Annotated in this window: 62 protein-coding genes, 2 tRNA genes and 1 pseudogene (2 of these 65 only partly in view); 32 read left to right on the top strand and 33 right to left on the bottom strand. The window is 69.1% G+C overall.

What is annotated here, in order from left to right; genetic code table 11:
• The 4 genes from recJ to VEC11_RS00615 all read left to right on the top strand — a co-directional run.
• Nucleotides 1–505, top strand: the final stretch of a protein-coding gene (gene recJ / locus VEC11_RS00630) for a single-stranded-DNA-specific exonuclease RecJ (protein ID WP_464128164.1). It extends 1,277 nt beyond the left edge of the window; 505 of the gene's 1,782 nt are visible here — the last part of the coding sequence; its start codon lies beyond the left edge, outside the window; it ends in the stop codon at nucleotides 503–505.
• 40 nt (nucleotides 506–545) lie between these two features.
• A tRNA-Glu gene (locus VEC11_RS00625) sits at nucleotides 546–620 on the top strand.
• Nucleotides 621–689: 69 nt separating this feature from the next.
• Nucleotides 690–1,229 carry a thermonuclease family protein gene (locus VEC11_RS00620; RefSeq protein WP_464128162.1) on the top strand — a complete coding sequence of 180 codons (540 nt, stop codon included), beginning with the start codon at nucleotides 690–692 and terminating at the stop codon, nucleotides 1,227–1,229.
• Nucleotides 1,226–2,299 carry a sensor histidine kinase gene (locus VEC11_RS00615; protein ID WP_464128160.1) on the top strand — a complete coding sequence of 358 codons (1,074 nt, stop codon included), beginning with the start codon at nucleotides 1,226–1,228 and terminating at the stop codon, nucleotides 2,297–2,299. The genes VEC11_RS00620 and VEC11_RS00615 overlap by 4 nt, the downstream gene beginning before the upstream one ends.
• A 9-nt stretch (nucleotides 2,300–2,308) precedes the next feature.
• Here the strand turns inward: VEC11_RS00615 and VEC11_RS00610 are convergent, their stop codons facing one another.
• A complete protein-coding gene (locus tag VEC11_RS00610) occupies nucleotides 2,309–3,031 on the bottom strand; it encodes an extensin-like domain-containing protein (RefSeq protein WP_464128157.1) in 723 nt (240 codons plus the stop codon).
• Nucleotides 3,031–3,783 carry an NUDIX hydrolase gene (locus tag VEC11_RS00605; protein ID WP_464128155.1) on the bottom strand — a complete coding sequence of 251 codons (753 nt, stop codon included), beginning with the start codon at nucleotides 3,781–3,783 and terminating at the stop codon, nucleotides 3,031–3,033. Before VEC11_RS00605 ends, VEC11_RS00610 begins: the two co-directional genes overlap by 1 nt.
• Before the next feature lie 125 nt (nucleotides 3,784–3,908).
• On the opposite strand from VEC11_RS00605, the gene VEC11_RS00600 reads away from it, so the two are divergent.
• From VEC11_RS00600 to VEC11_RS00555, 10 genes are all read left to right on the top strand, one after another.
• Nucleotides 3,909–4,448, top strand: coding sequence for a helix-turn-helix domain-containing protein (locus VEC11_RS00600; RefSeq protein WP_464128153.1), 540 nt, complete (start codon nucleotides 3,909–3,911; stop codon nucleotides 4,446–4,448).
• A gap of 66 nt (nucleotides 4,449–4,514) precedes the next feature.
• Complete coding sequence (locus tag VEC11_RS00595) at nucleotides 4,515–4,880, top strand: hypothetical protein (RefSeq protein WP_464128150.1); 366 nt, start codon at nucleotides 4,515–4,517, stop codon at nucleotides 4,878–4,880.
• A gap of 48 nt (nucleotides 4,881–4,928) precedes the next feature.
• A complete protein-coding gene (locus VEC11_RS00590) occupies nucleotides 4,929–5,408 on the top strand; it encodes a hypothetical protein (RefSeq protein ID WP_464128147.1) in 480 nt (159 codons plus the stop codon).
• Nucleotides 5,348–5,932, top strand: coding sequence for a JAB domain-containing protein (locus tag VEC11_RS00585; protein WP_464128202.1), 585 nt, complete (start codon nucleotides 5,348–5,350; stop codon nucleotides 5,930–5,932). Before VEC11_RS00590 ends, VEC11_RS00585 begins: the two co-directional genes overlap by 61 nt.
• Nucleotides 5,932–6,330 carry a winged helix DNA-binding protein gene (locus VEC11_RS00580; RefSeq protein ID WP_464128146.1) on the top strand — a complete coding sequence of 133 codons (399 nt, stop codon included), beginning with the start codon at nucleotides 5,932–5,934 and terminating at the stop codon, nucleotides 6,328–6,330. Before VEC11_RS00585 ends, VEC11_RS00580 begins: the two co-directional genes overlap by 1 nt.
• Before the next feature lie 84 nt (nucleotides 6,331–6,414).
• The gene (locus VEC11_RS00575) at nucleotides 6,415–6,813 is read left to right on the top strand and encodes a VOC family protein (protein ID WP_464128143.1); all 399 of its coding nucleotides are present in this window, start codon (nucleotides 6,415–6,417) and stop codon (nucleotides 6,811–6,813) included.
• 65 nt (nucleotides 6,814–6,878) lie between these two features.
• A complete protein-coding gene (locus tag VEC11_RS00570; protein ID WP_464128140.1) occupies nucleotides 6,879–7,304 on the top strand; it encodes an NAD(P)H-dependent oxidoreductase subunit E in 426 nt (141 codons plus the stop codon).
• The gene (locus tag VEC11_RS00565; protein WP_464128137.1) at nucleotides 7,301–8,809 is read left to right on the top strand and encodes an NADH-ubiquinone oxidoreductase-F iron-sulfur binding region domain-containing protein; all 1,509 of its coding nucleotides are present in this window, start codon (nucleotides 7,301–7,303) and stop codon (nucleotides 8,807–8,809) included. The genes VEC11_RS00570 and VEC11_RS00565 overlap by 4 nt, the downstream gene beginning before the upstream one ends.
• Nucleotides 8,806–11,631: a formate dehydrogenase subunit alpha gene (fdhF, locus tag VEC11_RS00560; RefSeq protein ID WP_464128134.1), complete on the top strand. Its 2,826-nt coding sequence runs from the start codon at nucleotides 8,806–8,808 to the stop codon at nucleotides 11,629–11,631. Before VEC11_RS00565 ends, fdhF begins: the two co-directional genes overlap by 4 nt.
• On the top strand, nucleotides 11,628–11,930 hold the full coding sequence (locus tag VEC11_RS00555) for a formate dehydrogenase subunit delta (RefSeq protein WP_464128131.1): 303 nt from the start codon (nucleotides 11,628–11,630) through the stop codon (nucleotides 11,928–11,930). The genes fdhF and VEC11_RS00555 overlap by 4 nt, the downstream gene beginning before the upstream one ends.
• On the opposite strand, the gene fdhD is transcribed toward VEC11_RS00555, so the two are convergent.
• On the bottom strand, nucleotides 11,927–12,733 hold the full coding sequence (gene fdhD / locus VEC11_RS00550) for a formate dehydrogenase accessory sulfurtransferase FdhD (protein WP_464128130.1): 807 nt from the start codon (nucleotides 12,731–12,733) through the stop codon (nucleotides 11,927–11,929). The two genes, VEC11_RS00555 and fdhD, sit on opposite strands and share 4 nt — an antisense overlap.
• A 101-nt stretch (nucleotides 12,734–12,834) precedes the next feature.
• Here fdhD and VEC11_RS00545 point away from each other — a divergent pair, with 101 nt between their 5' ends.
• The 5 genes from VEC11_RS00545 to VEC11_RS00525 are packed head-to-tail and all read left to right on the top strand — an operon-like array spanning nucleotide 12,835 to nucleotide 15,673.
• A complete protein-coding gene (locus VEC11_RS00545; protein ID WP_464128128.1) occupies nucleotides 12,835–13,056 on the top strand; it encodes a MoaD/ThiS family protein in 222 nt (73 codons plus the stop codon).
• A gap of 1 nt (nucleotide 13,057) precedes the next feature.
• Complete coding sequence (locus VEC11_RS00540) at nucleotides 13,058–13,510, top strand: molybdenum cofactor biosynthesis protein MoaE (RefSeq protein WP_464128125.1); 453 nt, start codon at nucleotides 13,058–13,060, stop codon at nucleotides 13,508–13,510.
• Nucleotides 13,510–14,046: a molybdenum cofactor biosynthesis protein B gene (moaB, locus tag VEC11_RS00535; protein WP_464128122.1), complete on the top strand. Its 537-nt coding sequence runs from the start codon at nucleotides 13,510–13,512 to the stop codon at nucleotides 14,044–14,046. The genes VEC11_RS00540 and moaB overlap by 1 nt, the downstream gene beginning before the upstream one ends.
• A complete protein-coding gene (gene moaC, locus VEC11_RS00530; protein WP_464128119.1) occupies nucleotides 14,043–14,510 on the top strand; it encodes a cyclic pyranopterin monophosphate synthase MoaC in 468 nt (155 codons plus the stop codon). Before moaB ends, moaC begins: the two co-directional genes overlap by 4 nt.
• A complete protein-coding gene (locus tag VEC11_RS00525) occupies nucleotides 14,507–15,673 on the top strand; it encodes a molybdopterin molybdotransferase MoeA (RefSeq protein WP_464128116.1) in 1,167 nt (388 codons plus the stop codon). Before moaC ends, VEC11_RS00525 begins: the two co-directional genes overlap by 4 nt.
• On the opposite strand, the gene mobA is transcribed toward VEC11_RS00525, so the two are convergent.
• The 6 genes from mobA to VEC11_RS00495 all read right to left on the bottom strand — a co-directional run bounded on the left by mobA (nucleotide 15,660) and on the right by VEC11_RS00495 (nucleotide 19,936).
• Entirely contained in the window at nucleotides 15,660–16,190 is a 531-nt protein-coding gene (mobA, locus tag VEC11_RS00520) for a molybdenum cofactor guanylyltransferase (RefSeq protein WP_464128114.1), read from the bottom strand. The genes VEC11_RS00525 and mobA overlap by 14 nt on opposite strands.
• Nucleotides 16,187–16,930 (bottom strand): sulfite exporter TauE/SafE family protein, encoded by a 744-nt coding sequence (locus VEC11_RS00515; protein ID WP_464128111.1) that lies wholly within the window; start codon nucleotides 16,928–16,930, stop codon nucleotides 16,187–16,189. The genes mobA and VEC11_RS00515 overlap by 4 nt, the downstream gene beginning before the upstream one ends.
• A complete protein-coding gene (gene moaA / locus VEC11_RS00510; protein ID WP_464128110.1) occupies nucleotides 16,930–17,919 on the bottom strand; it encodes a GTP 3',8-cyclase MoaA in 990 nt (329 codons plus the stop codon). Before moaA ends, VEC11_RS00515 begins: the two co-directional genes overlap by 1 nt.
• Nucleotides 17,920–17,935: 16 nt before the next feature.
• Nucleotides 17,936–18,232 (bottom strand): DUF1244 domain-containing protein, encoded by a 297-nt coding sequence (locus VEC11_RS00505; RefSeq protein ID WP_464128107.1) that lies wholly within the window; start codon nucleotides 18,230–18,232, stop codon nucleotides 17,936–17,938.
• 2 nt (nucleotides 18,233–18,234) lie between these two features.
• Nucleotides 18,235–19,743 carry an aldehyde dehydrogenase family protein gene (locus VEC11_RS00500; RefSeq protein ID WP_464128105.1) on the bottom strand — a complete coding sequence of 503 codons (1,509 nt, stop codon included), beginning with the start codon at nucleotides 19,741–19,743 and terminating at the stop codon, nucleotides 18,235–18,237.
• A 117-nt stretch (nucleotides 19,744–19,860) separates the two neighbouring features.
• Nucleotides 19,861–19,936, bottom strand: a tRNA-Ala gene (locus VEC11_RS00495).
• A 111-nt stretch (nucleotides 19,937–20,047) separates the two neighbouring features.
• Here VEC11_RS00495 and VEC11_RS00490 point away from each other — a divergent pair.
• Together VEC11_RS00490 and VEC11_RS00485 are read left to right on the top strand one after the other, a co-directional pair.
• Nucleotides 20,048–20,587 (top strand): DUF2171 domain-containing protein, encoded by a 540-nt coding sequence (locus tag VEC11_RS00490; RefSeq protein WP_464128103.1) that lies wholly within the window; start codon nucleotides 20,048–20,050, stop codon nucleotides 20,585–20,587.
• A 71-nt stretch (nucleotides 20,588–20,658) separates the two neighbouring features.
• Nucleotides 20,659–21,651, top strand: coding sequence for an NADP-dependent oxidoreductase (locus VEC11_RS00485; protein ID WP_464128101.1), 993 nt, complete (start codon nucleotides 20,659–20,661; stop codon nucleotides 21,649–21,651).
• Between the two features lie 104 nt (nucleotides 21,652–21,755).
• Here the strand turns inward: VEC11_RS00485 and VEC11_RS00480 are convergent, their stop codons facing one another.
• Together VEC11_RS00480 and VEC11_RS00475 are read right to left on the bottom strand one after the other, a co-directional pair.
• The gene (locus tag VEC11_RS00480) at nucleotides 21,756–23,141 is read right to left on the bottom strand and encodes a UdgX family uracil-DNA binding protein (RefSeq protein WP_464128199.1); all 1,386 of its coding nucleotides are present in this window, start codon (nucleotides 23,139–23,141) and stop codon (nucleotides 21,756–21,758) included.
• A gap of 119 nt (nucleotides 23,142–23,260) precedes the next feature.
• Entirely contained in the window at nucleotides 23,261–24,505 is a 1,245-nt protein-coding gene (locus tag VEC11_RS00475; protein ID WP_464128098.1) for a putative DNA modification/repair radical SAM protein, read from the bottom strand.
• A 367-nt stretch (nucleotides 24,506–24,872) separates the two neighbouring features.
• Between VEC11_RS00475 and VEC11_RS00470 the strand changes: the two genes are divergently transcribed.
• Nucleotides 24,873–25,340, top strand: a complete 468-nt coding sequence (locus VEC11_RS00470) for a DUF4440 domain-containing protein (RefSeq protein ID WP_464128096.1) — start codon at nucleotides 24,873–24,875, stop codon at nucleotides 25,338–25,340.
• Here the strand turns inward: VEC11_RS00470 and VEC11_RS00465 are convergent.
• The 3 genes from VEC11_RS00465 to VEC11_RS00455 are packed head-to-tail and all read right to left on the bottom strand — an operon-like array spanning nucleotide 25,337 to nucleotide 26,892.
• Nucleotides 25,337–25,792 (bottom strand): hypothetical protein, encoded by a 456-nt coding sequence (locus tag VEC11_RS00465; RefSeq protein ID WP_464128093.1) that lies wholly within the window; start codon nucleotides 25,790–25,792, stop codon nucleotides 25,337–25,339. The genes VEC11_RS00470 and VEC11_RS00465 overlap by 4 nt on opposite strands.
• Before the next feature lie 45 nt (nucleotides 25,793–25,837).
• Nucleotides 25,838–26,257, bottom strand: coding sequence for a RidA family protein (locus tag VEC11_RS00460; protein ID WP_464128092.1), 420 nt, complete (start codon nucleotides 26,255–26,257; stop codon nucleotides 25,838–25,840).
• The gene (locus VEC11_RS00455; RefSeq protein WP_464128090.1) at nucleotides 26,254–26,892 is read right to left on the bottom strand and encodes a TetR/AcrR family transcriptional regulator; all 639 of its coding nucleotides are present in this window, start codon (nucleotides 26,890–26,892) and stop codon (nucleotides 26,254–26,256) included. Before VEC11_RS00455 ends, VEC11_RS00460 begins: the two co-directional genes overlap by 4 nt.
• A 269-nt stretch (nucleotides 26,893–27,161) precedes the next feature.
• On the opposite strand from VEC11_RS00455, the gene VEC11_RS00450 reads away from it, so the two are divergent.
• The 4 genes from VEC11_RS00450 to VEC11_RS00435 all read left to right on the top strand — a co-directional run bounded on the left by VEC11_RS00450 (nucleotide 27,162) and on the right by VEC11_RS00435 (nucleotide 31,735).
• Complete coding sequence (locus VEC11_RS00450) at nucleotides 27,162–28,625, top strand: efflux transporter outer membrane subunit (protein ID WP_464128089.1); 1,464 nt, start codon at nucleotides 27,162–27,164, stop codon at nucleotides 28,623–28,625.
• Between the two features lie 11 nt (nucleotides 28,626–28,636).
• Nucleotides 28,637–29,812 (top strand): EmrA/EmrK family multidrug efflux transporter periplasmic adaptor subunit, encoded by a 1,176-nt coding sequence (locus VEC11_RS00445; RefSeq protein WP_464128086.1) that lies wholly within the window; start codon nucleotides 28,637–28,639, stop codon nucleotides 29,810–29,812.
• Between the two features lie 79 nt (nucleotides 29,813–29,891).
• Nucleotides 29,892–31,442, top strand: coding sequence for a DHA2 family efflux MFS transporter permease subunit (locus VEC11_RS00440; protein ID WP_464128084.1), 1,551 nt, complete (start codon nucleotides 29,892–29,894; stop codon nucleotides 31,440–31,442).
• Between the two features lie 14 nt (nucleotides 31,443–31,456).
• Nucleotides 31,457–31,735, top strand: coding sequence for a hypothetical protein (locus VEC11_RS00435; protein ID WP_464128082.1), 279 nt, complete (start codon nucleotides 31,457–31,459; stop codon nucleotides 31,733–31,735).
• Here VEC11_RS00435 and VEC11_RS00430 read toward each other — a convergent pair.
• Entirely contained in the window at nucleotides 31,719–32,198 is a 480-nt protein-coding gene (locus VEC11_RS00430) for an MgtC/SapB family protein (protein WP_464128079.1), read from the bottom strand. The genes VEC11_RS00435 and VEC11_RS00430 overlap by 17 nt on opposite strands.
• A 53-nt stretch (nucleotides 32,199–32,251) precedes the next feature.
• Between VEC11_RS00430 and VEC11_RS00425 the strand changes: the two genes are divergently transcribed.
• The gene (locus VEC11_RS00425; RefSeq protein ID WP_464128076.1) at nucleotides 32,252–33,040 is read left to right on the top strand and encodes an alpha/beta hydrolase; all 789 of its coding nucleotides are present in this window, start codon (nucleotides 32,252–32,254) and stop codon (nucleotides 33,038–33,040) included.
• Nucleotides 33,041–33,134: 94 nt separating this feature from the next.
• Here the strand turns inward: VEC11_RS00425 and VEC11_RS00420 are convergent, their stop codons facing one another.
• The 3 genes and pseudogenes from VEC11_RS00420 to VEC11_RS00410 form a co-directional block, all read right to left on the bottom strand.
• A complete protein-coding gene (locus tag VEC11_RS00420; RefSeq protein WP_464128073.1) occupies nucleotides 33,135–35,108 on the bottom strand; it encodes an AAA family ATPase in 1,974 nt (657 codons plus the stop codon).
• A gap of 238 nt (nucleotides 35,109–35,346) precedes the next feature.
• Nucleotides 35,347–36,564, bottom strand: coding sequence for an ATP-binding protein (locus VEC11_RS00415; RefSeq protein ID WP_464128071.1), 1,218 nt, complete (start codon nucleotides 36,562–36,564; stop codon nucleotides 35,347–35,349).
• A gap of 94 nt (nucleotides 36,565–36,658) precedes the next feature.
• Nucleotides 36,659–36,790, bottom strand: a pseudogene (locus tag VEC11_RS00410) (PAS domain S-box protein); the annotation flags it as partial.
• A gap of 199 nt (nucleotides 36,791–36,989) precedes the next feature.
• On the opposite strand from VEC11_RS00410, the gene VEC11_RS00405 reads away from it, so the two are divergent.
• The gene (locus VEC11_RS00405) at nucleotides 36,990–37,478 is read left to right on the top strand and encodes a pyridoxamine 5'-phosphate oxidase family protein (RefSeq protein WP_464128068.1); all 489 of its coding nucleotides are present in this window, start codon (nucleotides 36,990–36,992) and stop codon (nucleotides 37,476–37,478) included.
• On the opposite strand, the gene VEC11_RS00400 is transcribed toward VEC11_RS00405, so the two are convergent.
• On the bottom strand, nucleotides 37,475–37,948 hold the full coding sequence (locus tag VEC11_RS00400; RefSeq protein ID WP_464128066.1) for a YbaK/EbsC family protein: 474 nt from the start codon (nucleotides 37,946–37,948) through the stop codon (nucleotides 37,475–37,477). The genes VEC11_RS00405 and VEC11_RS00400 overlap by 4 nt on opposite strands.
• A 76-nt stretch (nucleotides 37,949–38,024) precedes the next feature.
• Between VEC11_RS00400 and VEC11_RS00395 the strand changes: the two genes are divergently transcribed.
• Nucleotides 38,025–38,522 carry a DUF3592 domain-containing protein gene (locus VEC11_RS00395; RefSeq protein ID WP_464128063.1) on the top strand — a complete coding sequence of 166 codons (498 nt, stop codon included), beginning with the start codon at nucleotides 38,025–38,027 and terminating at the stop codon, nucleotides 38,520–38,522.
• A 7-nt stretch (nucleotides 38,523–38,529) separates the two neighbouring features.
• Here the strand turns inward: VEC11_RS00395 and VEC11_RS00390 are convergent, their stop codons facing one another.
• From VEC11_RS00390 to VEC11_RS00360, 7 genes are read right to left on the bottom strand one after another with little or no spacing between them, the layout of a single operon-like run.
• A complete protein-coding gene (locus tag VEC11_RS00390) occupies nucleotides 38,530–39,027 on the bottom strand; it encodes a VOC family protein (RefSeq protein WP_464128060.1) in 498 nt (165 codons plus the stop codon).
• Nucleotides 39,028–39,038: 11 nt separating this feature from the next.
• Nucleotides 39,039–39,824 carry a VOC family protein gene (locus tag VEC11_RS00385; RefSeq protein WP_464128057.1) on the bottom strand — a complete coding sequence of 262 codons (786 nt, stop codon included), beginning with the start codon at nucleotides 39,822–39,824 and terminating at the stop codon, nucleotides 39,039–39,041.
• A 56-nt stretch (nucleotides 39,825–39,880) separates the two neighbouring features.
• The gene (locus tag VEC11_RS00380; protein WP_464128054.1) at nucleotides 39,881–40,606 is read right to left on the bottom strand and encodes a DUF1428 domain-containing protein; all 726 of its coding nucleotides are present in this window, start codon (nucleotides 40,604–40,606) and stop codon (nucleotides 39,881–39,883) included.
• Between the two features lie 38 nt (nucleotides 40,607–40,644).
• Entirely contained in the window at nucleotides 40,645–41,310 is a 666-nt protein-coding gene (locus VEC11_RS00375) for a glutathione S-transferase family protein (protein ID WP_464128051.1), read from the bottom strand.
• 15 nt (nucleotides 41,311–41,325) lie between these two features.
• On the bottom strand, nucleotides 41,326–41,766 hold the full coding sequence (locus tag VEC11_RS00370) for a VOC family protein (protein ID WP_464128048.1): 441 nt from the start codon (nucleotides 41,764–41,766) through the stop codon (nucleotides 41,326–41,328).
• A 32-nt stretch (nucleotides 41,767–41,798) separates the two neighbouring features.
• Nucleotides 41,799–42,158 carry a hypothetical protein gene (locus VEC11_RS00365; RefSeq protein ID WP_464128045.1) on the bottom strand — a complete coding sequence of 120 codons (360 nt, stop codon included), beginning with the start codon at nucleotides 42,156–42,158 and terminating at the stop codon, nucleotides 41,799–41,801.
• Between the two features lie 24 nt (nucleotides 42,159–42,182).
• Nucleotides 42,183–42,911, bottom strand: coding sequence for a DUF899 family protein (locus tag VEC11_RS00360; protein ID WP_464128042.1), 729 nt, complete (start codon nucleotides 42,909–42,911; stop codon nucleotides 42,183–42,185).
• Nucleotides 42,912–42,999: 88 nt separating this feature from the next.
• Here VEC11_RS00360 and VEC11_RS00355 point away from each other — a divergent pair, with 88 nt between their 5' ends.
• The gene (locus VEC11_RS00355) at nucleotides 43,000–43,710 is read left to right on the top strand and encodes a winged helix-turn-helix transcriptional regulator (RefSeq protein ID WP_464128039.1); all 711 of its coding nucleotides are present in this window, start codon (nucleotides 43,000–43,002) and stop codon (nucleotides 43,708–43,710) included.
• Here VEC11_RS00355 and VEC11_RS00350 read toward each other — a convergent pair.
• Entirely contained in the window at nucleotides 43,707–45,137 is a 1,431-nt protein-coding gene (locus tag VEC11_RS00350) for a peptide MFS transporter (protein WP_464128037.1), read from the bottom strand. The two genes, VEC11_RS00355 and VEC11_RS00350, sit on opposite strands and share 4 nt — an antisense overlap.
• A gap of 134 nt (nucleotides 45,138–45,271) precedes the next feature.
• Here VEC11_RS00350 and VEC11_RS00345 point away from each other — a divergent pair, with 134 nt between their 5' ends.
• Entirely contained in the window at nucleotides 45,272–47,029 is a 1,758-nt protein-coding gene (locus VEC11_RS00345; RefSeq protein ID WP_464128035.1) for a DUF885 domain-containing protein, read from the top strand.
• On the opposite strand, the gene VEC11_RS00340 is transcribed toward VEC11_RS00345, so the two are convergent.
• The 6 genes from VEC11_RS00340 to VEC11_RS00315 all read right to left on the bottom strand — a co-directional run bounded on the left by VEC11_RS00340 (nucleotide 47,026) and on the right by VEC11_RS00315 (nucleotide 52,531).
• Nucleotides 47,026–47,559, bottom strand: coding sequence for a LytR/AlgR family response regulator transcription factor (locus VEC11_RS00340; protein ID WP_464128032.1), 534 nt, complete (start codon nucleotides 47,557–47,559; stop codon nucleotides 47,026–47,028). The two genes, VEC11_RS00345 and VEC11_RS00340, sit on opposite strands and share 4 nt — an antisense overlap.
• 109 nt (nucleotides 47,560–47,668) lie before the next feature.
• Nucleotides 47,669–49,018, bottom strand: a complete 1,350-nt coding sequence (locus VEC11_RS00335) for an alpha/beta fold hydrolase (RefSeq protein ID WP_464128029.1) — start codon at nucleotides 49,016–49,018, stop codon at nucleotides 47,669–47,671.
• Nucleotides 49,015–49,803 (bottom strand): PhzF family phenazine biosynthesis protein, encoded by a 789-nt coding sequence (locus tag VEC11_RS00330; protein WP_464128026.1) that lies wholly within the window; start codon nucleotides 49,801–49,803, stop codon nucleotides 49,015–49,017. The genes VEC11_RS00335 and VEC11_RS00330 overlap by 4 nt, the downstream gene beginning before the upstream one ends.
• Complete coding sequence (locus VEC11_RS00325) at nucleotides 49,800–50,729, bottom strand: cation diffusion facilitator family transporter (protein ID WP_464128024.1); 930 nt, start codon at nucleotides 50,727–50,729, stop codon at nucleotides 49,800–49,802. The genes VEC11_RS00330 and VEC11_RS00325 overlap by 4 nt, the downstream gene beginning before the upstream one ends.
• A 13-nt stretch (nucleotides 50,730–50,742) precedes the next feature.
• Nucleotides 50,743–51,324, bottom strand: a complete 582-nt coding sequence (pdxH, locus tag VEC11_RS00320) for a pyridoxamine 5'-phosphate oxidase (protein ID WP_464128021.1) — start codon at nucleotides 51,322–51,324, stop codon at nucleotides 50,743–50,745.
• A 10-nt stretch (nucleotides 51,325–51,334) separates the two neighbouring features.
• Complete coding sequence (locus VEC11_RS00315) at nucleotides 51,335–52,531, bottom strand: acyltransferase family protein (protein WP_464128019.1); 1,197 nt, start codon at nucleotides 52,529–52,531, stop codon at nucleotides 51,335–51,337.
• A gap of 110 nt (nucleotides 52,532–52,641) precedes the next feature.
• On the opposite strand from VEC11_RS00315, the gene VEC11_RS00310 reads away from it, so the two are divergent.
• Nucleotides 52,642–52,888: the beginning of a LytTR family DNA-binding domain-containing protein gene (locus VEC11_RS00310; protein ID WP_464128016.1), read on the top strand. The gene runs 590 nt beyond the window's last position; the window shows 247 of its 837 coding nt (coding positions 1–247); it begins with the start codon at nucleotides 52,642–52,644; its stop codon lies off the right edge, out of view.

Genomic DNA, 52,888 nt, shown 5'->3' with positions numbered 1-52,888 from the left:
CAGGGACAGCGGCCTGCTCGTCGCCGGCGGCGGCCACGCCATGGCCGCGGGCCTCACCGTCGCCGGGGACCGGATCGAGGCGCTCGCCGACTTTCTCGACGAGCGCCTCGCCGCCGACGTCGCCCGCAGCCGCGATGACCGCGCCTTGCTGCTCGACGCCTTGCTCTCGCCCGGCGGCATCTGCGCCGCTTATTGCGATGCGGTCGAGGCGGGCGGCCCCTATGGCGCCGGCTGGCCGGGCCCGCACGTCGCCGCCGGGCCTGTCTCCATCGTGAAGGCGGACGTGGTCGGCAGCGGCCATCTGCGCGTCATAGCCGCGGGCGAGGATGGCCGCAGGGTCAAGGCGATCGCCTTCCGCATGGCCGAAAGCCCGCTCGGCGAGGCCCTGCTCGCCACGCCGCCGCACCGCCGGCTGTGGCTGGCCGGGCGGATCAAGCGCGACGATTATCATGGCGGCGAGGCGGCCGAGCTGCATCTCGAGGATGCCGCCTGGGCCGATGCTTGACGCTCGCCAGGCCAGCCCGTAAGGCGCCACCTCGCCTCACGGCCCCTTCGTCTAGCGGTTAGGACGCGGCCCTTTCACGGCTGAAACACGGGTTCGATTCCCGTAGGGGTCACCACCCTGCCATTGCCTTGGCCCGGCCGGTCGGCCAATTGGTGACGAGCGACTGCAGCAGGGGGATGGGCACTTGGCCGAGGACGCACAGAAGCCAAAAAGAAAGATCGGCATCGGCGCGCTGGCGATCGGCCTGATCATCCTCGCCGCGATCGGCTTCATCCTCTACAATGCGCTCGGCGACCGCGAGGCGCCCAGGGTCGACCTCGCCGCGGGCAAGAATTTCACCTGCACGGTGCAGAGCGTCTATGACGGCGACGGCCCGATCAACTGCGCCGAGCGCGACCTGAACGGCAACCAGGTACGGGTGCGCATCCGCGGCATCGAGGCGCGCGACTCCGACAATAGCTGCCGCCATCCCAATCTCTGCCCGCAGATGAGCGGCGCCGAGGCCAAGGCGATCCTCGAGCGGTTCGCGGTCGGGAGGCTGGAATGCACCTCCTTCGGGCCGTCCTACAACCGGGTCGACGCCTTCTGCCGCAATGCCAGCGGCCAGGACCTGAGCTGCGAGATGCTGAAGAGCGGCGCCGCAGTGCGCTGGGAGCAATATGATCCGGACGGGCGCCTGCTCCCCTGCGTCCGTGCCCGGCCGGGAGGGGCAGCCCGGCAGTGATTGGAAAAGTCCGCGCCGGCTTCCGGGATACGCCGCTCGGTCCGGCGGCGGTGATCTGGAGCTTCGGCTACCTCCTGCTCGATGCGATCGCGTTCCTGATCGGCCGGGCGGCGCCGGGGGTGACCCTGCTCGCCTCGCTGCCGATGTTCGCGCTCGGCGTCGGCCAGACGATCGCGCTCAATCATCTGCGCACCGGGCCGGTGCTGCAGTCTGCCTGGCTGCGCTGGCCCGCGCTGGTCGTCGCGGTTGTCGCGGCGACCGCCGTCCAGACCCTTTTCGACGTCTACTGGATGCGCTTCCTGGCCGAGAACCTGTTTCCGGCCTGGCAGGAATGGGCGCTCGACATCGACCTGCAGCGCCTGCTGACCGTCGGCTTCGGCTATGCCTGGACCTTCTGCCTCGCCCTCACCCTGCTCGCCGCGATGCGGGCGGCGCAGGACAATGCGCGGCGCGCCGCGAACGCCGAGACGGAAGCCGCCAATGCGGTCTCGGCCGCGCTCCGCCTGCAGCTCAATCCCCATTTCCTGTTCAACACGCTGAACTCGATCTCCGGGCTGGTCACCCTCGACCGCAAGCAGGAGGCGGAGAGCATGATCGACCGGCTCGCCGAATTCCTCCGCGCCTCGCTCAACGCCGATCCGATCGAGGATGTCATGCTGGCGCACGAGATCGACACGATCGACGCCTATCTCCACATCGAATCGGCACGGTTCGGCGACCGGCTCGAGATCCAGATCGACCTGGCGCCCGGGACCGAGGACGCGAAGGTGCCGAACTTCATCCTGCAGCCGCTGGTCGAGAATGCGATCAAGCATGGCGTCTCGGCGCTGCAGGGCACCGCCCTGCTCTACATCAGCGCGGCGCGGGAGGGCGACATGCTCATGCTGACCGTGGTCAACAGCTCGCCGGAATCGAACGGCGAGAGCTCGCGGCCGCCGGCCGGCACCGGGGTCGGGCTGGCGAACAGCCGGCAGCGCCTCGCCAACCGCTATGGCGGCAAGGCAAGCCTCGAGACCGGCCCGGTCGGCGATCGTTACCGGGCGACGATCCGGATGCCCTTCCTCACCTGAGCCGCGGCCTCACCGGCACGCCCGCCAGCCCCACTGGCCGCGGCTCGCCTGGTCCAGGTGGAGATGGTCGCGATGCGCGACATTGTAATCGGGCGACAAGACCGTTCCGAAGAGCGAGCAGGCGCCATCGCGCACCTCGCGCAGGAAGCGGCCCTTCGGCCCTTGGTCGCGCCAGTCGTTCACTATTGCGACCCTGGTGCCGTCGGCGAGCCGGAAGGCGGCGACGTCGAAGGCATTGGCCGTGGCATGCTCGCTCCACGCCCCTTCTCCCCGGCCGTACATCCGGCGGCAGCTATAGGCGCCGAAATGGTCGATGCCGGTCACCCGCCGGCCGAAATGGCGCTGGGCGGCAACCTGCACGACCTCGCGCTCCCAGACGAGCAGCGCCGCCGCCACGGGGCAGGAAAAGCCGACATCGGCCGGCCGGTAGGAGATTTCCCGCGCGCCGAAGCGAACCGCGTCCCGATAGCCGCATTGCGCGCCCTCCGCCCGCGGCGGGAGCGCCGTGAACGCCGCTCCCGCCGCGGCGAGCAGCGCCCGGCAGCGCCCCGGTTCGTCGGCCAGCCCGGCCAGCTTGCGGCCGGTGAAGGCGCCAACGGGCTGCCGGAGGTCCAGCGCCGTCCACGGCACGTCCTGCGGATAGCGGCGCGCATAATCCAATATGGCCAGGACGCCGAGGACGAGCGCCGCGAGCGGCAGCAGAAGCAGCAGGATCCGCCGCGCCCTTCGCATCAGCGCCGGCGCGCGGTCTCCAGCGGCTCGCTGGTCACCGGATAGCCGATCCCCTCCGGAATGCAGACGTGCGGCGCGCCATCCACCTCCGCGACCCAGGGCGTGATCCGGATCACGGGATGACGGGCCGCATCGCGATATGCGTCGGCGATGGACGCGAAGCCGGCGAGCCGTTCGAGGTTGCGCCGGGTGGGGAAGATGACATGGGCCCGGCCGGCATCGACTTCGGCGAGGATCTCCGCCGCACTCGCCCAGAAGGCGCGGACGGCCTCGGCCTCGGCGACCGCCGGCGCCGGTGCGCCCGCCGGCGCCTCGGCCAGGAAAAAGAAGGTGTCGAACCGGCGGGTCTCACGGAAGTTCGGACACCAGCGCGCGAACGGGGTCAGCGCCTCCAGCGCCAGCGCGAGCCCCTGCTCGGCCAGCAATGCCGCGAACGGCCGGCCCGCAAGGATCCCGTCGCGGAGCGCCTGCACCTGCGCCGCGTCGGGGGCCGGGACGATCCCCGGCGCGAGCCCGGTCTCCTCGATCGTCTCGCGGATCGCCGCGATTCGCGCGGCCGCCAGCGGAAGCGCGCTGTCCCCTGCCGTGACATGATCGTCCGCGTCGATCCGCCCGCCGGGGAAGACGAGCGCGCCGGCGGCGAAGGCCATCTGCCCCGTCCGCTCGGTCATCAGCAGTTCCGGCGGCCCGCCGGCCACTGGGCGCATCAGCACGAGCGTGGCGGCCGGAATCGGATCGGGAAGCTCGGACATCTTTCCTTGCGTGCGCCGGGAGGGCTCCGCGACGGCGGCTATCATGCCGGGGTCAAAAGGCCAAATCCGCTCCGAAGCGGAGCCGATTGTTTCCATGACGGCCTGATGCAGGTTATCCTGCAGCCATGAGTCGGGATCGTGTCGCCAGGTTGACAGAGGGCCAGCGTGCCGTGCTGCGCATGGTCGACCGCCATCTCGAGACGAAGGAGATCGCGCGGGCGCTCGGCATCAGCCCGGACGGCGTCAACCAGCGCATCAAGGCGGCGATGCGCACGCTCGGCGTCAACAAAAGGCGCGATGCCGCTCTCATGCTCGCCGAAACCGAGGCGCCGGACGCCTACCAGCCGCAGGTATACCCGCCGCGGGACATTGCGGATGGGTCCGGTTCGGCGACATTCGGCCTATCGACCGAGGGCGGGCAGGGATCGGGGCCGCTCCCGGCCGGGGCGATGCGGGAAGAACAGGCTGCCTTCGCGGCGGCGCCCTCGCTCCGGCCGAGACGGCTCCGGTTGCCGCTCCCAGTCCGGGGAGGCAGGCCAGATGACCTGAATGCGCTGCAAAGGCTGGGGTGGATATTCGGGACGATGCTCCTGATCGCCTTCGCCTTCGGTGTCTTCCTCGCCGGAATGGAAGCCCTGTCTAGGCTCGGTCGGGCCGTAAGCTAGTTTCGCAGACCTGATTGCCAACAGCGGAAACGCGCCGGCGACGCAGCCGGCGGGGGGAGAGGATTCATGCCCAGACTACGCCAAGCCGTGGCCCAGAAAGTGGCCGACCGCCTGTTCGCCGTGGAGAGCGCGATCGATCTCGCGCTGACCCGCGCTGCCGAGCTCAATGCCGCCATGCCGCAGGCCCGGACCGAGGCGCGTCTGCCGGCGATGATCGGCCAGGCCGCGCTCGACCGGGCGGCGGAGGCCTTCACCGCGCTCGTCGAGGCGCGCCGCCGGATCGTCGCCACCCACCAGTCGCTTGACGAGGCGCGCCTGCAGATCGGCCTCGCCGAGGTCGCCTCGGGCGACACCGTGCCCAAGACGCCGCCGGGCTTCACCGAGGCCGCGGCAGGCGAGGCGCCGGTCGCGCAGCTGCGCGCCGTCGCCTGAGGAGGGCCACCGCTTGACCGCGTCGTGCAGCCATGATCCGGTCAGGCGGTGAACTATCCTTTCGTCGCGCTCCTGGCCCTCTGCACTCTCTATGCCCTCTGGGCGGGAGGCGGGCCGGAGCGGATCGGGGCGGCGGTCTACGGGCTGTCCGTGGCCGCCTCCCACCTGATCCTCACCGCGCACGACCAGCGCTGGCTGAACGTCGAAACCGGAGTGTTCATCGTCGATGTCGTCACCTTTCTCGCCTTCGTCCCCATTGCCCTTCGGGCCGACCGCTTCTGGCCCTTATGGGTGAGCGCCTTTCTCGGCCTCGGCGTGCTTGGCCATCTGGCGCGGCTCGTGGGGCCCGACACCTTCTGGTGGGCCTATGCGGTGGTGCTGACGATCTGGAGCTATCCGATCGTCCTGCTGATCGCGCTGGGCACCTTCCTGCATCGCCGGAGGCTGGCCCGTCACGGTGCCGACAGATCCTGGGTGAGCTCCTCCGGCCGATCGGACCCGGGGCCGCCGGCTGGGCCGACCGGCTGATCGGCGAGTTCGGCTCGCTCGGCGCGGCCCTCGCCGCACCGCCGGCCGCACAGCAACGGGTCCTGGGCGAGGAGCAGAGGGTGGTCGCCTGGCTCGCCACGCTGCGCTCGGCGATGCTCCACGCGCTGCGCCGCGAGGCGCTGCAGGGGCCGGTGCTCGGCGATTCCGACGCCGTCACCGACTATCTCTTCGCGGCCATGGCCCACGAGCCGGTCGAGCAGCTGCGCGTCCTCTACCTCAACACCCGCAACCGCCTGCTGCTCGACGAGACGGTGATCGAGGGGTCGGTCAACGTCGCGCCCATCTATCCCCGCGAGATCGTCAGGCGGTCGCTCGAAGTGGGCGCGACCGCGCTCATTCTCGCCCACAACCATCCGTCCGGCGACCCGAAGCCCAGCCGTGAGGATGTGCGCCTCACCCGCCTCGTCGCCACGGCCGGGGAGCCGCTCGACATCAGGCTTCACGACCATGTCATCGTCGCCCGTTCGGGCTGGATCAGCCTCCGCGCAGCAGGATATTTGTGATGCACCAGACCAGCAGCCTCGACTATCGCCCGCCCGCCGCGGCGCCGGCCACCGACCAGGCCGGGGAGCGCGCCCATGCCCGCGCCTGGGCCGACCGCCTCTACGCCGAGCGGCGGCGCCGCGACGCCATGTTCCCGCCCGCTCTGTTCGGCGAGCCGGCCTGGGACCTGCTGCTCGCCATGTTCACAGCGCGCGAACGCGGCCAGGCGATGATCCTGTGCAAGGCCTATAAGGCGGCGGGGGTGTCGGACACGACCGGGCGCCGCCTGCTCGACCGGATGGAGGAGGAAGGGCTGATCACCCGCCGCCGCGCCCCGCGCTCGCGCAAGATGCGGATCGTCGAGCTCACCGACCGGTCGATCGAGCTGCTCGTCCGCTATCTCGCACGGGGCGCCTAGCTCGGCGCGGGACGTCCCCGCGCCGATTTCGCGCGCGGCGGCGTGGTCTGCTAGGCTCCCGGGAAGACTCGCCGGGAGAAGGCCATGGTCAGGCTCGATCATATCAACATCCAGACCGTGAAGCTGGCAGAGACCGTCGCTTTCTACCGCGACGTGCTCGACCTGCGGGCGGGCGATCCGCCGCCGCCGCTCGATCCCGCGCAGGTGCAATGGATGTTCGACGTCGAGGGGAATGCGATCTTCCACCTCTCCACGCCCGGCGCGCTGAACGCGATCGGCGACGTCAACAAGGGCGCCGATACCGGGGCGGTCCATCATGTCGCGCTCTCCTGCAAGGGCCATGACGAGATGATCGGGAAGCTCGACTGCATGGGCCTTCACCACCGCGGGAACCATGTCGCCGCGATCGACCTCAAGCAGATTTTCGTCCGCGATCCGAACGGCGTCCTGCTCGAGCTCAACTACCGCAAAGGTAACCACTAGACCGCACTGCCAGCCTTCCGCCCTGCGCTCCCAGTCTGTAAGACGGGGCGCAAGAGAGGAAGTCTGTGCAGTTCGAAGACCAGATCTCCGGGATCCTTCGCCGGCACGAGGGGCGCAAGGGCGCATTGCTGCCGATCCTGAACGATGTGCAGGCGGCGCTCGGCCATGTCCCGGCCACCGCGGTGCCGCTGATCGCCGAGGCGCTGAACCTGTCGCGCGCCGAGGTCCATGGCGTGGTCACTTTCTATCATGACCTGAAGCCGGCCCCCGCGGACCTGCCGGTGGTGAAGCTCTGCCGGGCCGAGGCCTGCCAGGCGCGCGGCGTCGAGGCGCTGGCCCCCGTGTTCGAGGCGGACGAGCGGATCCAGGTCGAGACCGTCTATTGCCTCGGCCTCTGCGCCAGCGGGCCCTCGGCCATGGTCGGCGACCGCGTCTTCGCCCGGCTGGACGAGGCAGGCGCGAAAAAGCTGATCGGCGAGGTCGCTGCATGAGGGTCTTCGTCCCCGGCGATGCCGCCGCCTGCGCGGTCGGCGCCGATGCGGTCGCCGCGGCCGTCGGCGAGGGCGTCGTCCGCAACGGCTCGCGCGGCATGTTCGAGCTCGAGCCCTTGCTGGAGATCGAGACCGACGCGGGCCGGATCGGTTTTGCCCGCGTCACGCCCGACGACGTCCCGGCGATCCTGGCCGAGCGCGAGGCGCATCCCAAATGCGTCGGCCCCGTCGAGGAGCTGCCTTTCCTGAAGCGCCAGACCCGCCTCACCTTCGCGCGCTGCGGGATCACCGACCCGCAGTCGATCGAGGAGTATCGCGCTCATGGCGGCCTGAAGGGGCTGGAGCGCGCCATTGCGCTGGGGCCGGAGGCGACCGTGGAGGAGGTCTTCCAGTCCGGCCTGCGCGGCCGCGGCGGGGCGGGCTTCCCGGCCGGGATCAAGTGGCGGACCGCGGCCGGCGCCGTCGCCGACCAGAAATATATCGTCTGCAATGCCGACGAGGGCGACAGCGGCACCTTCGCCGACCGGATGGTGATGGAGGGCGATCCCTTCATGCTGATCGAGGGCATGGCGATCGCCGCCCTCGCGGTGGGCGCGACCCGGGGCTATATCTACATCCGCTCCGAATATCCGCATGCGATCCGGGCGATGGAGCGGGCGGTGGAGACCGCGCGGATCAACGGCCTGCTCGGCCGGCTGCTTCATTCCGAGCATCATTTCGACATGGAGGTCCGCGTCGGGGCCGGCGCCTATGTCTGTGGCGAGGAGACCTCGCTGCTGGAGAGCCTCGAAGGGAAGCGCGGCGAGGTCCGCGCCAAGCCGCCGCTCCCGGCGATCGAGGGCCTGTTCGGGAAGCCGACGATCATCAACAATGTGCTGACCCTCGCCGCCGTCCCTTATGTGCTCGCCGAGGGGGCAAAGGCCTATGCGGATTACGGCATGGGCCGCTCGCGCGGGACGATGCCGATCCAGCTCGCCGGCAATGTCAGGAATGGCGGACTGTTCGAGACCGCGTTCGGGATCACTTTGGGCGAACTGGTCAACGAAATTGGCGGCGGTACCCTCTCCGGCCGTCCGGTCCGGGCGGTGCAGGTCGGCGGTCCGCTCGGCGCCTATTTCCCGCCCTCCGAATTCCACCTCCCCTTCGACTACGAAACCTTCGCCGCCGCCGACGGGCTGATCGGCCATGCCGGCATCACGGTGTTCGACGACAGCGTCGACATGGCGAAGATGGCGCGCTTCGCCATGCAATTCTGCGCGGCGGAGAGCTGCGGCAAGTGCACGCCCTGCCGGATCGGCTCGGTCCGCGGCATGGAGGCGCTGGACCGGGTGCTGGCGGGCGAGGCGGTGGCGGCCAATCTCGTCCTGGTCGAGGAACTCTGCGAAACCATGAAATTCGGATCGCTCTGTGCCCTCGGCGGTTTTACACCCTATCCGGTGATGTCGGCGCTGAAGCACTTCCCGGAGGACTTCGCCCGGGCGCGCGAAGTGGAGACCATGTCATGACCCTGATCCGCGACGCCGATCACGGCACCCCCGCTTCCGCGGCGGAGGCGCAGGTCACCCTCACCATCGACGGCGAGAGCGTCACCGTGCCAGCCGGCACGTCGATCATGCGCGCCGCCAGCCTCGCCGGCACCCAGATCCCGAAGCTATGCGCCACCGACAGCATGAAGGCGTTCGGCTCCTGCCGCATCTGCCTGGTCGAGATTGACGAGCGGCCGGGCACACCCGCCTCCTGCACCACCCCGGTCGCCGAGGGTATGGCCGTGGTCACGCAGAGCGACCGCCTGCAGCGACTGCGCAAGGGCGTGATGGAGCTCTATCTCTCCGATCATCCGGCGCCCGAGGAGGCGACGGAGATGCAGGAGATGGCGGCGATGGTCGGCGCCGCGCGCGACCGTTATCTGCCGGTCGCCCAGCATCTCGGCGCGCCCTGCGACACCTCCAACCCCTATTTCGACTTCGACCCGAGCCTCTGCATCGTCTGCTCGCGCTGCGTGCGCGCCTGCGACGAGGTGCAGGGCACCTTCGCCCTGACCATCGCCGGCCGCGGCTTCGGCAGCCATGTCTCGGCGAGCCAGGACGAGGCCTTCCTCGCCTCCGAGTGCGTCTCCTGCGGCGCCTGCGTGCAGGCCTGCCCGACCGGTTCGCTGCAGGAGAAGACGGTCAAGGAGATCGGCCTGCCGGAATGGTCCGAGATCACCACCTGCGCCTATTGCGGCGTCGGCTGCACCTTCAAGGCGGAGATGCGCGGCGAGGAGGTCGTGCGCATGGTGCCGTGGAAAGAGGGCAAGGCCAATCGCGGCCATAGCTGCGTCAAGGGCCGCTTCGCCTGGGGCTACGCGACGCACCGCGAGCGCGTGCTTGAGCCGATGATCCGCAAGTCGGTCGACGAGCCCTGGCAGGTGGTGAGCTGGGAAGAGGCGATCGCCCATACCGCCAGCGAGTTCCGGCGGATCCAGCAGGATTATGGCAACCGGGCGGTTGGCGGGATCACCTCGTCGCGCTGCACGAACGAGGAAACCTTCCTCGTCCAGAAGCTGGTCCGCGCGGGCTTCGGCAACAACAATGTCGATACCTGCGCCCGGGTCTGCCACTCGCCGACCGGCTATGGCCTGAAGACCACCTTCGGCACCTCCGCCGGCACGCAGGATTTCGACAGCGTGATGCAGGCCGATGTGATGATCGTGATCGGCGCCAACCCGACCGACGGTCACCCGGTCTTCGCCAGCCGGATGAAGCGGCGCCTCCGCCAGGGCGCGAAGCTGATCATCATCGATCCCCGCCGGATCGACATGGTCCGCACGCCCCATATCGAGGCGAGCTTTCATTTGCCGCTGAAGCCCGGGACGAACGTCGCAGTGCTGACCGCGATGGCCCATGTCATCGTCACCGAAGGCCTGGCCAACGAGACCTTCATCGCCCAGCGCTGCGACCTCGACGAATATCGCGAATGGGCCGAGTTCGTCGCCCGGCCGGAGCATAGCCCGGAAGCGGTCGAGCGCTATACCGGCGTCCCCGCCGCCGATTTGCGCGGCGCGGCGCGGCTCTACGCCACGGGCGGCAATGGCGCGATCTATTACGGGCTCGGCGTCACCGAGCACAGCCAGGGCACGACCGCAGTCATGGCGATCGCCAATCTGGCCATGGCGACCGGCAATATCGGCCGCCCGGGCGTCGGCGTGAATCCGCTGAGGGGCCAGAACAATGTCCAAGGCTCGTGCGACATGGGCAGCTTCCCGCACGAGCTCAGCGGCTACCGCCACGTCTCCGACGGCACCGCACGCGACCTGTTCGAGAAATTATGGGGAACGCCGATCGATCCGGGGCCGGGCCTGCGCATCCCCAACATGCTCGACGCCGCGGTCGATGGCGTGTTCAAGGGAGTCTACATCCAGGGCGAGGACATCCTTCAGTCCGACCCCAATACCCGCCACGTCGCCGCCGGGCTGAAGGCGATGGAGTGCGTGGTCGTCCACGATCTCTTCCTCAACGAAACCGCCAATTACGCCCATGTCTTCCTGCCGGGCTCGACCTTCCTCGAGAAAGACGGGACCTTCACCAATGCGGAGCGGCGCATCCAGCTCGTCCGGACGGTGATGAAGCCGAAGAACGGCTATGCCGACTGGGAGGTCACGCAATTGCTCGCCCGCGCGCTCGGGCTCGACTGGAATTACACGCACCCGGCCCAGATCATGGACGAGATCGCCGCGGTGACGCCGACCTTCGCCGGCGTCTCCTTCGCCAGGCTGGAGGAATTGGGCTCGATCCAGTGGCCCTGCAACGAGAAGGCGCCCGAGGGCACGCCGGTCATGCACATGGAGCATTTCGTGCGCGGCAAGGGACGGTTCGTGCTGACCGAATATGTCGCGACCGACGAGAAGGTCGGCCCGCGCTATCCGCTTCTGCTCACCACCGGCCGGATCCTCAGCCAGTATAATGTCGGCGCCCAGACAAGGCGGACCGAGAATGTGCTCTGGCACAAGGAGGATCTGCTCGAGATCCACCCGCACGACGCCGAAAATCGCGGCATCAGGGAAGGCGACTGGGTGAAGCTGGCGAGCCGCGCGGGCGAGACGACGCTACGCGCGACGATCACCGACCGGGTCGCGCCGGGTGTGGTCTACACCACCTTCCACCACCCGATGACCCAGGCGAACGTGGTCACCACCGAATATTCGGACTGGGCCACCAACTGCCCCGAATACAAGGTCACCGCGGTGCAGGTGATGCCCTCCAACGGCCCGACCGAATGGCAGGAGGAATATGAGATCCAGGCGATGCACTCGCGCCGCATCGCCGCGGCCACCGAGGCCGCCGAATGAGCGGCCACACGCTCGACAAGCTCGTCTACATGGCCAACCAGATCGCGCGGGAATTTGCGAGCCAGCGCCCGCGCGAGGCCGTCGACGCGACCTGGGACCATCTCTGGCATTTCTGGGATCCCCGGATGCGGAGCATGATCCTCACGCATTTGAGCGCCGGCGGCGAGGGGCTCAGCGACATCGCCCGTGCGGCGGTCGCGAAGCTGGCCGGCGACGCCGAGCCGGCGCCCGTTACCAAGGCCACGGAGTTCAACAGCGCCGGCGAGGGCGCTTCGGGAGCGGGCTCCGACGCCGGCTAGAAGCGCCCGTGCGGATCGCTCATCACGAGGACCGAATCGGAGCGGGCCAAGGCGATGAGCGTCAGCCCGGCCTCCTTCGCCCGTTCGACGGCGAGGCTGGTCGGCGCCGAGATGGTGACGAGCATGGGGATACCGGCCAAAGCCGCTTTCTCGACCAATTCGTAGGAGCAGCGGGCGGTCAGCAGGGCGAAGCCCGCACCCATGTCCCGCCCCTCGCGCAGGCAATGGCCGACCAGTTTGTCGAGGGCGTTGTGGCGGCCGACATCCTCGCGCGCCGCCAGCACCCTGCCCTCCGCGTCGCACAGGGCCGCCGCGTGGACGGCGCCGGTTTCCGCATTGAGCGGCTGGTGCGCGCGGATCGCCTCGAGCGCCCGAAAGATCGCGGTGGGCGCGATCCGCGGTGGCGGAGGCACCGCCGGCAAGGGGCGCAGCGCCTGCTCCAGATTCTCGATCCCGCACAGGCCGCAGGAGGACTCGCCGACCCGGTGCCGCACGCGCGCCAGCACCCTGTCGTGCCGTTCGGGCACCAGCTCGATGCCGAGCAGCACCCCGTTTTCCGCCGAGTCTATCTCGACCCCCGTCACGTCGGCCGAGCCGTCGATCAGCCGCTCGGACCTGGCGAAGCCGTAGGCGAAATCCGCCAGGTCGTTCGGCGTCGCCATCATCACCGCATAGCCGATGCCGAGGAAGCTGATCGCCACCGGCGTCTCCACCGGCACCGTCCTCGGCCGCTCGGCAATCCTTCCGTCAGCACCGATTTGGTGCGCGGCATAAGCTGCAGCAAATCGCAGGCCGGATGGCATATTTTCGTCAGCGGACATGGCGGTGCGGCAGCATGGCGGCGTTCGCGGGCGGCGACAAGTGAAGCATCGTCTTCGCGCGCCGGGAAGGATAGAAGGCCCCTGTGATAACGATCGGCTTCTATGGAAGACTGGCCGAACGGCTCGGGCGGCAGGTGGACCTCGATCTGCCTGACGGCGTCTCGTTGTCGGAGCTGCGCGCCTATTTTGACGGGCTCGATGCGGACAAGGTCCGCGCGCTGGTCAACGATGAAACGGCCCTGGACGATATCTGGGTCTATCCGGGCGACCGCGTGGATTTCCTGCCGCCTCTGTCGGGCGGCTGAGATGCGGATCGACGCGCGCCTGGTCCACGAACCCTTCCGGCCCGAGGCGGAACTCGCCGGCTTCGCGGACGACGGGGCGGGCGCAATCGCCAGCTTCACCGGCCTCTGCCGCCCCGCGACAAAGGACGGAGACGCCGTCACGAGCCTGTTCCTCGACCATCATCCGCGCCTGACCGAAGGCAGCCTGCACGACATCGCCGCCTCCGCCGAGCGTTTCGGAGTCAACGCGGTCCGCATCGTCCATCGCTGCGGCGCGATCGCACCCGGCGAGGCGATCGTCTTCGTGGCCGCCGCCGCCGCCCATCGCCGCGCCGCGTTCGACGCGGTCGACTTTCTGATGGACCGGCTGAAGACCGACGCCCTGTTCTGGAAGCGCGAGGACAGGCTTGACGGCCCGCGCTGGATCGAGCCTACCGAGGCCGACCGCGCCGACCGCGCGCGCTGGAACGACTGATGCCGGGAATCGACGAGAGCCTGACCTTCTATCCGCTCGGCATCGCCGTGCTGACCGTCTCGGACACGCGCACCGAGGAGACGGACAAGTCGGGCGCATTGCTCGCCGAGCGGCTCGTCGCGGCGGGCCACGCGCTGGCGGGCAAGGCGATCGTCACCGACAGCATCGAGGCCATTCAGGCGCAGGTGAAGGCCTGGGTCGCGGACCCCGAGGTCGACGTCATCCTCTCCACCGGCGGCACCGGCTTCGCGCCGCGCGACGTCACGCCCGAGGCGGTGAGGCCGCTGCTCCGCCGCGAGATGGACGGCTTCGCCGCCGTCTTCCACCGCGCCAGCGAAGGCTCGATCGGCGTCTCCACCCTCCAGTCACGCGCCTTTGCCGGGCAGATCGAGGACAAGTTCATCTTCTGCCTGCCGGGCTCCACCGGCGCCTGCCGCGACGGCTGGGACCTGGTGCTCTCGCTTGAGCTGGACAGCCGCTATCGCCCCTGCTCGCTCGCCGGGCAGATTCCGCGGCTCAGGCAACTCTGCGCATGAGCCGGCTCAGCCATGTCGGCGAGGACGGCCGCGCTGCCATGATCGACGTGACCGGCAAGGCGCCGACCGACCGCAAAGCCACCGCCGCGGGCTGGCTGAAGTGCAAACCCGAGACGCTCGCTCTGGTCCGCGCCGGCACCACGCCCAAGGGCGCCGTCATCCAGACCGCCGAGCTGGCCGGCACCATGGCCGCCAAGCGCACCGCCGACCTGATCCCGCTCTGCCACCCGCTGCCGCTGACCAAGGTCAGCGTGACGATCGGGCTGGACGACGAGCTGCCGGGGTTCCGGATCGCCGCCGAGGTCCGCACGCATGCGCCGACCGGCGTCGAGATGGAGGCGCTGACCGCCGCCTCGGTCGCGGGCCTCACTTTGTTCGACATGCTGAAGGCAGTCGACCGGACTATGGAGATCGGCGGCATCCAGGTGACGTCGAAGACCGGCGGCAAATCGGGCGGCTGGTGATCGGCTTCGACGAGGCGATGGCTCTGGTCGCAGGCGCCGCGAAGCCGCTCGGCGTCGAGAGCGTCTCCCTGGCCGAGGCGCACGGCCGCACCCTCGCCGCGCCGGTGATCGCGCAGGTCGACGCCCCACCCCGCGACGTCTCCGCCATGGACGGCTATGCTGTGCGCGAGGCTGATCTGCCGGGCGCGCTGCCGGTCGCGGGCACGGCCTATCCGGGCGACAAGGTATCGCAGCTGGCGCCGGGCACCTGCCTGCGCATTTTCACCGGCGGGCCCGTGCCCGACGGCGCCGACCGGGTCGTCATCCAGGAAGAGGTGACGCGCGACGGCGATGTCGCCACGTTCGGCGCGCCCGGCGGCGGGCGCCATATCCGCAGGCGCGGCGCGGATTTCGCGGCCGGCACGACCCTGCTCGACGCCGGCCGGCGGCTGGGCCCGCGCGAGCTGGTCGCCGCCGCGGGCGCGGATCTCGGCGAGGTTGAGGTCTGGCGACAGCCGCTCCTGGCCATCTTCGGCACCGGCGACGAGCTGGCGGAGCCGGGCCGGGCGCGGGACCGGCCCGGCGCCATCCCGGAGAGCCTGCTGCTCGGCGTGGGGGCGCTCGCCGAAGCGGCCGGCGGCGTGATCGTGATGAGCCGGCGGCTGCGGGACAATCTCCCCGAGCTGGAGCAGATGGCCGGCTGGGGGCTGGAGCGGGCCGACCTGGTCGTCGTCACCGGCGGCGCCTCGGTCGGCGAGAAGGATTATGCCAAGGCGATGTTCGCGCCGGCGGGGCTGGAGCTGATCTTCTCGAAGGTCGCGATCAAGCCCGGCAAGCCGGTCTGGCTCGGGCGGGCCGGCGGGCGGCTGGTCATGGGCCTTCCTGGCAATCCCAGCTCGGCGATGGTGACGGCGCGGCTGCTGCTCGCGCCGCTGCTCCAGGGCCTGTGCGGACGGGAGGCCGGGCTCCGCTGGCGGCAGGCGCCGCTGGCCGCGCCGCTCGGCCCGTGCGGCGACCGCGAGACCTTCGTCCGCGCGACCTGGGAGGAGGGCGCGGCGATGCCCGCCGGCTACCAGGATTCGGGGGCGCAGAAGACCCTGGCCGATGCCGACCTCCTGATCCGCCGCCGCGCCGGCGCCCCGCCCGCCGAAGCGGGCGAGACGGTCGAGGTCATCGACTTCTGAGCAGAGCCTCGGCGCGGGCGAGATCCGCTTCGTCGTTGATGTTGAAGAAGGGGTCGACCGGCTCCGTTCGCCATTCCACGGCCTCGTAGCCCACTGCCTCGGCGAAGCCGGTCAGCGAGCGGCGGCCGGTCGCGAGATAGGCGGGCAGCGCGTCGCGCGCCTGCGCTTTCCAGAGCGCGCAGACGGGATGCAGCCGCCCGCCGCTCGCCGCGACCCTGGCCGCCGCGCCGCCGCTCAGGCGGGCCGGCAGATCGTCGGGGAGGAAGGGCATGTCGCAGGGGATGGTGAGCACATCCCCGCCCCTCGCCAGCGCCGCGGCAACGCCGCCGAGCGGACCCTCGACCGCCGGATCGTCTGCGATGTCGGCGCCCTCGCGCGCCGCGACGAGCACATCGTCCGACCAGCTTCGCGCCCTCCGCAGCGCCCGCTCCAGCAAAGTCTCGCCGCCGAGCAGGCGCTGGGGCTTGCCGCCACCGATGCGGCTTCCCTCGCCGCCCGCGAGGATGACGATCCTCATCCGCCGAAGATCAATTTGACCCCGGCGAGGGTCAGGACGAGGCCGAGCGCCTGCAGCAGCCTATCGCGCGGCAATTTCTCGACGCCGAGCCAGGTGCCGAGCAAAGCCCCGAGGGCGACCGCGCCCATCAGCCAGGGCATCTCCGCGGGCAGGCTGCGCACCGCGGCGAGATTGCCGAGCAGCCCCGCCGCGGAGTTCAGGAAGATGAAGCCGGCGGCGACGCCGGAGGTGTGGCGCGGCGTCTCCCAAGCGAAGAGGATGATCAGCGGACTGAGGAAGATGCCGCCGCCCGTCCCGGTCAGCCCGGCGAGGAAGCCGAGCGCTGCACCGGCAGGGAGCGTGATCAGCAGGCTCGGCGTCGTCACCTCGCGATACGCAAGCTGCTTCGGCGACCAGAACAACCGCACCGCCGCGGCGACCAGCACGGCCCCGACCAGCGGCCGGTAAAATTCGGGCGGCAGATGGATGGACCCGCCGAGCCAGGCCGCCGGGGCCGAAGTGACCGCAAAGGCGAGGAGCAGCTTCCAGTTGGTCTGGCCCCTGAGGCCGTAGCGCGCCGCCCCAAGACCCGCGACGACGAGGTTCAGTGCCAGAGCGGTCGGCCGCATCGTCTCCGGTGCCACCGAGAAGAGCGCCATGATCGCGAGATAGGCCGAGGCGCCGCCATGGCCGACCGAGGAATAGAGCGCCGCCGCGACCGCCATCAAGGCGGCGATGGCGAGCAGCAGGGACGGGTCCATCAGCCCCCCGTGACGCTCATATGCCTGGCCACGGCCGGGCGGCGCGCGGCGATGTGGAAGTCGTGGCCCTCGGGCTTCGCCGCCATCAATGCGTCGAGCGCCGGATCGAGCGTCCCGCCCGCGCGCAGCAGGTCGCGCAGCTCGACCTTCTGGTCCTGGCCGAGACAGCCGTAGACGGTGCCGGTCGCGGTCACCCGGACGCGGTTGCAGCCGCTGCAGAAATTGCCGGTCAGCGGGGTGATCAGACCGAGCTTCAGGCCGAGCTCAGCCACCTCATAATAGCGCGCGGGGCCGCCGGTGCGCCGGAACGAGGGCGTCAGCGTGAAACGCTCCTCCAGTCCGCGCTTCACGGCGTCGAGCGGGAGATAATGGCCGGTCCGGTCCGTCTCCACCTCGCCGAGCGGCATGGTCTCGATCAGGGTGAGGTCGTGCCCCTCGGCGGCGCACCAGCGCGCCATGGCCTCGATCTCGTCCTCGTTGAGGCCCTTGAGGGCGACCATGTTGATCTTGACCCTGAGCCCCGCCGCCTTCGCCGCCGCAATGCCGCCAAGCACCTGCGTGAGGTCGCCGCGCCGGGTGATGTGGCGGAAGCAATCGGCATCGAGGCTGTCGAGGCTGACATTCACGCGCCGGACGCCCGCGGCCCGCAGGTCCGCCGCGAAGCGGGCGAGCTGGGTGCCGTTGGTGGTGAGAGTGAGCTCCTCGAGGCCCTGGCCGAGCCTCGCGCCCAGCCAGCCCACCAATTGCTCGATCCCGCGCCGGACCAGGGGCTCGCCGCCGGTCAGCCTGATCCGGGTGACGCCGCGGGCGATGAAGGCGTCGGCGACCTCGACCAGCTCCTCCAGCGTCAGCAGCTCGGCGCGCGGCAGGAAATTCATCGTCTCCGCCATGCAATAGCGGCACCTGAGGTCGCAGCGGTCCGTCACCGACAGGCGGAGATAGGAGATCCGCCGGCCGTAGGAGTCGATCAGGTCCGCCTTGCGTTCCATGCCGGGAGCTTACGCCTCACCCCCGGTTGCGCGCAACGCTCGCTTCCATCCGCGCGAGTTGCTCGGGCGTCGCTTCCGGCTGGCCCTTCTTCCACTCGGCATAGTCCATGCCGTAGATCGCGCGGCGCGCCTCCTCGCGGCTCAGCGGCTCGCCCGCCTCGGCGGACGCCTCCGCGACCCAATCGGCGAGGCAGTTCCGGCAGAAGCCGGCCTGGCCCATCAGGTCGACATTCTGCGCGTCCCGGCGATGCCGCAGATGCTCGACCAGCCGGCGAAAGGCGGCGGCGGCGACCCGATCGTCGATCCCGTCCATGCTCAGAGCGCGATCACCACAGTCTTCAGCTCGGTATAGGCCTCGACGCCCTGCCGGGCCTGCTCGCGGCCGAGCCCCGACTGCTTGTAGCCGCCGAAGGGCAAAGCCGGGTCGATCACCGAGTGGCAATTGCCCCAGACCGTGCCCGCTTTGATCTTCGCGGCCAGCCGGTGCATGTTGCTGAGGTCCTTCGTCCAGATGCTGGCGCCGAGACCGTAGACGGTGTCGTTCGCCGCCTTCGCCACCTCGTCCAGATCGTCGAAGCGCTGGGCGACGAGCACCGGGCCGAAAATCTCCTCGCGCACCACGCTCATCTCGGGATGCACGTCCACCATCACCGTCGGGTTGACGTAATAGCCCTCCGAGCCGCAGGCGTCGCCGCCGGTCAGGATCGAGGCGCCGGCCTTCCGGCCCTGGTCGATATAGTCCATCACCCGCCGCTGCTGCTCGTCGGAGACGAGCGGGCCCATGCGGGTGGCGCTGTCGAGGCTCGGCCCCGGCGCCCAATGCCGGGCATGGCTGGCGACGCCCTCGAGCAATTTGTCGAAGATCGAGCGGTGCGCGAACAGGCGCGAGCCGGCAACGCAGATCTGGCCGGAGTTGAAGAAGATCGCACCCGCGGCGCCGCCGGCGACCTTGTCGACGTCGACATCGGGAAGCACGATGACCGGCGACTTGCCGCCGAGCTCGAGGGTCACCCGCTTCAGGCTGTCGGTGGCGGCGCGGTTGATGATCTTGCCGACCTCGGTCGAGCCCGTGAAGGCGACCTTGTCGACGTCGGGATGGCGGACCAGGCGGTCGCCGGCCGTCTCGCCGAGGCCGGTGATGATGTTGATCACACCGGCCGGGAAGCCGGCCTCCGCGACCAGATCGGCGAGGCGGAGCGCGGTCACCGAGGTCTGCTCGGCGGGCTTCAGGACGACCGTGCAGCCCGCGGCCAGGGCCGGCGCGATCTTCTGCGTGGCCATGATCATCGGGAAGTTCCACGGCACGATCTGCGCGGCGACGCCGACCGGCTCGCGGCGGACATAGGCGTGGAAGGCGCCGGCGGGCGCGCCCAGCGGATCGATCATGTCGCCGCCCAGCTTGGTGGTCCAGCCCGCCGTGTAGCGGAGCATGCGGATCGAGGCGGGAATGTCGACCGCGGCCGCGATCGCCTTGGGCTTGCCGTTGTCGATCGCCTCCAGCTCGGCGAACTCGTCGGCATGCGCCTCGAGCAGGTCGGCGAGCCTGTTGATCAGGACCTCACGCGCGATCGGCGGCAGGCCGGTCCAGCGGCCGTCGTCGAAGGCGGTGCGCGCGGCGGCGACCGCGCGGTCCACATCCTCGTTGGTCGCGTCGACGAAGCGGGAGACCTCGCGGCCGGTCGACGGGTCGATCACCGCCAGCGTCGCGCCGCCCGTCGAGTCCACCCAGGCGCCGTTGATGAACAATTGCGGCTTGCGCGCCAGGGCCTTGCTGGCGGCATCCGAATAGGCCGGCTGGGCGCTGATGCGGGTCATCTCGTTCATGGTCGCTCTCCGTTGAAACCCATTTCCCCGTGCCGAGTCGCTCTAGGCTTTACGCACAGGAGCGGCAATGGCGGGGTGGAGTCAGCGGGGACGCGAGGAGGACCCGGAAGGCGAGAGTGGTGGAGCTGAGGGGAATCGAACCCCTGACCTCTGCAGTGCGATTGCAGCGCTCTCCCATCTGAGCTACAGCCCCGCACCTTCGGGAGCGCCCAGATAGCGACGGCGCCCGCCCGATGCAACCCGCCCTTCGCGCCCGCGTTTTTCTCTCCAAAGCCGCCCGTGGCGGCGCGTGGAGGAGTTCGACATGACCGGCAAGGAACGCGGCCCCGAATGGCAGGGCGACGACAGCTTCGGCCCCGGCTGGGGCAACCAGACGGCGCACGACCCGCAGGCTGACAGGGAACGGGCGGCCGGCGAGGATTTCGGCGCCGGCGCCAGGGCGGGCGATCTCACCAGAGGCGGCTATGGCGCGGCGCCGGGCGGCGACGGCTTCGCGATCCGCGACGCGGCCTGGCATGAGGCGGTCGAGAAGATCCGCGAGCATATGGAGGTGCGCGGCGCCGACGGCGGCCATGTCGGCATGGTCGATTGCCTGCGCGGCGAGCATATCGTGCTGACCAGGCGCGACGCCACGGCGGGCGGCGTGCATCACGCCATCCCCGCGGGCTGGGTCGCGAAGGTGGACGACAAGGTCCATCTGACGCTCGACGCCGACGAGGCAATGGCACGGTGGCGGACCGAGGAGCGCAGCCGCGCCCTGTTTGAACGCGAGGACAGCGGCAGCGACGGCCCGCACATCCTGGACCGCGCCTTCTCGGGCACCTATCGGGACGAGAAGAAATAGGGCCTCGGCCCGGGCTTTGACTCCTTGCGTCATTCCGCCGATGGAACGGGAAAGACGCAAGGAGAGGCCTGATGAGCGGCAACCGCGCCTGGCATTTGATGTCCCGCCCGCAGGGGCTTCCGACCCATGAGAATTTCGCGCTGAAGGCGCAGCCGACGGCCCCGCTGCAGGACGGCTGGGCCCGGGTCGAGAACAAATGGCTCTCGGTCGACCCCTATATGCGGGGCCGGATGAACGACGTGAAGAGCTACGTCCCGCCCTTCCAGCTGGACGAGCCGATGCAGGGCGGCGCGGTCGGCACCGTGGTGGAAAGCCGGTCGCCCAACCTCAAGGAGGGCGACCTCGTCTTCCACATGCTCGGCTGGCGCGAGCAGGCCGCGGCGCCGGCCGAGGCGTTCAACAAGATGCCGCCCCTTCCCGTCGCCGAGCATGAGTGGCTCGGCAATCTCGGCCTGACCGGCGGCACCGCCTATTTCGGGCTGCTCCGGGCCGCGCAGGCGAAGGAAGGCGACATCGTCTTCGTTTCGGCGGCGGCGGGCGCGGTCGGCTCGGCGGTGGTGCAGATCGCCAGGGCGAAGGGCATGACCGTGATCGGCTCGGCCGGCGGCGCCGACAAATGCGCCTGGGTGCGGGAGCTCGGCGCGGACGCGGCGATCGACTACAAGGCGGGGCCGGTCCTGCCGCAGCTGCAGGCGGCGGCCCCGAAGGGGATCGACGTCTATTTCGACAATGTCGGCGGCGAGCATCTCGACGCCGCCTTCGCGCTCGCCCGCCAGAATGCGCGCTTCGCGATCTGCGGGATGATCGACGATTACAACAAGGGCTCGACCCACCAATTCCGCTTCATCATGCGGATCATCGCGATGCGGATTATGCTGAAGGGCTTCATCTACACCGATTATCTGGCCGAAATGGCGGACTTCTACCGCGAGATGGGCGGCTGGATCGCCTCGGGCGCGGTCAAGTCGCGCGAAACCGTGCACGAGGGGATCGAGGCGATGCCGGACGCCTTTCTCGGCCTGTTCAGCGGGGGCAATACGGGCAAGATGCTGGTGAAGCTCTAGGCCCTTTCTCCCTTCTATCGTGCTCCGGCGAACGCCGGAGCGTTGTGAAGCATACGCAGACTTTCCGTCCAGCGGTCCGGCCTTCGCCGGACCACAGCCGTGGATCAGGCCAGGTCCTTTGCCCGCCTCCCGATCCGGCGGAGGTCCTCGACGAATCTCTCATATTCCGCCTCGCGGTCGTCGCGGACGCGGAGGAGGAAGCTCGGGTGGACGGTGACCCAGGCCTCGCCGCCGTCCGGCAGCTTGTGGCCCTTGCCGCGCAGGGCCGAGATGGTGACGACCTTGCCGAACAGGGAGCGGGCGGCCGTGGCGCCGAGCGCGACGACCAGAGGCGGCCGGATCAGGGCCAGCTCCTGCTGGATCCACCAGCGGCAGGCGGCGATCTCGCCGCCATTGGGCTTTTCGTGGATGCGGCGCTTGCCGCGGCGCTCGAACTTGAAATGCTTCACCGCATTGGTGACGTAGGTGCGCTCGCGCGGCACCCCGGCATCGGCCAGCGCGCGGTCGAAGAGCTGACCCGCGGGCCCGACGAACGGCTTGCCGGCCAGATCCTCCTGGTCGCCCGGCTGCTCGCCGACGAAGACGATCCGGGCGTCGAGCGGCCCCTCCCCGAACACGGTCTGCGTGGCGCATTTGTAGAGATCGCAGCGCGTGCAGTGCATCGCCTCGGCGCGGACCGCGTCCCAGCTCTTTCCGACATTGTCGCCGACCTTCACGGCGGACGCGGCGGCCATCGCGCTCTCCCGTGCCTGCGCGCCTTTGAGCAGCGCCGGGACCAACGCGGTCTCGGGCATGTTTTTCCAATATTTCTTCGGCATCTCGCGGAGCATCGCGCCGACCTTCACGCGGGCCGGGTTGAAGATGGAGGCATAATAGGTCTTCCACACCGCCTCGACGGGATCGCCGTCCGGCGCGTCGGCGCGCGAGGCACCGGGGCCCTCGGCCAGGGTCTCGCCGTCCCAGTGGACGCTGAGCTCCGGCGTCAGGATCGACCAGTGCATCGTCGCGAAGCGCTGCACGAAGAAGGGCGCGGCGGCACGCAGGACATGATGGTCGGGCTCGAACCAGGCGACGAAGCGCGGACCTTCCTCGGTTTCCACCTCGCGGAAGCGCAGGAAGGCGTGCATTTTGTGGATGTCGCGGCGGACCGCCCGCGCCATCCCTTCCAGCCGGTGGACGAGCGGATCGGCCTTGTCGTCCAGCGCGTCCGGCCGCTCGCGCAATTTCACCAGCATCGCGTAGAGCAAGGCGAAGCGCTCGGGGTCCCGATGGCAGATCACCTGCTCGGCCAGAGCGACGAAGGCACGGGGAACGCTGAACAGGCCGGCGGGCGCGGGCGGCGCCGGGGCGGGCGCGCCGAACAGGTCGGTCTCGGCGCCGGCCACCTCCCAGAGCACCTCCGACGGCGCCGCGCCGACCAGAGCGAGCGCCCGCGCGGCCTCCCGCCAGCCCTCGAAATCGTCGGGCGCGGCCAGGCGGACGGTGCGGATCGCCTGTCTAGTCGCGAGCGTCGCCAAGGCCGGGCTCCTTCAACCTCCTCAACCGGCGAGCCCCCGACCCGGTTTCCTCTCCAACGAAGCTTACAAAGCTTACACTTGCCATCTGTGCGTCAGCCTTTCCCGAAAAGCTCGAGCTGTTCGGCCGCCTCGCGCGGGCGCGGCAGGATCGCGTCGGCGAGTTTGACGGGCCGCCAGTCGGCCGCGACGAGGAAGGGCCGCAGCTTCGCGATCGAATGGGTGAGCCTGGCGACATCGTCGAGCCGCAGGCGGCGGTGGAGTCGGGCGGCGAGGATGCGGTCCACCGCCCTGGTGCCGAGGCCCGGAACCCGCAGCAGGTCCGCGCGCGATGCCCGGTTCACGTCCAGCGGGAAGATGTCGCGATGCTTCAGCGCCCAGGCGAGCTTCGGGTCGATGTCGAGCGGCAGATTGCCGCCCACCTCCGCGGCGCCCGCCACCTCGCGCGCGGAGAAGCCGTAGAAGCGCATCATCCAGTCCGCCTGATAGAGCCGGTGCTCGCGCATAAGGGGCGGGCGGACGAGCGGCAGCACCGCGCTCGCGTCCGGGATCGGCGAGAAGGCGGAATAATAGACGCGGCGCAGGCGGAAGCGGTCGTAGAGCGTGGCGGCGCGGGAGACGATGGCAGCGTCGGTGGCCGCGTCTGCGCCGACGATCATCTGGGTCGACTGGCCCGCCGGGGCGAAATTCGGCGCCGATTTGTAGCGCGCCTTCGCGTCCGCGCCGTCGGCAATGTCGGCCTTCAGCGCCTGCATCGCCCCCTCGATCCGCCCGGCATCCTTTTCGGGCGCGAGCCGGGCGAGGCCGGCTTTGGTCGGCAGCTCGACATTGATCGAGACCCGGTCGGCGTGGCGGCCGGCCTCGTGGATCAGCGCCGGGTCCGCGTCCGGGATGGTCTTGAGGTGGATATAGCCACGAAAGTCATGATCCTCGCGCAGGCTGCGCGCGACCTCGACGATCTGCTCCATCGTGTAGCTGGAGGAGCGGATGATGCCCGAGGAGAGGAACAGGCCCTCGATATAATTGCGCCGGTAGAAAGCGAGCGTCAGCTGCACCACCTCGTCGGCGGTGAAGCGGGCGCGGCGGACGTTCGAGCTCTTGCGGTTGATGCAATAATGGCAGTCGAAGATGCACGAGTTGGTCAGCAGGATCTTGAGCAAAGAGATGCAGCGCCCGTCCGGCGCATAAGCGTGGCAGATGCCCATGCCGGGCGCGGTCGAGCCGATCCCCTTGCCGCCCAGGCTGTCCCGCCTGTTCGAGCCGGACGAGGCGCAGGACGCGTCATATTTGGCCGCATCGGCGAGGATCGCGAGCTTCTGCTGGACATCGAGCACGGGCATTTGTTCCATATATGTTCTTGACATGTGCCCAACAAGAACATAGATCAGCCGCACGCCGGACCGGTCGCCGATTGAAAGAGACGCACCGGGGCGCAACCAGGAGCCCTCCAGCCGCCCCACCCCCCTTGGGTCGTTGGAGGGCTTCTTCATTTATTCGTGGTCCGGCCTTCGACTGCCTGCATGGCAGGCGCTCAGGATAAACTTCAGCCGAAGGCTGAAGGCCGGACCGTTGAAGGGACGTGCTGCGGGCTCGCAACGCTCCGGCCTTCGCCGGAGCACAAGCGTGCGGGGCAGCTCCACGCTGGACCTGAAACAAGTTCAGGGTAACGATGGAGGATGATACGCTCCGCCGAAAAGGGAACCTGCCATGCGCCTGATCGCCGCTCTCTTCGCCTTCCTGGCCTTCGCCGCGCCACTGGCGGCGCAGCCGGCCGCGCCCGCGGAGGCGCCGGTCGTCGCTGAGGCCCGGGCGTTCATGTCCGCTTATGCCGACGCCCTGCGCGCCGGTGACCGCGCCGGCATTGCCGGGCGCTACGACCGGACCGGGGCCTTCCATCTCGGCAATGGCCGCAAGTCGTTCGAGTCCCATGCGCGGATCCAGGCCATTTATGCGAGCGCCGACTGGCAGCCGCCGCATCGCTTCGAGTGGCGCGACCTCTCCTACGAGCCGGTGGGGGCCGACGCCGTCGTGATCGCCGGCCAGTTCGCCTGGACCCCGCGCGAGGGCGCGGAGCCACTCGTCTATTCCTACACGGCCCTGCTCCGCCGCCAGGACGGCGTGCTCCGCATCCGGCTGGAGGACGAGTCGACCCGGCCGCCGCGGCCAGCGAGCTAGGGAGTCTCGAAGGTCACGCGGCAGACGCGGCGGTAACGGCCGCGGTCGAAGACCTGGACCTCGGTCCGGTCGAAGACGAGGTCGGGCATGTTCTGGGTATAGGTGCTCGCCCAGGCGATCTCGCGCTTCGGGCCGTCATAGCCGATCTGGCAGGCGGTGCCGCGGCACAGATGGAGCTTCATCCGGTCGCCCGTGATCGCGAAGAAGGCATAGTCGAAGGGCGAGAGCGGCAGCGCGACGAAGCCGGAACCGGGCGCGGCGAGCGCGGACAGGTCCGCCCCGAGCGCCGCGGTGAACCAGCGCCTTTGTTCGGCCGGCACGTTCTGCTCGACGGTGGCACGCATCCAGGCGATTTCTGGCGGGATGGACGCGGTGCGCACATCCTCGGCCGTACAGGGCGCCCCGGCCGCGGCCTGCAGGGCGAAGGCGACGAGGGCGGCGGCGAGGCTCATGGGCGCGAGGCTAGGCCCGACCGCGGGCAACGTCCAGACTGGCCGCTAATCCTTCAGCACCGCGATCGCCTCGAGCGTCACCGCATTGTTGTTGGGCAAGGTCGCGAGGCCGAGGGCGGTGCGGGCGTGCCTTCCTTTCTCGCCGAGCCGCTCGTGGAGCAGGGCCGAGGCCGCGTCGATCACCTTGTGGACCTGGCCGAAATCCTCCGCGGCATTCACATAGCCGCGCACCAGCAGCAGCCGCTCGACATTGGCGAAGTCGCCGCCGGCCGCGTCGAGCAGCACCGAGAGCAGATTCTCCGCCGCGCGGCGCGCGGCCGCCTGCCCGGCTTCCAGATCATGGTCGCGGCCGACCTTGCCGGTGACCAGCGCACCGTCCTTCGCCGTGCTGATCGCGGACAGCGCGACCAGCTGGCCGGTACGGACGAAGGGCTCGTAGAAGCCGACGGGTTCGGGATGGCTCATTTCTTCCCGGCCCTGGCGGGCTTCTTTCCGTTCTGCCCGGTGCCGTAGATCTTCAGGAAGGCGTCGGCGGCGAGCGTCGAGATCTCGTGGGCCTGCTCCGGCCCCACCTCGGTGATCGCGCCGAGCAGGCGCTGATCGAACAGGTCCCACTCGCACAGGCCCTTCCAGTGCATCGCGGCGACCCAGGGATCGGCGCGGATCAGCTCGCCTTCGTCCATCAGCATCTCGAAGCGGTTCGCCAGCCGCTGCCAGGCCGGGTAGAGGACATTGTCGTAGAAGGTCTTGCCGATGCCGGAATTCTCCGGCTGCGTGGAGACCATGCGGACATTGGCGATCGGCCGCGGCGCCAGCCGGCGGCGGAGATAGGCGTCGCCCAGCCAAATCAGCCCGTCCCGCAGGTTCGTCTGCGACAGGAACTGGCGCATCAGCCGCTCGGCCTCGTCCCCGACATCATAATCGAGCACGGCGAGCAGCAAATCCTCCTTGGACCTGAAATAGCCGTAGAGCGTCGCCTTCGAGCCGCCGACACGCTGGGAAATGAGCGACATGGAGGCGCGGTCGTAGCCCAGCTCCTCGAAGGTCTGGGCGGCAATCTCGACGATCTCGCGCCTCTTGTCCTCGGTACGCACACGCATTTCGGCTTCGCTCCTTCATCGATTAATACCGTACATGGCAGTACGGTTATCAATATGCAACCCCCCTCCCCCGGACCACCTGGCGAATCGATTCTCGGGTGATTGGCGGGCTGTGCCAATCGGCTCGGGACTGTGCCGGCCGAAAAATCCAAATAGTCCAATGCTGTACTGTACTGTACGGTTATGTGTTGACAGCGGAACGAATCACAACTAAACCGTACCGTACAGTTTAGACGTTAACACGCACACTGATTCAGGGAGATTCAACGATGGCCACCCTCGCGGCCACGCGGCGCTGCCGCGCGCTCTTGCTCATCCCCGTGCTGCTCAGCAGCGCGGCCTGCCTGTCCGTGCCGAATCTCGGCGAGCGCCCGCAAATGCGGGCGCCGGCGACGCTCGACACGAGCATCCCCGCAGCCCCGGTGGCGGCGCCCGAGGCCGGCTGGCCCGACGCCGAATGGTGGAAGAATTATGGCCACACCCAGCTTAGCGGCCTGATCGAGGCGGCGCTGGCGAGCTCGCCGACGATGGACGAGGCGGCGGCGCGCGTGCGCCGGGCCGAGGCCGTCGCCCAACAGGCCGGCTCGCGCCTGCGCCCGGAGGTCAGTGCCAATGCCTCGGCCGGCGCGATGCAGCAGAGCACCGGCGCCATCGATGTGGATCTGCCGAGCGGCATAGAGCTCCCGCACCGCTGGAGCGACAATGCCAATGTCTCGCTGAGCCTCAGCTGGGACCTCGATCTCTGGGGCCGGAACCGCGCTACCCTGCGCGCCGCGCTCTCGGACACCGAGGCGGCCCGCGCCGAGGCGGCGCAGGCCCGGCTCACCTTGTCCACCGGCATCGCCGCGGCCTATGGCGACCTCGCCCGGCTGGCGGCGGTGCGGGCCACGGCCGACGCCTATCTGCGCATCCGCGGCGAGACGCTGCGGCTGATGCAGGCCCGCCAGGCCCAGGGCCTGGAGAATCAGGCCGCGGTGATGCGGGCCGAATCCGGCCGCGCCACGGCCGCTTCCGAACTCGCCGCGATCGACGAACAGATCGACTTGACCCGCAACCGGATCGCCGCCTTGATTGGCGAGGGACCGGCGCGTGGTCAGGCGATCGCCCTGCCGACGACGGCCAGGCTCGACGCCTTCGGCCTGCCCGGCGATCTCGGCATCGGCATCGTCGGCCGCCGGCCGGACATCGTCGCCGCGCGGCTGAGGGCCGAAGGGCAGGGCGCCCGCATCGATGCGGCGCGCGCGGAATTCTATCCGAACATCCGGATCAGCGCGCTGATCGGCCTGCAGGCGCTCGGCATCGGCAATCTGCTCTCCGCCGGCTCCAGCTACGGCTCGGTCGGCCCGGCCATCTCCCTCCCGATCTTCTCGGGCGGGCGGATCGAGGGCAATTATCGCGGCACCCGCGCCGATTATGACGCGGCGGTCGCCAATTATAACCAGACCCTGGTCAACGCGCTGAAGGACGTGGCCGACGTGGCCGCAAGCCAGCGCGCGCTTGCCATTCGCCTGCGCGAAAGCCGCGCCGCGCTCAGCGCGTCGGACACGGCCTTCCGCATGATCGAAGCGAGATATCGCGGCGGCCTCGCCACCTATCTCGACCTCCTGAGCGCGGAGGATGCGCTCAACACCAGCCGCCGCGCCGTCGCGGAGCTGGAGGCCAGCGCCTTCAGCCTCGACGTCGCGCTCGTCCGCGCCCTCGGCGGCGGCTTCCGTCACACCCCCCGCGCCTAAGGAATTTCATCATGACAAAACCCGTCTCCAAGGAAGAATTCGACATTGTCGATGTCGATGCCGCCCTCGAAGCTGAGAATGCCGAGGCGGACGCCGCGAGGAAGAAGAAGCGCAAGCGCGCCTTCATCGTCTTCGCCTTGCTCGTCGCCAAGCTGGGCCTCGCCTGGGTGGGCTTCGGCCTGCTCCACGGCTCGGGCCGGATCGAGACCGACAATGCCTATGTCGGCGCCGATACGGCCTCGATCACCCCGCTCGTCACCGGCAGCGTCGCCCAGGTGCTGGTCAGCGACGCGCAGGAAGTGCGCGCCGGCCAGCCGCTGGTGATCCTCGACCAGACCGACGCGCGTCTCGCCGTCGCCGAGGCCGAGGCCGCCTACGACCAGGCCCGCCGCCGGGTCGTCGGCTACCAGGCCACGAGCCGCCAGCTCAGCGCGCAGATCGCGATGCGGAGCGCCGAGACCAGCCGCGCCGCGGCCGAGGTCGCGGCCGCCGCCTCGGCCGCCGAGCGCGCCCGGATCGACTATGCTCGCCGGACCGAGCTCGCGACCAGCGGCGCGGTCTCGGGCGAGGAGATCTCCTCCACCCGTTCGGCCTATGAGCAGGCCCGGGCCGGGCTCGCCGCGGCACGCGCCGCGCAGAGCCAGGCCGCGGCGGCGACCTCCGCCGCTGCCGGCCAGCGCGACGCAAACCAGGCGATGATCGCCGGCGCCGGCGTGGACGGCAATCCGGAGGTCGCGGCTGCCCGCGCCCGGCTGGACCGCGCCCGCCTGGACCTCGAGCGCACGGTGATCCGCGCGCCCGTCTCCGGCATCGTCGCCCGCCGCCAGGTCCAGGTCGGCCAGCGCGTGCAGCCGGGCGCCACCCTGATGAGCGTGGTCCCGGTGCAGGACGCCTATGTCGACGCCAACTTCAAGGAAGGCGAGCTGGCAGAGGTGCGCGTCGGCCAGCCGGTCGAGCTCCACGCCGATCTCTACGGCGAGGACGTGGTCTTCCACGGCCGCGTCGCCGGGCTCGGCGGCGGCACCGGCTCCGCCTTCGCCCTGATCCCCGCGCAGAATGCGACGGGCAACTGGATCAAGGTCGTGCAGCGGGTCCCCGTGCGCATCCGCCTCGATCCGGCCGAACTCCGCCGCCATCCGCTCCGCGTCGGGCTGTCGATGACCGCAACCATCGACACCCAAGGCTGAACCCAACCACGAAAATACCGGGATCCGGAGCGGGCGCCTCCTCGACCGCTCCGGCCCACCGCCAGGAAGGAAAGCCATCATGACTGCCACCAGTGCGGGCGCCAGTGCCCTCCCCCTCGCTGCCCCCCGCGCCGGCATGTCGCTCTGGGGGATCGGAATCCTCCTTGCCATGGCCAACTTCCTGGCGGTGCTGGACGTCACCATCGCCAACGTCTCCGTCCCGACGATCGCCGGCAATCTCGGCGCCTCGCCGAGCCAGGGAACGTGGGTGATCACCTCCTACGCCGTCGCCGAGGCGATCATGGTGCCGCTGACCGGCTGGCTCTCCAGCCGCTTCGGGGCGGTGAAGGTGTTCATCACCGCCATGATAGGCTTCACCTTCTTCTCGGCGATGTGCGGGCTCTCCTCGAGCCTCGACATGCTCGTCCTCTTCCGCGTGCTGCAGGGTCTGTGCGGCGGCCCGATGCTGCCTTTGTCCCAGACGCTGCTGATGCTGATCTTTCCGAAGGAGAAGCAGGGCGCGGCGATGGGCCTGTGGGCGATGACGACGCTGACCGCGCCGATCTTCGGCCCGGTCCTCGGCGGCTTCCTCTGCGACAATTTCGGCTGGGCCTCGATCTTCTGGGTCAACGTGCCGATCGCGCTCATCTCCATCCCGCTGCTGATCGCGGCGTTGCGCAAGCACGAGACCGAGACCGTGCGCAGCCGGGTCGACGGCGTCGGCCTGGGGCTGCTCGTCCTCTGGGTGGGCGCGATGCAGCTGATGCTCGACCTCGGCAAGGAGCATGACTGGTTCGAATCGCCGATGATCACCGGCCTCGGGATCACCGCCGTGCTCGGCTTCATCGCCTTCATGATCTGGGAGCTGACCGAGAAGAACCCGATCGTCGACCTCAAGGTGTTCCGCCATCGCGGCTTCGCGGCGGCCTGCCTGACGCTACCGCTCGCCTTCGCGGCCTTCCAGGCGGTGAACGTGCTGGTGCCGCAGTGGCTGCAGTCCAACATGGGCTATACCGCCACCTGGGCCGGCTACATTGCGGGCTTCACCGGCGTGCTGGCTGTGGTCGGCGCCCCGATCGCCGCGAAATTGTCGGGCAGGTTCGACCCGCGCATGCTGGTCTTCGCCGGCGTGATGTGGCTGGCCTGGGTCACCTGGATGCGGGCCGGCGCCACCAGCCAGATGGACTTCTGGCAGATCGGCTTCTGGGCCTTCATCATCGGCATCGGCGTGCCCCTGTTCTTCCTGCCGCTGAACATGGTGGGGATCGGCAGCGTCAATCCCGAGGAAACCGCCTCCGCCTCCGGCCAGCTCAACTTCATCCGCACCATGGCCGGCGCCATCGCCACTTCTTTGGTCAACACGATCTGGGAGAATAACGCGACCGCCAACCAGGCGGAGCTGGCCGGGCAGCTGAATAATGCCGAGCAGACCATGACGGCGATGCAGCAGTCCGGGCTGACCCACGACCAGGCCGTGCAGATGCTCACCAGCCAGGTCCAGTCCCAGGCCGTGATGATGGGCACCAACCAGCTGATGACGCTCTGCGCGATCGGCTTCGTCATCGCCGCCTTCACCATCTGGCTCGCCCCGCGGCCGCGCGCCGGGGTCGATCTTTCCCACGCCCACTAGAAAGGAGTATGACAATGCTTGCCCCCACATTCCTGCTCGCCGCCGCCGTGCTCGCGGGCGCCCCGAACCTTCCCCCGCCGCCGGCAGCGCCGGCCGGGGAGGAAAGCCCACGGCCCGCGTCTGAAGAAGGCAAGGGCGGCCCCTATGAGCCGGTCGAGGAAGCGACGGTGGTCGTCGAGGCCGAGCCGCTCGAGGCGCCGCGCCCCTTCATGCTGGGGCCGGATCCGGAGCTCGAGCGGCGCTACGCCCCGCGCGAGCGCGCGCCGCTGAACCGGATCACGATTCCGTTTTGATCTCGCCCTCCGGACCCTCGTCGTCGATGCCCGCGGCCTTCTTCAGCGGCTGCATGATCCTCAGCGTGAGGAAGGCAACGACGGCGAGGACCAGGGCGACGTCGAAGGCGGCGAGACCGCAGGAGACGCCGATCGCGCCCGTGACCCAGATGCTCGCCGCGGTGGCGGTCCCCTGTACGCTGTCCTTCAGCCGCAGGATGGCGCCGCCGCCGATGAAGCCCATGCCGACGATCACCCCCTCGTTAATCCGGGCGAGCGCTTCGGCATGGCCTGCCGCCATGGTCTGGGCGGCCTCGATGAAGCCGCAACTTGCAATGGCGACCAGGGGGAAGGTGCGAAGCCCCGCGCTCCTCTCCTCCTTCTCGCGATTCCAGCCAATCGGGATAGCCAGCAGATAGGCGGCGAGCAGCGCGATCGCGTGCGGCAGAATGTCGAATTTGTCGGTTCCGAACAGTTCCTGCATGGAGCACTGAACCCGAAACGACCCGATTTGGATGCAGCTTTATGTCATTTTTGTTGCGAGCGCTGAATTTCGTCGACGCACGGCTCGCGCGGCGCAACACGCGGCGGCTGGTACGAGACCTGCCCTACGGCCCGGAAGCGCGACGTCGGCTGGACATCTATGCGCCGAAGCGCGCCGCGGCAGACCGGCCGGTGCTGGTCTTCTTCTATGGCGGCAATTGGGATTCCGGGGACAAGCATGATTATGCGTTCGCCGGGCGCGCCTTCGCCGAGCTTGGCTATGTGACGGTCCTGCCCGATTATCACCACATCCACGAGCAACCCTATCCCGCCTTCATGGCGGATGCCGCCGCGGCGCTGGCCTGGGTGCGCAGCCATGTGCGGGATTATGGCGGCGATCCGGACCGGATCGCGGTCGCGGGGCATAGCGCCGGGGCCTATATCGCGATCACCCTCGCGCTCGATCCGCGCTGGGGAGCTGTCGATATGGTCAAGGCCGGGATCGGCCTCGCCGGCCCCTATGATTTCCTGCCCTTCGATTCTCCGGTGACGCGGCGCACCTTCGGCCATGTCGCGGACCTGCCGGCGACGCAGCCGGTCAATCATGTCCGCGCGGACGCGCCGCCCTTGCTGCTCGCCACCGGGGATGCCGACACCACGGTCTATCCGCGCCATTCGCAAGCGCTGGCGGAGCGGCTGCGCGCGGCGGGGGGCGAGGCCGAGCTGATCCTCTATCCGGGCATCACCCATACCGGTCCCGTCAAGGCGATCGCCCGCCCGTTCCGCGGCCACGCCCCGGTGCTCCGCGACATCGCCGCCTTCCTGGCGAAGCACGGCCTCTGACAGGGAAAAAGAACTGTCATTGCGAGCGAAGCGAAGCAATCCAGCTGGATTGCCGCGCCCTTTCAGGGCTCGCAATGACGGTCCTTCCCGCCGATCAGAAGCCGATCGGCGCCGACTGTTCCGGCTTCACCCGCACCTCCGCCTCGAGCAGGTCGAGAATCTCCGCCGCCGAAGCTTCGGCCCGATAGCGCAGTTGGCGCGCGACGACCGCGAAGTCGCCGGGCGTCAGCCCCGCGACCCGCGCCAGCCCGACCGGCGCCTCGCCGCCGAAGAACCGCGCCCAGGCCCGCGCCGCCAGCGGCGGCGACAGCGCCATCAGCTCGATCTTGAAGACGAAGCGCCGGAGCGCCGCCGGATCGAGCCGCCGGGCGAAATTCGTCGCCGCGACGAAGGGCAAGGGATGGGAATCCATCCAGGTGAGCAATTCGTTCACCTGGCTGATCTCCCAGTTGCGCACCGCCCCCGCCCGGTCCGCAAGCAGCGAGTCCGCCTCGTCGAAGAGCAGGAGCGCGCCCTTCTCCCGCGCCTCGGCGAAGGCGTCGGCGATCTGCGCCTCGGTCCCGCCAACCCATTTGGACAGCAGGTCCGAAGCCCGCTTCACGAGCAGCGGCCGATCGAGCCGTTCGGCAAGGGCCGCGGCGAGCGCGGTCTTGCCCGTTCCCGGCGGCCCGGTGAGCAGCAGCGACAAATCCTCGGGCGCGCCCGGCGCCGCGATCCGTTCGAGCATCGGGCCGACCGGCAGATCGGCTTCGTAGAGATCGAAATCGACCGCGCCGCTCGGCTCCGGCGGCAGCGCCCGGCCGCCCCGCAGGCCGAGGATCAGCGCGTTGCCGACCGCCCGCGCCTCTTCCGCGCCGCCATCGGCCAGAGCCGCCGCACGCAGCGCCGCCCGGGCGACACCCGCCGTGCCCGCACCCTGCGGCAGCACGCCGGCGAGCCCGCTGCCTTCCGGCGCAACGCCTTCGGACTCGGCGACGCGCGCGAGGATCCGCGCCCGCGCCTTCGCGCCGGGATAGCCCAGCCTGAGGATATAGCTCATCCGCCGCAGATGGGCGGGATCGACGCTGTCGATCACATTGCTGGTCCAGATCGTCGGCACCTGATTGCCCTCGAGCAGCCGATTGATGAAGATCTTGGATGGCGGCCGGCGGCCGCCGGGATCGCGGAACAAATCCTCCATCTCGTCGAACAGCAACACGGCCCCGCCGCGCTGCTGCAACAGCCGCTGCGAGCGCTTCAGCGCGGCGATGCGAATGCTGCGATCCGGCTCCTCGCCATATTCGTCCTGCTCCCCGACCGCATAAAGCGGAGCCTCGCAGGCGGCCGCCAGCACGCGCGCCAGCTCGGTCTTGCCGGTCCCCGGCGGACCGTAGATCAGCACGTTGACGCCGGCAGCGCGGCGACGGAGGGCGCCGCGCAGCAGCCGGACGAGCAGGGCGACCGGCGCCGCCTGCTCGGCGAAGTCGGCTGCAGTCAGCGACGCCTGCTGCGGCGCGCCGACCAGCATCTCGATCATCTCGTCCGGCTCGGTCAGACCCGCATCGAGCAGGCGGTTGAAATTCCAGTCGATGCTGATCTCCCGGCTGCCATGGCCGTCATTGCCCCCTGCACAGAGCAGCCCGAGCGTGACCGGTTCCGAGCGCCGGACCCGTCGCGCCGCCCCGCCGGCCTCGGCGCCCGCGAGCCGGCCGACGATCCGCAGCAGATCCTCGCCGCAGCCGTAGAAGCGGCTGCGGAGCGCAGACAAATGCTGGAAATGGCAAAGGCCGGTTGCGACGCCCAGCACCTCGCGGTCGAACGGCGCGAAGGCCAGCAGGTCGGACAGCACCTCTACCGCCCTCAGCACGGCCGACGGCGATTCTTGCGTGTCGATCGCGTCGGCGAGCGCCGGCAGCCGGTCCCAAAGACCTTTCCGACCCTCGTCGTCTTCCGGAAATTCCACCCCGGGCCACAGCCAGTCCTGTTCGTCGAACGCCCATTCGACGAGCGCCCGCGCGATCCGGCCGGACCTGGATTCAGTCTCGCGCAGCAGCCTGATCAGCCGCTGCGCCAAAAGCTTCTCGCCCATGGCTCACCTGCTTCCGGCCACGCGCGGAGGTGCACTCCGGGCCTGGCTTGGTTTCATGTCTGGCTGTGTGATTCCCGCCGGGTCCGAGCCCCGGCGGCGGCGCGTGCTAGCGCTTGCCCGGGCGGCGGACGAAGGCGGGACAACAGCCGATTCGCAGATTCGAATCGTGCACTTCATCCTCCGTCGTTTCGGCTGTGTGCCGAAGGGAGGGCGCGGTTACGCCCGTCCCGGCGCCACGTCAAGCCTCGCTGGACCGCTTCCTTGCGGCGGCGAGGGCGGCGCCCAGGGTGGCGGCGCCATAGGGCTTGGCCAACGTCTCGAAGGCGCGGGCGGTGCCGCCGGCCATTTCCTCGCTATAGCCGCTGGCAAGCAGGACGGGCAGGTCGGGCCTCAGGTTCCGCGCCCGCTCGGCAAGCTCCATGCCGCTCATGCCGGGCATCATCACGTCGGTGAAGAGCAGGTCGACATCATGCTCGGCAAGGGCCACGAGCGCCGCATCCGCCGACGGCGCGCTGAGCACCCGATAGTCGAGGTCGGCGAGCAGGCTTTCGGCGAACTCGCGGACCTGGTCATTGTCCTCGACCAGCAGCACCCTGGCGCCGCCGCCTTTCTCCAGCCCCGTCTGGCAGAGCCGGGCCTCGGCCACCGCGCCCGCCGCGCGCGGCAGGAACAGGCGCAACGTGGTCCCTTCGCCGACCCTGGACTGGATCTCCGCCCGCCCGCCCGACTGGGCGGCGAAGCCGTGGATCTGGGAGAGGCCAAGGCCGGTGCCCTTGCCGACCGGCTTGGTGGTGAAGAAGGGATCGAAGACGCGCTGCAGCACCTCTTCCGACATGCCCTCGCCGGTGTCGGCCAGGCTGACGCAGACCATGTCCGCCGCGCCGTCATCGCCAGGCACGTTGCGCGCCGCGATGGTGAGCCGGCCGCCGCCCGGCATGGCGTCGCGGGCGTTGATCGCGGCATTGAGCAAAGCCGTCTCCAGCTGGGTCGCGTCGACCTCCACCGGCCAGAGGTGGGGCGAGGGATCCAGCGCGATCTCGATCTGCGAGCCGATCGTCCGTGAAACCATGTCGACGAAAGCATCGAGCCGAAGGTTGAGATCGACGATCTCGGGCTTGAGCGGCTGCCGGCGGCCGAAGGCAAGCAGATGGCTGGTCAGGGTCGTGGCGCGGTCCGAGGTTTCGATGATCGCGTCCAGATAGCGCTTGCGCTTCGTCTCGGAGAGGCCGGCGTTGCGCAACAGTTCCGCGGAGCCGCGGATCACGGTCATCAGATTGTTGAAATCGTGGGCGATGCCGCCGGTCAGCTCGCCGAGCGCCTGCAGCTTCTGCGCCTGGAACAATTCGGCGCGCGCCTGCTCCAGCTGCTCCTGGGCGGCGCGGCGCTCGGTGATGTCGCGGGTGATCTTGGCGAAGCCGATCAGGTTGCCGGCCTCGTCGCGAATCGGGTCGATCACGGCATTGACCCAGAAGCGGCTGCCGTCCTTGCGGAGGCGTGCCTTCCGCCTCGAACCGGCCCTCGCGCGCGGCTGTGGCAAGGGCCCGCTGCGGCAGGCCGGCGGCCCGGTCCTCCTCGGTGAAGAATATCGAGAAGTTGCGGCCGAGGATTTCCTCTTCCTCATAGCCCTTGAAGCGCCGCGCGCCGGGGTTCCAGCTGGCGATCGTTCCGTCCGGCTCCAGCATGTAGATGGCATAGTCGGTGACCGCGTTGATCAGCAGCTGGAAGCGCTGATCCATCATATGGATCTGGAAGCGGGTCTGGTCCTCGACAGCCATCGAGCCTCGCCGTAACGGAAAAAATCGTGCTGGCAAGAAGCCTTAGCTCCGGAACCGAGGGCCGCGCCCGGCGGTTCTCAGGGTAACCCTGTCAGGAGTCTGATCGATGTCAAGCGAGACCGAAATCCGCGACCGCTTCTGGAAGGAGCTGAAGAGCGAGCGCACGATCATGCTCGGTATTGACGGCCAGCCCGGCGGCGGGATGCAGCCGATGACGGCTTTGGTCGAGGAGGATGACGGCGGACCCTTGTGGATCTTCACCTCGAAGGAGACCGATCTCGCCAAGGCGCTGGTCGGGGGCGGCCAGGCGGCCCATGCGACCTTTACCGGGAAGAAGCACGATCTCTTTGCGAACGTGAGCGGCCGGCTCGTCATCGACAACAGCCGGGCGATGATCGAACGCCTCTGGAACCCGTGGATCGCGGCCTGGTTCGAGGGCGGCAAGGACGATCCCAAGCTCTGCCTGCTGCGCTTCGACGCCGATCATGCGAAAATCTGGCTCAACGCCACGCCGCTCGGCGCCGCGATCGAGTGGCTGCTCCGGCGCGACCCGAAGGAAAGCTACAAGGACAAGGTGGCGGAAGTCGCGCTCTAGGCCGGATCGGGCAGGCGGCAGACGTCGACCCAGCGTTTGCCGACCAATTCGAACAGCCGCTCCGGGGTCAGCTCGACCGAGGCGTTGCGCGAGCCGCCGGCCGGGTAGACGATGGCAAAATCCCTGAGCGACCGGTCGACATAGACCGGCAAGGGCGTCGCCAGGCCGAACGGGCAGACGCCGCCGACGACATGGCCGGTCAGCGCCAGCGTTTCCTCGGCATCGAGCATGCGCGGGCGGCCGCCGAATTCCGCCTTCGACTTCTGGTTGTCGAGCCGCGCGTCGCCGCGCGCGACGAGCAGGAAGACCTCGTCGCCGGCGCGCACCGTCAACGTCTTGGCGATCTGGCCGGGCGCGACGCCGAGCGTCTCGGCCGCGTCGGCTACGGTCGCGGTGCTCGCATGCGCCTCGATCAGGCGGATGTCGGGCGCATGTTCGGCCAGCCAGGCGCGGACGGATTCGAAGCTCATGGCGCGGGCTCTAGCGGGGATCGCCGAACTGGGCCACAAGCGCAGCCGACTCCGGGGTGGGACGATTCGTAAGCGTATGAAGTATCTGCGTATCCTGATGCTGGCTGCCGGCCTGATCCTGATCGCCGGCAGCGCCGGCTTCCTCGTGAAGAACCATTTGCGGGCCTCGGAAGCGCGGGCCTGGCCGCGCGCGCAGGGCCGGATCGTCGAGAGTCAGGTGAGAACCCTGCATGCGACCGAGCTCGGCAATGAAGGCGATTTCATGCCTTATGTCCGCTACGACTATGCCGTGAACGGCCGCATCTTCCATGGCGACACGATCTGGCTCGACGAGAGGCGCAGCTTCGGCAGCGCGAATGTCGCTGCGCGCGAGCTCGCCTTCCTCGAAACGGGGACCGCGGTCGACGTGCGGTACAATCCCGCGGATCCGCGTGAGGCGGCGCTCAACGTCGAGGAAAATGCCTGGCCTAAGATCTTCCTGCTGATGCTGGGCGTGCTGCTCTTCGGGCTGGGCCGTTGGTTGCGCAGGCGGTTGCCGCCGCCGGCGGGGGGCGCTGGGCTGGTCCCCGCCTAGGCCCGGCTCAGGCGTCCGCCGTCTCACCCTGCAGGGCGCGCTCGATCGCCGCGACGTCGATCTTCTTCATCGTCATCATCGCCTCGAACGCCCGCTTGCCGGCCTCCGCGTCGGGATTGTCCATCGCCTCGAGCAGGATGCGGGGCGTGATCTGCCAGGAGAAGCCCCAGCGGTCCCGGCACCAGCCGCAGGCGCTTTCCTCGCCGCCATTGCCGGTGATCGCGTTCCAGTAGCGATCCGTCTCCGCCTGGTCCTCGGTGACGACCATGAAGCTCACCGCCTCGTTCGGCTTGAAGTTCGGGCCGCCGTTGAGGCCGACAAAGGCGCGGCCGAGCACGGTGAACTCGACGGTCAGCTCGGTCCCCTGCTCGCCGCCGGGATAGTCCGACGCGGCGTCATGGGCGGGCCCGACATGGCTGTCTGGAAAGGTCGCGGCGTAGAATTCCGCCGCCTTGCGGGCCTCGCCATGGTCGAACCACAGGCAGTTGACGATCTTGTTGGTCATTGTCTCTCTCCTCAGCTTTGCTTCGCGCCCACCAGCGCGAAAAATGCCCCCTGCGGATCCATGCCCTGGACGATCCAGTCGCCGCCCGGCACCTCCATCGGCCCGGTCATGATCCGGCCGCCGCCCGCCTCGGCCGCGGCCTTCGCGGCGTCGATGTCGGCGACGCGAAAATAATGGGTCCAGGCGGAAACCGGCGCCTGCTCCGGCTTGCGCATGATCGCGCCAATGGTGACGTCGTCATGGGCGACGAACTGATATTTGCCCATCGGGCCCATATCCATCGGCTCGGGCAGCGACCAGCCGAACAGGCCGGTATAGAAATCCAGCGCCGCCTGCTGGTCGGCCCCCATCAATTCATTCCAGGCGCAGCGGCCGGGCAGGGTCGGCGAGAAGGCGGTGCTTTCGCCGCCGCCCGGCTGCGGTGTCGGGGTCATGATGTAGAAGGGAGCGCCATTGGGATCGGCGACCATCGCGATCCGGCCCGCCATTTCGATGTCGCGCGCCGGCATCACGACCCGGCCGCCCGCCGCCTCGACCGCGGCGAGGCTGGCGTCGACGTCATCGACGCCGATATAGCCGATCCAGCAGGGCCGGGCGCCGTGCTGCTGCATCTCTGCATCGAGATGCAGCACGCCGCCCGTCATCCCGCCGTCGGCGGTGTTGATGAAGCCGTAATTCGAGTCTTCGCCATGCGTCGTCTGGATGTGCCAGCCGACCACGCGGTCGTAAAATGCTTTCGAGCCGTCCGCGTCCGGGGTCATCAGCTCGTACCAGATCCAGCTGCCCTGCAGGGTCATCTTCTGTCTCCGAAAAGATGCGCGCCGCCGCGCGGGGCGGCGCGCATGATGAATTGCTAGGCGGCGGTGTCGACGATCGGGCGGAAGCCGCCCCAGAACATGCGCTTGCCGTCGAACGGCATCTCACCGTCGGGCTGCATGTCGGGATCGGACATCATCTTCTGCCAGCCGGCGTCGCGGGTCTCCTTGTCGGGCCACTCGACATAGGAATAGATGATGCCCTCTCCGGCTTCGGCCTTCACCGCGCGCTGATAGTCGGTGACCTTGCCTTCAGGGACGTCGTCGCTCCAGGCCTCGACCACGCGGACCGCGCCATAGGATCTGAACTTGCCGGCCGCCTTCTGGGCCATCGCCCGATAGGCCTCCTTCTTCCCCTCGGGGACCGGAAGGAGATAGCCGTCGACATAGCCGGTCTCGCCGTCCTGCCGCTCGTCGACGATCGCCTGGAAGCCGCCATAGATCATGCGCTTGCCGTCGAACGGCACCGCCTCGCCCATCATGTCCTTCATGCGAGGATCGGACATCATCTGCTGGTTGGCGGCATCGCGGGTCGCCTTGTCCGGATATTCGAACCAGGAGAAGACGATCGTCTCGTCTTCCTTCGCCTGCACCGCCCCGTAGAAATCGGTCAGCTTGCCATGGGGCACGTCGTCACCCCAATTCTCCACCATGCGGGTCACGCCGAATTCCCTGAACAGGGGCGCGGCCTCGCTGGCATGCTTCAGATAGGCCTCCTTGTTCTCGGTCGGCACCGCGCAGACGAACCCTTCCACATATGTCATTGTCTCTCTCCTTTACCCTGTCTGGTTGCCCACCAAATTCAGTACGGCCAGTCCGCCGGCGACTGCCCGGTCAGGCCGGCCCGCAGGTCCGCAAGCGCCCGCCCGAAGGCTGGCCGCGCCTCGCCGCGCGCGACATAGGCGGCGAGATTCGGATAGTCGGCGAGGATATTCGACGCCTTCAGGTTGCGCAGCACCTGGACCATCAGCAGGTCGCCGGCGCTGAACGCCCCGTCGAGCCATTCGCTGTCGCCCAGCCGCTTCGACAATTCACCCAGCCGCTCGTGGAGGCGTTTCAGCACGCTCGGGAGCCGCGCCTCGGCCCAGTCCTCCCCGGCATCGATGATCTTCGCGATGACCAGCTCCCACACGGTGGGCTCAACGGTGTTCAGCGCGGCGAACATCCATTCGATCGCCCGCGCCCGGCCCGCCTTATCCTCAGGAAACAGGCCCGGCCGGCTGTCCGCGATGTGGAGCACGATCGCGCCCGATTCGAACAGAACGAGCCCGTCCTCCTCATAGGCCGGCACCTGTCCGAAGGGATTGCGGGCGCGGTGCGCGGGCTCCTTCTGCTCGCCCCAGTTGAGGTGGCGCACGTCATAGGCCTGGCCGACCTCCTCCAGCGCCCAGCGCACGCGCATGTCGCGCACGAGACCGGCGCCCTTGTCGGGGGACCAATTATAGGCGGTGAGGAGCGGCCGGCTCATGATGCGCGTCCCGGCTCAGGCCGCGGTCGGCTCGGGGGCGGGCGCGGCCTGCTGCGCCTCGAAGCTGGCCATGTCCATGAAGAACGGACCCCAGCCATGGCCGTCCGGATCGAAGAAGCCGGTGCTGTACATGAAGCCCAGATCCTCGACGTCGTGCGCAAGGCTGCCGCCGGCGCCAAGCGCGGCCGCGGTGATCCGGTCGACGCCTTCGCGGCTGTCGCAGGACAGAGCGAGCAGCATTTGCGCGGTCCTGTGGCTGTCGGCGATCTCGCGGGTGGTGAATTGCGCGAACTTCCCGTGCGTCAGCAGCATCACGTAGATCGTGTCCGTCAGCACCATGCAGGCCGCGGTCTCGTCGGTGAATTGCGGATTGTTGGTGAAGCCGATCGCCTCGTAGAAGGCCATGGATTTGGGCAGGTCTGCGACCGGCAGGTTCACGAAAATCATCTTCGACATCGTCACTCTCCCTGGGAATGCTCGTGGCGCGATCAGGCGCCCGGAATGGGCAGGACCGGCATGACCTCCACGGCGTCGCCCGGGAAGATCGTGAAATGCGGATGGCCTTCGAAGAGCCTGGCAGCCGCCTCGTGTGACTCCGCGCGGACCATTGTGAAGGCGCCGAGCGCGTTGCTGACATCCGCGATGCCGTCCGCGGAGATCCGCTTTGTCTTGCCGAGCGGCCCGCCCATCTGGACGAGGGCGGCCTGGTTCCGCTCGACCCAGGCTTTCCACCCGGCGATGCCCTCGGCCTCGCGGCGGCGGCGCTCGTCGTCAGGCAGCGCATCCCATTCGCGGCGTCGCGCGCCGTTCCGGTCGCCGAGGAAGATCGCCAGATAGGTGTCGGACATGTCAATCGCTCCAGATTTGAAGAATTAGTCGCGGCTATAATCGAGCTTCGGATACCAGTCCTTGCCGCGGCCCTCCGGCGTCCAGTCGAGGATGTTCCAGAGCGGCGTCGGATCGGGGGCGAGGTGCGGATCGAAGCCGGGGTCGGCGGTCTCCGCCCCGCCCTCGGCCGCCCAGAACAGGCGAACCTCGTCGCCCCGGCGCCGCCAGACCGTCACCGCCGCACCCTCGCCGTCATCGCTGAGCGCATGCACGTCGCGGCCGTAATCGTCGCCGATCGTCTGGTAGAATTTGAGATGCTGCCAGCCGCGCTCGCGGGCGAAGGCGAGCTGGCGCGCGACCGGCGAGCGGCCGACGATCGCGATCGCCAGACGCTGCTCGATGTCCGGGGTCGGTACATCGAGCGAGCCGACGAAGGAGGTGCACATCGGGCAGGGCCGCTCGCGCTGCGGGCCGAACATCCAGAAATAGGCGAAGAGGGTGTCGTGGCGGCCGAACAGATCGACGAGCCCGAGCTCATTCCCCTGCTCGTCGAGGAAGCGATAATCCTTCGCGACCGGGCCAGCCGGCAGCGCGCGGCGCTGTTCGGCGACGCGCTGGATCTGGCGGCGGAGCTCGATCTCCTCGGCGAGCAACGCAGTCCGCGCCTGCCGGTAACCGGCGCTTTCGCCGTCCCAGCGCGTGGGCAGGGCCTCGGCCATCTCGCGCGCGGGCTTGAGCGTCTCGCGCGGCGGCAATGTCGCGGTGTCGGTCATCATCCTCTCCCTTGGCCCCGCTCTTTTTGATCCATGTGTGCGAATCGGGATTTGACGCTGATGCGCCTTTCAGTTATGAAATGCAACTATGGAGTTAGATAATTTAACCGAGTCGCTGCACGGCCCGTCCCGCCGTCGCTATGACGACGGCTGCGGTACCGCCCACGCGCTCGACCTGATCGGGGAGCGCTGGGCCCTGCTGGTGATGCGCGAGCTTATGCTCGGTCCGAAACGCTTCAGTGACATCCGCGCCGACCTGCCCGGAATCTCGGCCAACACGCTGACCCAGCGGCTGGAGGGCCTGGAGAAGAACGGGCTCGTGCTGCGCGAGAAGCTGCCGCCGCCGGCCTCGGGCCAGGTCTACGGCCTTACCGAATGGGGCCATCAGCTGCTGCCCGTGATGGGCGCGCTCGGCCGCTGGGCGGTGCGCTCGCCGGATCACGACCCGAACCAGCATTTCAGCGCCGTCTCGCTGATGCTCTCCTTCATGGCGATGAGCCAGAGCCCGGACGCCGGACGGCTGGAGGCGAGGATCGGCTTCCGCCTCGGCCGGGAGAATTATGTGCTGACCATGAAGGACGGCGGCGCGAGGGCGGCGCGCGGCGAGCCCGTCGACACGGACGCCGTCTTCGAGGGCGCGCCGGCGGCGATCGCCGCGGCCGTCTATGGCGGCGTCCCGCTCGCGGCGCTGGAGGCGGAAGGCGCGCTGAAGATTGCAGGCGACCGCGCGCTCGCCGAGCGCTTTACCACCCTCTTCCCGCTGCCGCCCAAGGCGCCGCGACCGGGGACGCCGCGCTAGGCCGGGTCCGGCTGCCCCGGCTCCACCGCCACCGGCGAGAGTATGCGCCCGGCGAAGGAGCGGATGACCAGCAGGCCGAGCGCACCCGAACCGACCAGGCCTGCATGCATCAGCCAGAAATTCGCGCCGGACATCGTCTCGAGGAAGCCGCCGAGACGACCGACCAGCATGTTGCACGCGAAGAGATGCAGATAATAGACGCCGATCATCGTCCCCGCGACGGCGCGCGGCGAGGCTCGCGAATAGAGGGCGAGGCCGACCGGGAAGACGTTGGCGAACCCGATATCGTTGATGATGTGGAAGGCGAAGCCCCAGCCGATCCCGATCTTCTGGCCGCTGGCCTCCGCCTGCCAGGAGGCGAGGGCCAGAGCGAGGGGCGCGAGGGCCGAGATGACGACGCCGATGGTGAGCTTGGTGATTTCCTGCGGCTCCCGCCAGCGCTTCGCCCACCAACGCCAGAAGGCGATCGAGCCGAGGATGGTCGCCGTCGATATGATCGCATCGAGCGAAACGAGCCAGGTCACCGGCATGGACTGGCCGAAGAAGACCAGATCGTAATTGGCCTCGCCCCAAAGCAGGTAGGACCCAAAGATGGTCTGGTTGCCGACCGCGGACAGGGTGAGCAGCGGCAGGATGACGACGAGGACGGCGATCCTGGCCCAGTCGCCTTTCACGAACGGGGGCCGCTCCTGCTTGCCCTGGCGCCCCGGCGGCGCCTCCGCCGGCAGCCACCGCCGACCCCAGAGATAGATGATCAGGCCGATCACCATTAGCACGCCGGCGGCTGCGAACCCGTAATGCCAGCCGACCTTCTCGCCGAGCGTGCCGCAAACCAGAGGCGCGATGATCACCGCGATGTTCACCGCGAGCAGGAAGATCTGAAAGGCGTCGGCACGGCGCAGGTCGTCGGGCCCGTAAAGCTCGCCCACCTGGGTGGCGATGTTGCCCTTGAACAGGCCGACGCCGAGCAGCAGGCAGAGCAGGGCGAGGAGGAAGCTGACCTCGAAGGCCATCAGGAAATGTCCCATCGCCATCAGCACGGCGCCGATGGTGATGCTGCGCGTCCGCCCGAGCAGGCGGTCGGCGAGCATGCCGCCGAGGATCGGCGTCAGATAGACGAGGCCCGAATAGAGACCGCCGATCGTGGTGGCCAGTGCCAGGGGGCTGAGCGGCCCGTAGACCCCCTCGATGATGCTGCGGAAGGGCTCGAAAAAGGCGACATTCTCGACATGGCCGGGCAGCAGCAGCTGGTGCGTCATGTAGAGCACGAGCAGCGCCTGCATGCCGTAATAGGAGAAGCGCTCGCAGCCCTCGGCGAAAGCGAGGAAGCCGAGCCCTTTGGGGTGGCCGAGAAAGGCGCGGTCGCTGCGGTCGGCGGGCGTGCTGTCCGCGACCTCTTTCACGGGGTTTGTGTCTGCTACGGTCATGCGGGTGCTTTCCTTTTCGGGCGGCTGCGCGAAGGGCTAACGAACAGCCCGCGCAAGGCAAGCGGCTTTTCGACGAACGGCAATTGCGCCGGTTCCATCGCGCGATAGGGTGCACCTCCACAGGGGAGATCATCATGCGCCTTGCCTTGCACCTGACTGCGGCCGTCCTGGCCCTGGGCCTCGCCTCGCCCGCCGCGGCGACGCCGGCCGAGGATTTTCACCGCCTGCTCGACGAGCATTATCAATGGCTGCTGCGCGAGAATCCGACCGAGGCGACCGCGCTCGGGGTGCGCGACCATGACGACCGGATCCGCGACCTCAGCCCGGCAGCGCGCGACCGCCGGATCCGTGAGGAGCGGGCCTTCCTGGCCCGGCTGGAGGCGATCCCCGCCGACCAGCTCACCGGCCAGGACCGGGTCAATCGCGGCATCCTCCACCGCCTGCTCGCCGAGGACATCGAGGCGGACGGCTTCGGCCAGCGCGACATGCTGTTCACCACATATGCCGGCTGGCACCAGGCCTTTGCCGGACTGGCGCGCAGCCTCTCCTTCCGCACCCGCGCCGATTTCGATTCCTACCTGACCCGCATCGCCCAATATCCGCGGCTCAACGACCAGGCGCTGGCGCTGACCGCCAATGCCGTGCGCGGCCGCTTCGTCCTGCCCTGCTCCGTCCTTGCCAATCACGAGCGGACCATCGCCGGCGTGATCGCGGCCGATCCCACGCGGTCGCGCTTCTACGAGCCCTTTGCCGGGCAGCGTCCTTCGGCGATCCCGGCGGCCGACTGGGCGGCGCTGCAGGCGCGGGCGCGCACGATCATCACGACGGTGATCAACCCGGCCTATCAGAAGCATCTCGATTTCTACACGCGCGAGTACCGGCCGCATTGCGCGCGCACCGATTCCGTGCGCGACCAGCCGAACGGCGCGGCCTATTACGCCTTCCAGGTCCGCCAGCAGACCACGACCGACCTCACCCCGCAGCAGATCCACGATATCGGCCTGCGCGAGGTCGCGCGGATCCGCGCCGAGATGGAGCAGGTCGCGCGCACCGCCGGCTTCCCGAATCGCGAGGCCTATATCCGGGAGCTCAGGACGAACCCGCGTTACTATCCGCAGACCGGCGAGGAGCTGATGCGGGAGACGGCGCGGGTGACGACCGAGATTAACGGCCATCTGCCGCGCCTGTTCGGCCGGCTGCCGCGGCTCACCTACACTTTGCGCCCGATCCCGGACGAGATCGCCGAGGGCACGACCACGGCCTATTACAATCAGGGCTCGCCGGAGAGCGGGATCGCCGGCACCTATTATGTGAACCTCTCGAAGCTCAACCAGCGGCCGCTCTGGGAGGTGCCGGCGCTCTCGCTGCACGAATCCGTGCCCGGCCATCATCTGCAGATCGCGCTGCAGCAGGAGGTCGAGATCGCGCCCTTCCGGCGCAACTTCGCCTTCTTCACGGCCTTCACCGAGGGCTGGGGCCTCTATGCGGAGAGCCTGGGCGGGGAGATGGGCCTGTACAACACGCCGGAGCGGCGGATGGGCGAGCTTTCCTACCAGATGTGGCGCGCCACCCGGCTCGTCGTCGATACCGGCATCCACGCCTTCGGCTGGGACAAGGCGCGCGCCATCGCCTACATGCGCGACAATACCGCGCTCAGCGAGGCCAATATCGAGGCCGAGGTGAACCGCTACATCTCCTGGCCCGGGCAGGCGCTCGGCTACATGATCGGGCGGCTGAAGATCCTGGAGCTGCGCGCCCGCGCCGAGCGGGCGCTGGGCGAGCGCTTCGACGTCCGGCGCTTCCACGACGCGGTGCTGCGCAACGGCTCCATCCCGCTCGACGTGCTGGAAGCCGAGATCGACGCCTGGATCGCGGCGGAGCGGGGGCGCTAGCCGGCGCTGAGCTTGCGCCAGACGCGGCCGGCGCGGTCGCGGAGGCGGCGGCGGGCGGGCGAACGCTCGGGCGTGGGCAGCAGCTCGGTGGTTTCCACCCGCGCCCGCGCCTGCTCCTCGGCATAGAGGCGCAGATTTTCCGGCCGGTTGGGCCTCAACTGCACGCCCTGGCGGCCGCGCAGCATGTCCTCGGCCATGGTCAGCGCGCGGACGAGATCGTCCTGGCTGAACGGCTTGACCAGGCAGCCGATCGCGAGGTCGGGCATCGGGAAGCTCGGCGCCTTGCCGGTGGTGAACAGGCAGAGCACGCCACGTTCCTGCAGCTTCGCCGCGACCGGGAAGCCGGTCGTGCCATTGGCGAGCTGCAGGTCGATCAGGGCGATGTCGGGCGTCCGCTCAGCGACTGCGGCCAGGGCGGAGGCGCTGTCCTCGGCGACGGCGGTGACTTCGTAGAGCGGATTGAGCTCGACCAGATGCCTGAGCGTCTGGGCGAACAGGGGTTCGTCCTCGACGATCAGAATGCGCAACATCAGCGGTCCCCTCCCGCAAGCGTTTCGATTCTTTACTGAAACGCCGCCCCGGGGAATCCCGCAGGACGAATTTTTGCGGCGGACGATTCCGCAGGCGGGACGAGCCGACTTATTCGGTCGCGAAAGCGGGCGGACGCATCGCCGCGACGCAGCCTGCGTCCAGCGCGGCGACATCGCCGCTGTCGAGAAACCGGACGACCAGGGGGTCGAGACAGGTGTCGATGCCGCTCATCCCGTCGAAGACATGGCCGCTGCCCGGGAGGACGAGGTGGCGGGCCCGGGGCGCGCGGCGGGCGAGCGCCTCCGCCCAGGCCGGCGGCGTCACCGGATCCAGCTCGCCCGAGACGATCAGCAAGGCGGCGTCCGGGGCGGCGGGGGTAAAGAAACCGGAGGCGACCTCGTAGAGCGGCCATTCGGCGCAGGCGGCCTGCTGGCGGCGCAGCCGGTAGTCGCCGAAGACCGTGGCGCGCGAGGCCGCGGCCGCCTCCCCGACGTCCATCGCGGCCAGACCCTCCGAGCAGGTGATCGAAAGATACATGCCCTCGGCATCGGGGAGCGGGCCGCTGCGGCGCGTGCGCGCGTAGAAGGGGCCGAAATCCCCGGCCGCGGCGCGGCTGAGGATCAATGGAATGGCGCGTGCCCCCGTCGGTGCATAAGCGAGGGACCGCAATTTCTCGGTGAAGACTTCGCCCGGCAGGTCGGCGGGCAGGCGGGCGAGCGCGCTTGCGAGCGTCGCCCGCCAGTCGCGGACGAGCCCGGCGCAGGCGGGCGCGGCGGCGCAGGCGGCGAACAGCTGGTCGAATGCCGCCTGGGCGGCCGGGGCATGGCTGCGCGGCGGTCGCGCCTCCGGCGGCGCCACGCCGAACAGCACCGCGGCCCGCGTCCGCCCCGGATAGAGGGTCATGTAGCGCTGGGCGAGCAAGGTGCCGTAGGACAGCGCCACGATGTCGATCCGCTCGGCGCCCAAGGCGCGGCGGACCTCGTCCAGGTCCGCGGCGGCTGTGTCCGTGCCGTAGTGGCGAAGGTCGGCGCGGCCCGACAGAGCCTCGCGGCAGGCGCGGACGCGGTCGACCGGATAAGCGAGCAAATACTGGATGTCCGGCGCGGTGAGATCGGGGCAGTCGAGGGGGTTGGACTGTCCGGTGCCGCGCTGGTCGAAGAGGACGATGTCGCGGCCGGCGCGATAGGCGGCGCCGTCGGTGAGATAGAAGACCGCGCCCGGCACGGCGGGAAGCCCCGGCCCGCCTTCGAGCGAGACGAGCGGCGGATGCCGGACCGGCCCGACGGAGGGCAGTATGACCATGTTCAGCGCGATCCGCCGCCCATCCGGCCGCGCCCTGTCCTCTGCCACCGAGACCGTGCCGCAGCGGGCCTGCGCCGCGGCCAGGGGCGCCGGGCAGTCGCGCGGCAGGATGGCGGGCGGCGCCGCGAGCAGCGCCAGGGCGGCCAGCAGGCTCAAATCGTCATCACCGCTTCGATGACGGTCACGCACTTGCCGCCGAGGATGACGCGGTCGCCGTCGAGCCGGCCGGTCAGGTGGCCGCCGCGCTTGCTGGCCTGACAGAAAGTCATCGCGTCGCTGCGGCCCAGCCGCTTTGCCCAATAGGGGACCAATACCGAATGGGCCGAACCGGTGACCGGATCCTCGTCGACGCCGGCGCCCGGGACGAAGACGCGGCTGACCACGTCGGTCTTGTCGCCCGGCGCGGTGGCGATGGTCATCGTGTCGCCATCGTCGATCAGCACGTGGAAATCGGGCTTCAGCGCCCGCACCCGGGCCTCGTCCTCCAGCACGATCAGGGCGTAGCGACCCTTGTGCCAGAGCGTCTCCACCGCCTCGCAGCCGAGCCCGGCGACGAGGTGCGGCAAGGGCTGCGGCTCCGGCGGATAAGCGGGCAGCGACATGGCATAACCGTCGCCGTCGCAGGCCACCTCCAATATGCCGGCCTTGCGCGTGCGGAAGCGAACGCTCGGCTCGCCGCACATCAGGACATGGCCGCTCGCCAGAGTGGCATGGCCGCAGAGCGCGATCTCCAGCGCCGGCGTGAACCAGCGCAGCTCGAAATCCGCCTCGCCCGTCTCGTCGGGGACGGTGAAGGCGGTCTCGGAGAGGTTGTTCTCCATCGCGATCGCCTGCAGCATCTCGTCCGGCAGCCAGTCCTCGAGGGGCATCACCGCCGCCGGATTGCCGGTGAAGGGCCGCTCCGCAAAGGCGTCGACCTGGATGAGGGGCAGCATCATCATTCGCTCAATCCTATCGTCTCGTCGCGCTCGGCGAGCGGGTTGTCGGGCTGGTCGACCTGGCCTTCGGGATCGACATGGATGATGACCTCTACGCCGGGGAAGTCCTGCAGCAATTCGGCCTCGATCTCGTCGACCACGTCATGCGCCTCGACCACGCTCATCGCAGGATCGAGCCAGATGTGGAACTGGGCGAATTCATTGGCGCCGCTGGTCCGCGTGCGCAGGTCGTGAATGCCCCTGCCGGCGGGGTGGCGCGCGGCGACGGCGATGAAGGCCTGGCGGCGCTCCTCCGGCCATTCCTTGTCCATCAGCTGGTCGACGGCATGCACCGAGGCCCGCCAGGCGCCATAGACCAGCCAGAGCGCGATCAGAATCCCGAAGACGGGATCGGCGCCGGAGAGATGCGCATATTGATCGAGCACGAGCGCGGCGATCACGGAGAGGTTGAGCAGGAGATCGCTCGAATAGTGGACGCTGTCGGTGTGGATCGCGACCGAGCCGGTGCGGCGGACGACGCTGCGCTGGAACAGGATCAGGCCGAGGGTCGCCAGGATGGCGATGGCGGAGACGGCGATGCCATATTCGGCATTCGCGGTGACCTCGCCATGGATCAGCCGGTCGACCGCGCGCCAGCCGATGCCGAGCGCGGAGACGCCGATGATCCCGACCTGGACCAAAGCGGCGAGGGATTCCGCCTTGCCATGGCCGAAGCGATGGTCGCGGTCGGCGGGCATGGCCGCGATACGGACGCCGAACAGGGTCACCAAGGAGGCGATCACGTCGAGCCCGGTATCGGCGAGCGAGCCGAGCATCGCCACCGAGCCGGTCGCCCAGGCAGCATAGGCCTTAAGCACGAGCAGGAAGCAGGCGACGGCGACGCTGGCGAGCGCCGCTTGCGTCGTCAGGCGCGCGCGCTCGTCGCTCACGGCCAAATTCCCCTCATGGATAAAGCAGGCCTTCGGTCCAGCCGCCGTCCGGGCCCAAAGTGAACAGGCGCCGTTCGTGCAGTCTGTGCGGGCGATCGGTCCAGAATTCGATCCGGTCGGCAACGAGCCGGTAGCCCCGCCAATGGGCCGGCCGCGGCACGTCCTTGCCCTCATATTCGGCCACGAGCGCCGCATAGCGCGCCTCGAACAGCGCGCGGCTCTCCAGCGGGCGGGACTGGTCCGAGGCCCAGGCGCCGAGCCGGGAATCGCGCGAGCGGGTGGCGAAATAGGCGTCCGCCTCCGCCGCGCCCGCCGGCGCGACTATGCCCTCGATCCGCACCTGCCGGCGCAGCGACTTCCAGTGGAAGAGCAAGGCAGCCCGGTCATTGGCCGCGAGCTCCCCGCCCTTCCGGCTTTCGCTGTTCGTGTAGAAGACGAAACCGCGGGGATCATGGCCCTTCAGCAGCACCATCCGCGCCGAGGGCCGGCCGTCCGCGCCGACCGTCGCCAGCGCCATTGCCTCCGGGTCGTTGGGCTCGCTGGCCCGCGCCTCGGCCAGCCAGGCGTCGAACAGCTGATGGGGGTCGGTGGCCATGCCACCGCCTCTACCGGGCCGCAGGCGCAGGGTCGAGAGGCGGCACGGCCTTGCGCGCACCGAGACCGAGCAGCAGCCCGAGCGGGCCGATCCGCCGTGCAATCACGAAGGCCAGCCAGCAGCCGAGCGCCGTTGCCGCGATGAGCAGCGAGGCCTCGAGAAGCGCGGGAAGATGAAGCGCCTTCAGGTGATGGCCGACGACGACGATCAGCGTCTGATGGACGATGTAGAAGGGAAAGACGGCGACCGTCAGCGTCCGCAACAGCCTGCTGTCGCGGGTAAGATGCCGCGCGCCGAAGCCGAGGACCGCGACGATCGCGCTCCATTGGTCGGCCGCATGGACGAGGCGCATCGTGGCGCGCAGCGCTTCCGGCGGGACCGCATCATCGGCCCGCCAGGCCCAGGCGTAGCCGGCATAAAGGCCATAGCAGACCAGAAAGACCACAAGCGCGAGCCAGCGCAGCCGAATGAACGCGCCGGCGACGCGATCATCCTTCAGCGTCAGGAAGCCGAACAGGAAGGCGGAAAAGGAAACCGCGTGATTGTACCAGTCGTCGACAAGGGCGTGGGTGACCTCGAAGCGGCTCAGAAGAATGAGGCGCGCCGCTGCCAGCCAGAGGATCGGCCCGAGGAACAGCAGCCATGCCGGCAGCGCCGCGAGCCGCCCGCCGAGGCGCAGGAGCGGCGCGCGGAACAGAGCGAGCAAAGCGGCCAGAATGACCGTGTAGACGAGCAGATAGGCGACGAACCACAGTTGGTTCCAGGTAGGGACGGCAAGGCAGCCGTCGGCATCGCAGAAATTCGGGTCGGCGGCGAGATAATGGGCCCAGAAATCCGGATAGCCCCGGTCATAGCCGATCGCCTCGACCACTTCATAATAGCTTTGCGGGGGCACGACGACGAGGATGCCGAAGACGAGCGGCAGGAACAGCCGCAGGCTGCGCCTGCCGGCCAGCATTCCCGGGCTCATCTTGTCAGCCATGAACCGGGTGGCCGCTCCGGAGACGAGGAACAAGAGGGTGAGCCGCCAGGGATTGGTGATGAGCATGAGCGGCTCGATCGTGTGACCGGTGTGATCGCTCTTCACGTGCCAGTCCCAAGTGACGTAGAACATGCCGACATGATAGAGGATGAGCAGGCCGAAGGCGGCGACGCGGATCCAGTCCAGATAGATAAGCCGGGCGGGAGATTGGGTTTGGGTCTGCATCTTACGTTCCCGTTTCGATGGAATTCGGGGCCGAGCAGGCCAGTCTCCGGCGCCGCCGGCAATCGCCCTGGGCCGTCCGGGACCACCCGCGGTGCGTGTGGATTTTGCGCGTGACGAGCGGCGCCGCTGGCGGGACGAGCGGAACGACCGACCGCGCAGACTGGATCGTCGCTTATGCGGTGCTGACCGTCGCCACCTTGCTCTTCGCGACCGTGAACGTGCTGAGCTATCTCGACGAGCGAACGGCCATGGGGCGGCTTGTCCCCTGGTGGGAGCCGGCCGTCTGGGAAGGAACGAGCGGCATCGTCCTGCTGCTGCTGGCCTGGATCCCGATGCTGCTCGTAACCCGCTTTCCGC

Origin of the sequence: Allosphingosinicella sp. (assembly GCF_035626655.1) — a bacterium.
Classification (GTDB): Bacteria; Pseudomonadota; Alphaproteobacteria; order Sphingomonadales; family Sphingomonadaceae; genus Allosphingosinicella.
This window is presented reverse-complemented; position numbering and strand designations above follow the sequence as displayed.

Coding starts and splice junctions, on each gene's coding strand:
- VEC11_RS00610 (WP_464128157.1), bottom strand. CDS start 3,031: ATGCGAAGGGCGCGGCGGATCCTGCTGCTTCTGCTGCCGCTCGCGGCG.
- VEC11_RS00605 (WP_464128155.1), bottom strand. CDS start 3,783: ATGTCCGAGCTTCCCGATCCGATTCCGGCCGCCACGCTCGTGCTGATG.
- VEC11_RS00600 (WP_464128153.1), top strand. CDS start 3,909: ATGAGTCGGGATCGTGTCGCCAGGTTGACAGAGGGCCAGCGTGCCGTG.
- VEC11_RS00595 (WP_464128150.1), top strand. CDS start 4,515: ATGCCCAGACTACGCCAAGCCGTGGCCCAGAAAGTGGCCGACCGCCTG.
- VEC11_RS00580 (WP_464128146.1), top strand. CDS start 5,932: ATGCACCAGACCAGCAGCCTCGACTATCGCCCGCCCGCCGCGGCGCCG.
- VEC11_RS00575 (WP_464128143.1), top strand. CDS start 6,415: ATGGTCAGGCTCGATCATATCAACATCCAGACCGTGAAGCTGGCAGAG.
- VEC11_RS00565 (WP_464128137.1), top strand. CDS start 7,301: ATGAGGGTCTTCGTCCCCGGCGATGCCGCCGCCTGCGCGGTCGGCGCC.
- fdhF (WP_464128134.1), top strand. CDS start 8,806: ATGACCCTGATCCGCGACGCCGATCACGGCACCCCCGCTTCCGCGGCG.
- VEC11_RS00555 (WP_464128131.1), top strand. CDS start 11,628: ATGAGCGGCCACACGCTCGACAAGCTCGTCTACATGGCCAACCAGATC.
- fdhD (WP_464128130.1), bottom strand. CDS start 12,733: ATGCCATCCGGCCTGCGATTTGCTGCAGCTTATGCCGCGCACCAAATC.
- VEC11_RS00540 (WP_464128125.1), top strand. CDS start 13,058: ATGCGGATCGACGCGCGCCTGGTCCACGAACCCTTCCGGCCCGAGGCG.
- moaB (WP_464128122.1), top strand. CDS start 13,510: ATGCCGGGAATCGACGAGAGCCTGACCTTCTATCCGCTCGGCATCGCC.
- moaC (WP_464128119.1), top strand. CDS start 14,043: ATGAGCCGGCTCAGCCATGTCGGCGAGGACGGCCGCGCTGCCATGATC.
- mobA (WP_464128114.1), bottom strand. CDS start 16,190: ATGAGGATCGTCATCCTCGCGGGCGGCGAGGGAAGCCGCATCGGTGGC.
- VEC11_RS00515 (WP_464128111.1), bottom strand. CDS start 16,930: ATGGACCCGTCCCTGCTGCTCGCCATCGCCGCCTTGATGGCGGTCGCG.
- moaA (WP_464128110.1), bottom strand. CDS start 17,919: ATGGAACGCAAGGCGGACCTGATCGACTCCTACGGCCGGCGGATCTCC.
- VEC11_RS00505 (WP_464128107.1), bottom strand. CDS start 18,232: ATGGACGGGATCGACGATCGGGTCGCCGCCGCCGCCTTTCGCCGGCTG.
- VEC11_RS00500 (WP_464128105.1), bottom strand. CDS start 19,743: ATGAACGAGATGACCCGCATCAGCGCCCAGCCGGCCTATTCGGATGCC.
- VEC11_RS00490 (WP_464128103.1), top strand. CDS start 20,048: ATGACCGGCAAGGAACGCGGCCCCGAATGGCAGGGCGACGACAGCTTC.
- VEC11_RS00485 (WP_464128101.1), top strand. CDS start 20,659: ATGAGCGGCAACCGCGCCTGGCATTTGATGTCCCGCCCGCAGGGGCTT.
- VEC11_RS00475 (WP_464128098.1), bottom strand. CDS start 24,505: ATGCCCGTGCTCGATGTCCAGCAGAAGCTCGCGATCCTCGCCGATGCG.
- VEC11_RS00470 (WP_464128096.1), top strand. CDS start 24,873: ATGCGCCTGATCGCCGCTCTCTTCGCCTTCCTGGCCTTCGCCGCGCCA.
- VEC11_RS00465 (WP_464128093.1), bottom strand. CDS start 25,792: ATGAGCCTCGCCGCCGCCCTCGTCGCCTTCGCCCTGCAGGCCGCGGCC.
- VEC11_RS00460 (WP_464128092.1), bottom strand. CDS start 26,257: ATGAGCCATCCCGAACCCGTCGGCTTCTACGAGCCCTTCGTCCGTACC.
- VEC11_RS00455 (WP_464128090.1), bottom strand. CDS start 26,892: ATGCGTGTGCGTACCGAGGACAAGAGGCGCGAGATCGTCGAGATTGCC.
- VEC11_RS00450 (WP_464128089.1), top strand. CDS start 27,162: ATGGCCACCCTCGCGGCCACGCGGCGCTGCCGCGCGCTCTTGCTCATC.
- VEC11_RS00445 (WP_464128086.1), top strand. CDS start 28,637: ATGACAAAACCCGTCTCCAAGGAAGAATTCGACATTGTCGATGTCGAT.
- VEC11_RS00440 (WP_464128084.1), top strand. CDS start 29,892: ATGACTGCCACCAGTGCGGGCGCCAGTGCCCTCCCCCTCGCTGCCCCC.
- VEC11_RS00435 (WP_464128082.1), top strand. CDS start 31,457: ATGCTTGCCCCCACATTCCTGCTCGCCGCCGCCGTGCTCGCGGGCGCC.
- VEC11_RS00430 (WP_464128079.1), bottom strand. CDS start 32,198: ATGCAGGAACTGTTCGGAACCGACAAATTCGACATTCTGCCGCACGCG.
- VEC11_RS00420 (WP_464128073.1), bottom strand. CDS start 35,108: ATGGGCGAGAAGCTTTTGGCGCAGCGGCTGATCAGGCTGCTGCGCGAG.
- VEC11_RS00405 (WP_464128068.1), top strand. CDS start 36,990: ATGTCAAGCGAGACCGAAATCCGCGACCGCTTCTGGAAGGAGCTGAAG.
- VEC11_RS00400 (WP_464128066.1), bottom strand. CDS start 37,948: ATGAGCTTCGAATCCGTCCGCGCCTGGCTGGCCGAACATGCGCCCGAC.
- VEC11_RS00395 (WP_464128063.1), top strand. CDS start 38,025: ATGAAGTATCTGCGTATCCTGATGCTGGCTGCCGGCCTGATCCTGATC.
- VEC11_RS00390 (WP_464128060.1), bottom strand. CDS start 39,027: ATGACCAACAAGATCGTCAACTGCCTGTGGTTCGACCATGGCGAGGCC.
- VEC11_RS00385 (WP_464128057.1), bottom strand. CDS start 39,824: ATGACCCTGCAGGGCAGCTGGATCTGGTACGAGCTGATGACCCCGGAC.
- VEC11_RS00380 (WP_464128054.1), bottom strand. CDS start 40,606: ATGACATATGTGGAAGGGTTCGTCTGCGCGGTGCCGACCGAGAACAAG.
- VEC11_RS00375 (WP_464128051.1), bottom strand. CDS start 41,310: ATGAGCCGGCCGCTCCTCACCGCCTATAATTGGTCCCCCGACAAGGGC.
- VEC11_RS00370 (WP_464128048.1), bottom strand. CDS start 41,766: ATGTCGAAGATGATTTTCGTGAACCTGCCGGTCGCAGACCTGCCCAAA.
- VEC11_RS00365 (WP_464128045.1), bottom strand. CDS start 42,158: ATGTCCGACACCTATCTGGCGATCTTCCTCGGCGACCGGAACGGCGCG.
- VEC11_RS00360 (WP_464128042.1), bottom strand. CDS start 42,911: ATGACCGACACCGCGACATTGCCGCCGCGCGAGACGCTCAAGCCCGCG.
- VEC11_RS00355 (WP_464128039.1), top strand. CDS start 43,000: ATGGAGTTAGATAATTTAACCGAGTCGCTGCACGGCCCGTCCCGCCGT.
- VEC11_RS00350 (WP_464128037.1), bottom strand. CDS start 45,137: ATGACCGTAGCAGACACAAACCCCGTGAAAGAGGTCGCGGACAGCACG.
- VEC11_RS00345 (WP_464128035.1), top strand. CDS start 45,272: ATGCGCCTTGCCTTGCACCTGACTGCGGCCGTCCTGGCCCTGGGCCTC.
- VEC11_RS00340 (WP_464128032.1), bottom strand. CDS start 47,559: ATGTTGCGCATTCTGATCGTCGAGGACGAACCCCTGTTCGCCCAGACG.
- VEC11_RS00330 (WP_464128026.1), bottom strand. CDS start 49,803: ATGATGATGCTGCCCCTCATCCAGGTCGACGCCTTTGCGGAGCGGCCC.
- pdxH (WP_464128021.1), bottom strand. CDS start 51,324: ATGGCCACCGACCCCCATCAGCTGTTCGACGCCTGGCTGGCCGAGGCG.
- VEC11_RS00315 (WP_464128019.1), bottom strand. CDS start 52,531: ATGCAGACCCAAACCCAATCTCCCGCCCGGCTTATCTATCTGGACTGG.